The following is a 55,355-nucleotide window of genomic DNA, read 5'->3' on the forward strand; positions in this document are numbered from 1 at the left end:
TCACCTCCGCCCCGGCCGGTCACCGGGGCGGGTGGCTGCGCGGCTGCCGTGACGCGGGGTGTGATCGCGGTCACCGGGCCGCGCCTGCCGGACATCAGGGCGAGCGGACGGGCGGCCCCCGCGACGCAGGGCGTCATCGCGTTCACCGGGCCGCACCTCCTGCCCCAGCGGCCTCCAGGGCCCCCGCCCGGACAGCGGCCTTGTCCAGCGCCTCCGCGCGCAGCTCCGCCGCCCTCCGCAGTGCCGCCACCGCCGGATCCTCGGGATCCCCGGCCTCTCCGCGAGCCGCCGCCAGTACCTCCTCGACGGTCGTCAGACCGCCCAGTTCGGCGCGCACCGACCGGCCGAGGGACGTCACCGCGCCGGCCTCGCGGGAGCGGTCGCGGCAGTGGAAGGCCAGCTCGCAGGCGGACAGGCACTCGGGCGCGTAGGTCGCCGGGACCGACTCCACGGCCGCCGCCAGGTCGGGGACCGGCAGCTCGGGGGAGAAGCAGGTGCCCTCGGGGAGCGTGTCGGCGATGTCCTCGATGCGGGTGAGGCGCACCAGCTGGCGGGAGGTGACCGCCCGCTGCTTGCGGACGTCGACGGCGGACGCGGTGGGCAGGTTGGAGAAGTCCTTGGGGCAGACCAGGAGGACGCGGTGCCGTACCTCGGGGGGAGGGGAGAGTCGGGCGGCGACCTCCTCGAGCGCCAGTACGTACACCGCCGCCTGCCGCGCCGCCGCGCCCACCTTCGCCGGGTCCGCGGAGCCGTCCAGCATCGGGAAGGACTTGATCTCCACGACCGTCCAGCTGCCGTCCGGGTGCACCACCACCGCGTCCGGCTCCAGGAAGGCGGGGGAGCCCGCGACGTCGAGGGCGAGCATGGGGTGGTCGAGAAGGGTCCACGCGCCGCGTGCCTCGGTGGCCTCGCGCAGCGCCAGTGCCGTACGGGCCGTGCGCCCCTCCGGGCCGGTCGCGGTGAGCTCGGGCACGCGTGCGTGGGCGGGCGGTTCCGCGGCCCGGTCCAGTCTCTCGTGCACCAGCCGCAGCAGTTCCGCGCCGCCGTCCGCCTTGACCTTGGCCTCGAAGGCGTTGCCGCGGGTGAAGGCGAACTGGGACTGCCCGAAGACCGACGGCGAGCCCAGCGCGCCCGCCAGCGCCGCCTTGTTCACCCCGGCGCCGTCGAGGATCGCCCGCCGCCTGCAGCCGGGGTTGGCGGCGAGGGCGGCCAGGGCGCGGGCGTCCAGTGCCTTGGCCTGTACGTCGGGACCGCGCAGCTCAGCGAGCCGCTGCCGGAGCGCCGTCGTCCGCGTCCGCGGAGGAGGCACTCGGCTCGGCTCCGGATTCGATCCGGGAATCGCGCTGCCGTGGAAATCGCTCACCCGCGGAAGTCTGGCATCCGCCACTGACAATTGAGGCGGATGCGCCGGGAGAGTCCGCCGCGACCGGCACGAGCCCGCCCGTGAGCTGAGCCTTGACCCGGTCCGCGGTCCGCATGACATGCGGCGCGAGCAGCAGGCCCACACCCATCACGGCGGCGCCCGCGACCGCGTCCAGGAAGTAGTGGTTGGCGGTGCCCATCACCACGATCGTGGTCACCAGCGGATAGACGACCGCGGCCACCTTCGTGATACGCGTCCCGCCGTACCGCCACAGCATCACACCGCACCACAGCGCCCAGCCCACATGCAGGCTCGGCATGGCCGCGTACTGGTTCGTCATTCCGCCGAGACCCCGAGGCGCGCTGGCCTCGCCGCCCCACCAGCCGTACGAGCTGTAGTAGGCCATCGTGTCCACGAAGCCGTAGCTCTCGGAGAGCAGCCGGGGCGGACAGGTCGGCAGCAGGGTGAAGCCGATCAGGCCGATGAAGGTGGACGTCATCAGCCAGGTGCGGGCCGCGCGGTACCGGACGGCGCGGGACCTGAAGAGCCAGACCAGGATCGCGGGCGTGACCAGGTAGTGCAGCGACGCGTACCAGAAGTCGGCCGGCACGCCGAGCCAGGGCTCGCGGGTGAACACGCGGTTGAGGGGGTGCTCCGCGTTGAGGTACAGGAACTTCTCGATGCGCAGGATCGCCAGACCGTGGTCCACGGCGCTGGTGACGTCGCCCCGCGCGAGCAGCCGGCCCGCGGAGTAGCAGGCGTAGACCAGCAGGATCAGCGGCAGCTCGGTCCACCAGCGCAGGCGGGTCCGCGGCGTCGCCTCCACGCCAGGTGTCTCGGCGTGTGGCATCCGATCGCCTCCCCCTTCTCGTCCTCGCGGCGCCCGGTAGCCCGGTCGTACCACTTTACGGTCTGTGCACGCGCTCCTTGCGGGGGGCGTCCCGGCCCCAAAGACGCTGAGATCGGCCGACGGGTTGCCCCCGCACAGCGTGCGCGATGATGGAGGGGTTCCGCCTCCGTTTTCCCGCTTCTCCCTCCACCCCTCTCCCTTCACCCGGAAAGGCCCCCTTCATGGCACCGCGCATCCTGCTGGCCCGGCACGGACAGACGGCGTGGTCGCTGTCCGGCAAGCACACCGGCAGGACCGACGTGCCGCTCCTCGAAGAGGGCCGCGGGGGCGCGAAGCTGCTCGGCGAGCGCCTGAACCGGGCGCCGTACGAGGGGCTGTCCGGTGTGGAGGTGCGCACCAGCCCGCTGGCACGCGCGCGTGAGACGTGCGAACTCGCCGGGTTCGGGGACCGCGCGGCTGCCTGGGACACGCTCATGGAATGGGACTACGGCGCCTACGAGGGCATGACACCGGCCGAGATCCAGGACGTACGGCCCGGCTGGCTCATATGGCGCGACGGCGTCCCGGAGGGCGAGACCCTGGCCGAGGTGACCGCCCGCGCGGACGAGGTGGTGGCGTGGGCACGGGCCGAGGACCGGGACGTGCTGGTCTTCGCGCACGGGCACATCCTGCGCTCCATCGGCGCGCGCTGGCTGGGGCTGCCGATCGACTTCGCGGCCCGGATCCGGCTCAACCCGACGTCGCTGTCGGTGCTGGGCTGGGCGTACGGGGAGCCCGCGATCGAGTCCTGGAACGACCTGGGGCATCTCGCCGACGAGTGACGTCCTCACCTGAAACGGGCCGGCGAGCGCTACCAGGAACTGCTGTGAACGGGCGTGGACGGGCGCGGTCTCACGCCGGCCGCGGTGCCGACGCGTGCCGTTCCAGGAACGACGACACCCCCGACGCCCTGCGGTGCGGCAGCAGCACCCGGGCCGTGCCCGCCAGCATGGTCTGCACCCGCGACGACTGGACCAGGTCCAGCAGGTCCAGCACCCGCATGCCCGCGGCCGCCGCCTCGTCGGGCAGTCCGCCGCGCGCGAGGTCGTCGGCGAGTTCCGCCGTGTACAGCGCGATGTTGCGCGTGAAGTGCGGGTTCTGGAGCTGTGCCGCCCGGCCCGCGTGCCGTGCCGCGCGCGGCCAGTCGCCCAGCGTGGACCAGCACTGCGCCTCGAGCCCCTCCAGTTCGGCCTCGCCGTAGAAGCTCATCCACTCGGGGTCGGCGTCCGAGTGGCCGCGCTCGAAGAGGGCCTGCGCGCGGGCGAGGGCCTGTGCGCAGCCGGTGCGGTCGGCGAGCCCGGCCCAGCCACCGGCCTCGCGCAGCGCGAGCAGCGACATCAGCCGGGCCGAGCCCAGCGGGTGCGCGACGCGTTGCGCGGCCTGGGCGGCACGGACCGCCTCGCGCGGCCGGCCGGCGTCCCGCGCGAGGAACGACGTGTTGCAGAAGGCGTGCGCCTCCAGGCCCGGATCCCCGGCCATCCGGGCGGTCGCCAGCGCCTCCGCGTAGTGCGAGCGCGCGTCGTCGAAGCGCCCCGAGTCGTGCGCCAGCCAGCCCACCGAGATGGCCAGTTCGCCGGCGCCGGAGTGCAACCGCTCGCTGGTCGCCTGCCGGGTCGTACCGGCGTCGAGCAGCGCGTACGCGGCGCGCAGCGGGGCCGCCGCGCGCCGGTACAGGCCGTCGGCGCCGTGCCGGTCGTCGAGTAGCCGGATCCTGCGGACGGCGGCCTCCAGAGCGTTCGCCTCGCGCGCCCCGACGCGCCGGACGGGACGTTCCGCGGCCGCGGCGTCGTGGGTGAGCCCCAGGGGGCCCAGCGAGGCGGCGGCCACCGTGGCGCCCCCGCCGGTCATGAATGCGCGACGCAGCACGTCGCTCTCCTCGTAGTCGTCGTAGTCGTCGTGCGGGTGGTGCGGATGGTGCGGGTTCTCCAGGTCCTGTGTGTCCTCCTGCGTGTCATACGGCTCGTACGTCCCCCGTGTCTCACTTGTGGCGTGCACCTGGCTCGTGAGGAGGACAGGCGGCGTGTCCTCGGCGGTGCGCGGTCGGCGCCCGCGTACGGACGAGCGGGGTGCGAAGCCGAGGTCGGTGAGTGTGCGGCCGGGGAACATGTGCAGGAACACCCGTTCGTACGCGTAGTTGGGGCAGCGGATCTCGCCCGCCTCGACCCGGCCCACATAGCGCGCGTCACAGCACACCCGCTCACCGATCTCGCGGGCTGCCCGCCGTACCGCCGCGGCGAACTCGGCCGGCGAGCGCTGTCCGCGCAACTGCCGGAACGCGAGATTCGGCCGCGGTGGCCTGGGGGGCTGAGACGAGGTCAGCTCTGACGACGCCATGGCCGGGTCCTCTCGTGCGAACCTTCGAACCATGCCGGGTTCGGGGTGAGTTAACCGATTTGTGGCGGTGGTCACCCTTGCTTCCGGCGGGCTAGAACGTACCGGCTGTGCCGGACCCGCCACGCAGGGTTTGGCTACAAACCGGATATCTCATCCGGGATCTGCCATGAACTGCCATCCTTTGCGGCGTACTTCCGCCGTAGCTGTTGACGCCCCGACGCGTTGAACTCCGTGGACCGGGAGCCACCCGACTCCCGACCCGCTCGTACCGAGGAGGGGTTCCGTGAGAAGGGGTTCCGTGGTGGAGGCCGGAATGGAGATCAGACAGAGCGCCGATCCCCGTACGTCGTCAGGTACGCCGCTGTCGACGTACGCGCACGCGCCGACCCCGGAATGCAGCGAGCCACCGTGCACGGGCGCCGCCGTCGACCTGGTGACCGTGCCCACCCGGCAGGGCCTGGAGGCGGTCGACATCCTGCGGCGCGGAGCCGGGGACGCGGTGGGGCCCGTCCTGCACGACGACGGCTGCGACACCCTCGGCTTCGTGGTCCCGGCCGGGACGGCAGCGGCCTGGGACGTACCCGGCAGCACCTGCACGGAGACCGACGGCCGGGGCCTGACCCTGAACCCCGACCCCCCGGTGGAGGGCTCGGACTGGCTCCTCCCACCCGACGAGGCGGACCTGGCGACGGACCCGGCGATACTGCGGGCCGCGCTCGGGGAGGCAGCCCGGCTGATCGAGGCGGCGGACAACTGCCGGTGACGGGCAGGACCCCCTGTCGCTTGCGACAATGGCTCAATGGGAAAGTCCAGGAACCCCCGGCGTGGCGGCGCGGCCGTTGCCGCACCCGTCGTCGAGGCCGTCGACGGTGGGCTCGCCGAGCTCATGCCCGACCGGGACCGGGCGCGGGCCTGGACGCTGCTCATCGACGGGGCGCCGCAGTCGCACGTCGACCTCGACGACCCGGCGTACCTCTCCTTCGAGTACCAGCGCCGCCTCGGCCATGTCATCGACCTCACCGCACCGCCCGGCAAGCCCGTGCACGCCGTGCACCTCGGCGGCGGCGCCCTCACCCTCGCCCGCTACGTCGCCGCCACCCGCCCCCGCTCCACCCAGCAGGTCGTCGAGCGCGACGCGGCCCTCGTCCAACTGGTCCGCCGCGAACTCCCGTTGGACCGCAACGCCCGCATCAGGGTCCGGTCCGCCGACGCCCGCGAAGGGCTCGCCAAGGTGCCCGACGGCTGGGCCGACCTCGTCATCGCCGACGTGTTCAGCGGCGCCCGCACCCCCGCCCACCTCACCTCGACCGAGTTCCTCGACGACGTCCGCAGGGCCCTGAAACCCGGCGGCCAGTACGCCGCCAACCTCGCCGACGGACCGCCGCTCGCCCACCTGCGCGGCCAGATCGCCACCGCCGCCGCCCGTTTCGCCGAGCTCGCGCTGATCGCCGACCCGACGGTGCTGCGCGGCAAGCGGTTCGGCAACGCGGTCCTCGTCGCCTCCGACCATCCGCTCCCGGTCGCCGAGCTGACCCGCCGCGCCGCCTCGGACCCACACCCCGGCCGCGTCGAACACGGCAGGTCCCTCACCGACTTCACCGGCGGCGCGGCGCCGGTCACCGACGCGGCGGCCGTCGCCTCACCGGCACCACCGGCGGCGGTCTTCCGCTGACAGCCGACGTCCAGTAGCCACCGATCAGTAGGCCCCGACTAGTAGGCCCCGACTAGTAGTTGCCGATCTCCACGCGCGGCGCGCTGTCGTGCCAGGTGCAGAACACCGACACCCGGTCCGCCCCCGACGCGAACTCCACCCGGATCCACGTCTCCGTCTTCCACACCTGCATCGACCAGCCCGCACCCGGCGTCGCCGACACCAGCGACGCGGAGGTCTTCCCGAGGTCGAAGACGACTCGCCCGCCGTCCGTGTCGTAGCTCCTGACCTGGCCTGAGGTGGTCGGGGACGGGCTCTTCGCCGGAGTCTTCGACGGCGTCGGTGTCGGCGTAGGCGTAGGCGCGGGGCTCCGCGACGGCCGGGCGGCCCGTGCCGTCGACGACGCGAGCGGTTTCGACTCCGGCGTGGCCGAGGTGATGGGCAGGGCGCGGGGCGGGTCGTAGGCCGTGCCGGCCATGACCGTGTGGACGCCCCACCACGACAGCGTGACCGCCGCGCCGGTGGCGAGCGTCCAGGCCAGTACGTGTACGAGTGCTCTGCGCATCGCGGGCCATACTGCCTCACACGCCCCACAGGTGTCGCCCGGTCGCCGCCCGGCTTTCCACAGACGCGGAGTTGTCCACAGGCCCGGACCGGCCTCCCGCGCATGGCGTACGGTGCGGCGCATGGCAAGTGTGCTCGTGGTCGAGGACGACCAGTTCGTACGCTCGGCGCTCATCCGGCATCTGACCGACGCCGCACACACCGTGCGCAGCGTCGGTACGGCACTGGAGGCGCTGCGCGAGGTCGCCCATTTCCGCTTCGACGTGGTCATCCTGGACCTCGGACTGCCCGACCTGGACGGCTCCGAGGCCCTGAAGATGCTGCGCGGCATCACGGACGTACCTGTGATCATCGCCACCGCCCGGGACGACGAGACGGAGATCGTCCGGCTGCTGAACGCCGGCGCGGACGACTACCTGACCAAGCCGTTCTCGGTGGAGCACCTGTCGGCCCGTATGTCCGCGGTCCTGCGCCGCGCCCGCTCCGCCGGCGGCGCCGCGGCCCCGTCCTCCGTGCTCCGCGTCGGCGGCCTGACCGTCGACCCGCTCCGCCGCCAGGCTGAACTGGACGGCGCACGCCTGGACCTCACCCGCCGCGAGTTCGACCTGCTGGCCTTCCTGGCCGGCCGCCCCGGCGTCGTCGTCCCCCGCAAGGAACTCCTCGCCGAGGTCTGGCAGCAGTCCTACGGCGACGACCAGACCATCGACGTCCATCTGTCCTGGCTGCGCCGCAAACTGGGCGAGACGGCGGCCAACCCGCGCTATCTGCACACCCTGCGGGGCGTCGGCGTCAAGCTGGAACCGCCCGGGGCGGAGCCACCGCGATGAGGTGGGCCCTGGTCAAGGTGTCGCTGGCGGTCACCACGATGGTCGTGGTCGCCTTCGCGGTCCCGCTCGGCCTGGTCATCAAGGAGATGGCCCGTGACCGGGCCTTCTCCAACGCCGAACGCGAGGCCGCGGCGGTGGCCCCCGCCCTCTCCATCACCACGGACCGCGACCAGCTCGAGAGGGTCGTCGCCTCCGCGGGCTCGGAGGCGGAGATGGCCGTGCACATCCCGGCGGCGGACGGCGCGTCGGCGGTCGACATCGGCCGGCAGCGCGCGGCCGCCGACGACATAGCGACCGTACGGCGACTCGGCCGCGCCTCCACCACCGAGGTGTCCGGCGGCTCGACCCTGCTCCAGCCGGTCGCGCTGAGCTCCGGCAAGATCGCGGTCGTCGAGGTCTACGTCCCCGAGTCCGAGGTCAGCAACGGCGTCGCCACGGCCTGGGCGGTCCTCGCCGCCGTCGGTGCCGCCCTGGTCGTCGGCTCGGTCGCGGTCGCCGACCGCCTGGGCGTCCGTATGGTCCAGCCGGCCCAGCGCCTGGTCGAGGGCGCGCACGAACTGGGGGAGGGAAAACTGGGCGCGCGGGTCCCGGAGGAGGGCCCGACGGAACTGCGGCTGGCGGCGGTGGCGTTCAACTCGATGGCGGATCAGGTCGTACAACTCCTCGCCAACGAGAGGGAGTTGGCGGCGGACCTGTCCCACCGCCTGCGCACCCCGCTGACCGTGCTGCGCCTGAACGCGGCCTCGCTCGGCGACGGTCCGGCCGCCGACCAGACACGGGCGGCCGTGGCCCAGCTGGAGCGCGAGGTCGACACGATCATCCGCACGGCGAGAGAGGCCAAACCGCAGACGGCGGCGGCGGGCCCCGGCGCCGGATGCGACGCGGCGGAGGTCGTGCGCGAACGCATGTCCTTCTGGTCGGCGCTGGCGGAGGACGAGGCCCGGAAGTGGCGGGTGGCCGGCGCCGACCGCCCGGTCCGCATACCCGTGTCCCGCGCCGACCTGGCCGCGGCCGTGGACGCCCTGCTCGGCAACGTCTTCCGGCACACCCCCGAGGGCACGGCGTTCGCGGTCGACCTGCACAACGGCGAGGACGCGGTGATCGTGCTGGTCTCGGACGCGGGGCCGGGCATAACAGATCCCGAGGCGGCGATGGCGCGGGGGCGGGGCTCGGGCAGCGACGGCTCGACCGGGCTCGGGCTGGACATCGTGCGGCAGTTGGCGGAGTCGACGGGCGGGGACGTACGGATCGGTTCGTCGGTGCTGGGCGGGACCGAGGTGCGGATCTGGATCCAGCTGGACGGGCGGGAGCGCGCGCCGCTCCGGCGGGGACACCGGGGTTCCGTACGACGCCGTAGATCCGGGCGACTGGTCGCTGCCTTCAACCGGTCCCGATCCCTTCCTTAGGGGCGCCCTAAGATCCCCAACCCCTGTCGCACCGGCGGCCGGAGCCGACTAAAGGGCGGGGCGCGGCGCTCCCCTCACCGTGCCGCGCCCCGTCCCCGCCTACCCGTCGGCGGCTACACCGCCTCCACCTCGGGCAACGCCCCCGTCCGCGCCGCCTGCCCGTACCAGAGCGCGCTCGACTTCGGCGTGCGTTCCAGCGTCGCGTAGTCCACGTACACCGCCCCGAACCGCTTCCCGTACCCGTACGCCCACTCGAAGTTGTCCATCAGGGACCACAGGTAGTAGCCGCGTACGTCCGCGCCGTCCTCGATGGCCCGGCGTACCGCCTTCAGATGGCCGTTCAGGTACGCGATCCGCTCGGGGTCGTGGACGCGGCCGTCGGGGTCCGGCTTGTCGTCGTAGGCCGCGCCGTTCTCCGTGATGTACAGCGGCAGGCCCGGCGCCTCCGCCGCATACCGCATGATCAGGTCGTGCAGCCCGGTCGGGTCGATCGTCCAGCCCATCTCCGTGCGGTCGCCCGGCGTCTGGTGGAACGCCACGTCGTCCGCGCACGGCCAGGGGGAGTGGCTGCTGGCGCCGTGACCGTCCGCGCGCGGGCCGTTCACATCGGTCTCCGCCGAGACCAGAGCCGGCGTGTAGTAGTTGAGGCCCAGGGCGTCCAGCGGCTGGTTGATCGCCGCGAGGTCGCCGTCCAGGACGTACGACCAGTCCGTCAGCAGCTCCGTCGCCGCCAGCAGCGAGTCCGGGTACGCGCCGTGCAGCATCGGGCCGTGGAAGATCCCGTTGGCCAGGTCGTCGATCTTCTTCGCCGCCGCCAGGTCCGCCGCGTCCTGCGAAACCGGCCTGACCACGGACGAGTTGAGGCTCACCGCCACCGAATTGCGGGCCGGCATCACCGACCGGAGCGCCGAAGCGCCCAGCCCGTGGGCCAGGTTGAGGTGATGGGCCGCCTTCAGCGAGGCGGCCGGATCCGTACGGCCCGGTGCGTGCACCCCGGACGCGTACCCCAGAAACGCGCTGCACCACGGCTCGTTGAGGGTGATCCACTGCTCCACCCGGTCGCCGAGCGCCTCGCCGACGATCTGCGCGTACTCGGCGAACCGGTACGCCGTGTCCCGCTCCGGCCAGCCGCCCGCGTCCTCCAGCTCCTGCGGGAGGTCCCAGTGGTAGAGCGTGACCGCCGGCTTGATGCCGTGCGCGAGCAGCTCGTCCACCAGCCGGCGGTAGAAGTCCAGGCCGACCTGGACCGCGGGGCCCCGGCCGGTCGGCTGCACACGCGGCCAGGAGATCGAGAAGCGATACGCCGTCAGGCCCAGCTCGGCCATCAGCGCCACGTCGTCGCGGTAGCGGTGGTAGTGGTCGACAGCGATGTCACCGGTCTCGCCACCGGCCGTCTTGCCCGGCGTGTGGCTGAAGGTGTCCCAGATCGACGGGGTGCGGCCGTCCTCCCGCACCGCCCCCTCGATCTGGTACGCGGAGGTCGCCGCGCCCCAGAGGAAGGCGGGGGGAAAGGACACAGGGATCATGGGCTCAGGCATGGAAGCGCTCCCATAGGAGGTCGTGGAGACCGACGAGTAGGGGGAGAGGGGGAAGGAGGGGCCGAGGCGGCGGTGACCCGGCCCCTGACGGGCGTACGAGCAAAGGGATATGACGGGCATCAGCCCTTGATCGCGCCCTGCATGATCCCGCCCACGATCTGCTTGCCGAACAGCAGGAAGGCGATCAGCAGCGGCAGCGTGCCGAGCAGGGCGCCCGCCATGATCACAGACTGGTCGGGGACGTAGCCGGTGCCGAGGGCGTTCAGGGCGACCTGGACGGTCGGGTTCTCCTGGTTCAGGGCGATGATCGGCCACAGGAAGTCGTTCCAGGCGAACACGAAGGTCAGCAGGCCGAGCACGGCCATCGCGGGGCGCGCCGCCGGGAAGACCACGTGCCACACCACCCGCAGACTGCTCGCGCCGTCCACCCGCGCCGCCTCGATCAGCTCGCTCGGCAGCGCCTGCACCAGGTACTGCCGCATGAAGAACGTACCGAAGGCGGTCACCAGGGTCGGCAGGATGACCGTCTGCAGCTGGTTGGACCAGCCGAGGTCCGACATCCACAGATACAGCGGTACGACCGCCAGCTGCGGCGGGACCATCATCGTGCCGATCGTCAGCAGCAGCAGGACGCCCGAGAACCTGAACCGCAGCTTGGCGAAGGCGAAGCCGGCCAGCGTGGAGAACAGCACCGTGCTGACGGTGATCGTGCCCGCGACGAACGTCGTGTTGACCATCGCGGTACCGAGCCCGGCCTCCTCCCACGCGGTCTCCATGTTCTTGAACAGGTTGCCGCCGAACCACAGCGGCGGCGGGGTCTGCGCCAGCCGCGTGTCGGTGCGCGAGGCCGCGATCGCCGTCCACACCAGCGGCGCCAGCGAGACCAGCGCGAAGAGGGTCAGGACGACGTAGGTGAGCGGGCCGGCGTGCAGCTGCTTGCCCGCGCCCATCACCCGGCGCCGCTCGCGCCGCGCCTTCGCCTGAGGAACCGTCAGTTCACTTGCCGTCATTGGGACTTCCTCAGCCGTCGGGACACCAGGAGTTGGATCACGGCGACGATCAGCAGGATCAGGAACATCGACCAGGCGATCGCGGACGCCTTGCCGAGGTTGCCGATGACCCAGCCCTGGTCGTACATGTACAGGCCGAGCGTCTGGTACTGGTGGCCCGAGCCGCCCTTCGAGCCGCTGACCCCGCCGAACAGCAGGGGCTCACCGAAGAGCTGGGTCGCGCCGATCGTGGACACGACCACCGTGAACAGGATCGTCGGCCGCAGCTGCGGGACCGTCACATGGCGGAACTGCTGCCAGCGGTTTGCACCGTCGATCGACGCCGACTCGTACAGATCGGCGGGGATCGCCTGCATGGCGGCGAGGTAGATCAGCGCGTTGTATCCCGTCCACCGCCAGATCACGATCGTCGACACGGCGAACTTCGAACCCCAGTCCGACTCGCGCCAGTTGACCGGATCGATCCCGACGAAGTCGAGCATCCAGTTGATCATGCCGCCGTCCCAGGAGTACAGCAGCACGAACACCAGCGTCGCCGCCGCGACCGAGGTGGCGTACGGGGTGAGCATCACGACCCGCCACACGGTCGAGCCGCGCAGCTTGTAGTTGAGCAGGTGCGCGATGCCGATCGCCATCAGCAGCTGCGGCACCGTGGAGATCACGCCGATGGTGAGGGTGACCCACAGCGCGTTCCAGAAGAAGTCCGAGGACAGCAGGTTCTGGTAGTTCGCCAGCCCCGCCCAGGTCTGGTTGTCCAGGTCGGACAGCTGCACGTTGTGCAGCGAGTACCAGGCCGTATAAAGGAGCGGGACCAGCGAGAACGCTCCGAAGACGATGAAGAAGGGGGCGATGAACGCGTACGGCGACGCCTTCATGTCCCAGCGGTACAGCCGACTGCGCCAGGAGCCCTTGTCTCCGGGGTCCCTGGGTGGCGTACCGCGACCGTGAGCGCGGCCGGCCGCGCCCGGCTCATCACCGGGCGCGGCGTCGGCGCTCGACGCGGGCTGCGCGAGGGCCTTGTGGGGACTGCTCACTGGCCGAGCACGTCCTTGATCTCCTCGGTGGCGGCGTCCCAGCCCTGGGCGGGCGACTTGCCGCGCTGCTCGACCTGGAGGATGCCGATGTCGGTGATCGCGGTGCCGATCGGCTGGTCCTTGGTGCCGAAGTACTGGGTCGGGATGGTCTCCGCGGAGGCGGAGAAGATCTCCGTGATCGGCGCGTCCGAGAAGTACGCCTGGGTTTCGGCCGCCGGCTTCAGGTTCGCGTACGCCGACGGGGTCGACGGGAAGCTGGCCTGCTTGGCGAAGACCTTCGCCTGCTGCTCGGGCGCGGTCAGCCACTTCGCGAGCTTGACGGCCTCCTTCTGGTTCTTGCTCGCCGTCGGCACGCCGATGAACGAGCCGCCCCAGTTGGCCGCGGTCGGCGCCGCCGCCACGTCCCACTTGCCCTTGCCCGCCTCACCGGACTTCTCCTGGATGTAGCCGATCATCCAGGCCGGGCAGGCCACCGTCGCGAAGGTGCCGTTGGCGTAGCCCTGGTCCCACGGCTTGTCGAACTGCTTCAGCTTCGCCGACATGTCGCTGGTCGCGACCTCCATGGCGACGTCCCACGACGTCTTCACACCCGCGGACTTGTCCCAGATGACGTTGCCGTCCTTGTCGTAGTACCGCTCCGACTCGCCGCCGAGGGCCGCGTTGTAGACCGAGGAGGCGGAGTCCACGAACTTGGTGCCGCTGGGCGCCTTCTTCATGTACTGCTTGCCGAGGTCGACGTACTTGCCCCAGTCGCCCTTCCACTGCTCGGCGAGCTTGGCGCGGTCGGTCTCCAGGCCGGCCTTCTGGAAGAGGTCCTTGCGGTAGCAGATCGCCATCGGGCCGATGTCGGTGCCGAGCCCGATCACCTTGCCGTCCTTGGTGGTGGCCTGGGCGGTCTTCCAGTCCAGCCACTGCGACGTGTCGGCCTCCTTGCCGAGGTCGACGAACTTGTCGGCCTGGGTCTGGACGGCCTCAGTGACGTTGCCGACCTCGATCGCCTGGATGTCGTCGGTACCGGAACCGGCCTGCAGACGGGTCAGCGTCTTGGGCCAGTACACGTCGGTACGGGTGGTGACGTTCTCCTTGATGGTGATGCCGGGGTTGAGCTTCATGTACTCGTCGTAGAGACCGGCCTGCTTGTAGCCGAACACACCGAAGGTGCCGATGGTGAGGGTGGTCTTGCCGCCCCCGTCGCCGCCGCCCTCGTTGCCCGACCCGTCGTCCGAGTCCTCGGCGCAGCCGGCCAGCAGCCCCGTCGTCAGTGCGGCGACGGCCGCGAGGGCCATCAGCCTGTGGGATCCGCGGGTACTCGTGCGCATTGCGTCCTCCTGTTGCCTGACGTGCCGACCCCCCGGCCAACGGCATTGTTGGGCCCGTTTGTTCGACTCTGTCAGTCGCTGTGGCTCGGGCGGGGAACGTGCGGGATGTGTAGGTGTCAGGTACTGTGGGAGCGCTCCCACAGGTGATGTGTTGAAGGTTCGTCGGTCCGGGCGGGGGTGTCAAGGGAGCAGACGCGGAGTTATGTGTTCAGTTATCTGCCTGTTAGCTAACCCCGGAGTGTCGCCGGGGACGGTACGAACTCGGCCAAGACCGCCGGCTTCCGGCTGAAGCGAGCCCCTCGGGCGGCGGCCCCCGCGACCGGGCGACGCACCGACAGGACTGTTAAATTCCAGGCCAACGAAATGGTCAACGGGAGGCGGAGCCCATGGCAACCCACGGAACGCGGGGCCGCAGTGGTGGCCGGCCCACCCTGGAAGAGGTCGCCGCGCGCGCCGGCGTGGGCCGTGGCACCGTCTCCCGAGTGATCAACGGCTCCCCGAGGGTCAGCGACGCGACCCGCGCGGCGGTCGAGGCGGCGGTGGCGGAGCTGGGCTACGTCCCGAACACGGCCGCGCGGGCCCTCGCCGCCAACCGCACGGACGCGATCGCACTGGTCGTCCCCGAGCCGGAGACCCGCTTCTTCGCGGAACCGTACTTCTCGGACATGCTGAAGGGCGTCGGCGCGGAGCTCTCGGACACGGAGATGCAGCTGCTGCTGATCTTCGCGGGCAGCGACCGGGAGCGGCAGCGGCTGGCCCAGTACCTGGCGGCCCACCGCGTCGACGGCGTCCTGCTGGTCTCGGTCCACGCGGACGACCCGCTGCCGGACCTTCTCGCCCAACTGGAAATACCGGCCGTGATAAGCGGCCCGCGCTCGGCGGCGGAGACGCTGACCTCCGTCGACTCGGACAACTACGGCGGCGCCCGCCAGGCCGTCGAACACATGCTCTCCGGCGGCCGCACCCGCATCGCCCACATCACCGGCCGCCTCGACGTCTACGGCGCCCAGCGCCGCGTCGACGGCTACCGCGACGCCCTGCGGGACGCGGGCCACGCGGCGGACGAGCGGCTGATCGAGCCGGGCGACTTCACCGAGGACGGCGGCTGCCGGGCGATGACGAACCTGCTGGCCCGCTGCCCCGACCTGGACGCGGTCTTCGCCGGCTCCGACGTGATGGCGGCCGGCGCGCGGCAGGCCCTGCGCGAGGCAGGGCGCAGCATCCCCGGCGACGTGGCCCTGGTCGGCTACGACGACTCGGCCATCGCCCGCCACATGGACCCGCCCCTCACCAGCGTCCGCCAGCCCATCGAGGAGATGGGCCGCCGGATGATAGACCTCCTCCTCGCAGAAATCGCCGACCGCCGCCCACCGGCATCCCGGGGCCTGGAACGCCGCCAGGTGGTACTGGCGACGGAACTGGTCGCCAGGGCGTCCTCCTGACGTACGGGCCGTATCGCCCGCCGCGTCCAACTCCCCGACGGCACTCGCTGGTTCGTCAAGGGGCCGGTGACCGACGAGCCCGCTCACTCCCGCACCCCCACCAGATCGCCGTACGGGACGGCGGCCGTACGGTGAGGGTGATGCCGTGGCGCGAGGGCGAGACCCTCTGGACCGCGCGCCGCTGTCAGGGCTCCCGCCGCTTCGTCGCGCCGGAGAAGTGGCGGCGCGGCGCGTGTGGCAGCCCACCGCGTGAGCCGACATCCGCCCGGCCGTCTACGTCCTGGGCTGCACCGGACGCCTCCTCCTGGACGCGGGCGACGACGAACGGGCCTTGCGGGGGCGACGCCGTCAGAGATCCAGCCGCCACCGCAGCTCGCCGTCGTGTTCCTCCTCCGTGGGGAACAGTCCCGCGGCCGAGGCGACGGCGGCCGACGCGTGGTGATCCGGGTGGATGTGGGCGACGACCCTGCGCACCCGGGACCGCTCCCGCAGCCACCCCACCAGCCCCCGCGTCGCCTCCGAGGCGTACCCGCGTCCCTGCCAGGGTGTCCCCACCACCCAGGCGATCTCGGCGGCCTCGTGCCCGGTGATCGTGGCCTGGACGGTGCCGATGAGGTGGGCGTCGGCGCGTAGGCGCAGGACCCAGTTGCACCAGGTCACGGCAGGGTCGGGGGAGTCGGCGACGAGGTGTTCGTAGCGCGTGCGCAGGGCCTCGGGGGTGTCGGGGGAGCCGCCGATGAAGGTGTGCAGGGCCGGGTCGGCGAGGACGGCGGCCATCTCCTCGGCGTGGTCGACGCGCAGGGGGAGGAGGTCCAGGCGGTCGGTGCGGAGAGGCGTGTTCACGTCGTGGGCTCCGTCAGGGGCAGGCAAAACGAATCAGCCGGTGGCTTCGATCGCGAAGCCACCGGCTGATTTCTCAGGGTGAGTGACGGGACTCGAACCCGCGGCATCCTGGACCACAACCAGGTGCTCTACCAGCTGAGCTACACCCACCATGACCGGAAGTCCGAGGAGTTTCTCCCCGACCGGCCGAGAAAAAGTGTACAGGGTCCGAAGGGGTGCTCGCGCACGGCTTTTCAGGCGCCCCTTCCGAGGCCCCTGACCTGCTTACTCCGCAGGCAGGGCGTGCTTCGCGGCGATCGCCTTGGCGGTCTCCGAGTCGGGGCCGGGCTGGGGTACGAAGACGGCCTCGCGGTAGTAGCGGAGTTCCACGATGGACTCGCGGATGTCGGCGAGGGCGCGGTGGTTGCCGTTCTTCTCGGGGCTGTTGAAGTAGGCCCGGGGGTACCAGCGCCGTGCCAGCTCCTTGATCGAGGAGACGTCGACGATCCGGTAGTGGAGGTAGTCCTCCAGGGTCGGCATGTCACGGAGCAGGAAGCCGCGGTCCGTGCCGACCGAGTTGCCGCACAGCGGGGCCTTGCCCGGCTCCTTCACATGCTCACGGATGTACGCCAGGACCTGTTCCTCCGCGTCCGCCAGCGTCGTGCCGCCGGGGAGTTCCTCGAGCAGTCCGGACGCGGTGTGCATCTGACGCACCACTTCCGGCATCGTCTCCAGCGCCGAGTCCGGCGGCCGGATGACGATGTCCACGCCCTCGCCGAGGATGTTCAGCTCGGAGTCGGTGACGAGGGCGGCCACCTCGATGAGCGCGTCGTCCGACAGCGAGAGGCCGGTCATCTCGCAGTCGATCCACACCATGCGATCGTTCATGTGTCTCACCTTACGGCTCAGTACCGCGCGGCGGACCGGCCGTGCGGTGACCTTGGTCCGGCGGACAGCGCGAAGGGGCCCACGGGGTGCCTCCTCCCCATGGGCCCCTGATCACCGGCTCACGGCGCGCTGCGCTGCCCCGGCAGGCTCGCCCGGCTGGCCATGTACGCCTCACGGCCGTTGTCCGACGCCGCAGACACCGACGCGGACGTGCCGATCGCGCTCGCCGCCGTACGGCGGGTCTGCAGCGGCACCGGACCCTCCGGGTGCAGGGCGGGGGCCGGACCGGCCGGCGCCGGGGCCTCCGGCTCCGCCGACTTGTCGCCCTGCGGACGGCGGGCCCGGTACGCCGCGCGGTACGCGGCCGGCGACGAGCCCAGCTGGCGGCGGAAGTGCCCGCGCAGCGCCACCGGCGAACGGAAGCCGCAGCGGCCCGCGACCTCGTCCACCGAGTAGTCCGACGTCTCCAGCAGGCGCTGCGCCTGCAGCACGCGCTGCGTGATCAGCCACTGCAGCGGCGCACTGCCGGTGAGCGAGCGGAACCGGCGGTCGAACGTACGACGGCTCATGTACGCCCGTGCCGCCAGCGTCTCCACGTCGAACTGTTCGTGGAGGTGCTCCAGCGCCCAGGCGACGACCTCGGCGAGCGGGTCGGCGCCGATCTCCTCAGGTAAAGACCTGTCGAGGTAGCGCTCCTGACCGCCACTGCGGCGCGGCGGGACCACCAGGCGGCGGGCCAGCGCGCCGGCCGCCTCGTTGCCGTGGTCCGTCCGCACGATGTGCAGGCACAGGTCGATTCCGGCCGCTGTGCCCGCGGACGTCAGTACGTCTCCGTCGTCCACGAAGAGTTCTCGCGGATCCACGTGCACCGACGGATAGCGCTTGGCCAGCGTCGGTGCGTACATCCAGTGTGTTGTCGCGGGGCGGCTGTCCAGCAGGCCCGCCGCCGCGAGGACGAAGGCGCCGGTGCACAGCCCGACGATCCGGGCGCCTTCCTCGTGCGCCCGGCGCAGTGCGTCGAGCGCCTCCTCCGGCGGCGGAGAAGTGATCGAACGCCAGGCCGGCACGACGACCGTGCCCGCGCGTGAGATCGCTTCCAGGCCATGTGGCGCGGTGAGTTCCAGGCCCCCTGTGGTCCGCAGCGGGCCTTCTTCGCCACCGCACACCAACAGGCGGTAGCGCGGCACGCCGGCGTCCTGGCGGTCGATTCCGAACACCGACAGCGGTATGGAACTCTCGAAGATGGGGCCGCCGCTGAACAGCAGCACCGCGACGATCTCCTTGCGGCGTCGCCCGGATAGTTTCCGGGCCGCGGCATCCGGCGCGGCAGTGGAGTCGTGGCTCATACTGCTAAGCCCCCCTCGGTGGTCGCGGCTCCTCGGTTGTGTCGCTCCTGCACGTTTCCCCTCGGTCCTGCACGAGTCCCCCGCCGTAAGACAGTCAAGATCGAATCTACTGTGTCCCGTGGTGCCGGGGTGACCAGTTCAGCACCCGGCACATTGTCGACTTGGCAACTTGGCGTGAAGCATTCGATCACGAAGCGTTGCACTCGCGGGCCGTGCAGGGAAGTGCGCCTTGTCGTAGTGGCCAATCCACGTAGGGTGCGCAGGGCCCCTGAGGCCCTTTCCGTGCAGGTGGAACGGGGGTTGGGGGGTGCCCGGACAGGGGAATGCATGTCCGCCAGAAGTTGGCTGAAAAGATACGGGCGCCTGCGCGAAAACCGGTCAGCCGACCGGTGTATTTCCCCCAGTGTGACGTCCGCCTCTATGACTCTCGTCTATGAGTTCCGGTTCCGTTCCGGTAGTGAGGCCCGCGGTGCGGTTTCATGTGCGCGGCGTGTTCCTCGGCTTCCTCGGCGAGCAGTTGGGCCGCGCCGCGCTCGGACTGACGGAGCAGCAGTCGGCAGGCGCCGGTCACGGCGGCCAGGCCGAGGGCCGTGCCCGCCGTGCCGGCCAGGGAGGTGCCGCACCAGAGCAGGACCACGGGGACCAGGGCACAACTGAAGGCGGCCCAACGGACCACATCCGTCGATGAGTCGTGACAGCCGGGCTGGGTCGCGCGATGTACCTCGGAGGGGGTGCGAGGTCCGGACATGGCGTGCTCCCTGGGGCGTGGCTCGCAGGGTTCAACGCGTGTTCGAGCAGTCGGTCACTGTGTCGGCCACCGTGTCGGCCGCCGGTGTGCGACGGTCCCGTGGCGCATACGTAATTGAACCCTGCGCAAACCGCCTGTACAGAGCAGCAACCATTGCGTTACGGGCGCACCCTCGTGCATGCTCCGGGGAACCCGCGCGGCAACCGTGCCGGGGATCTGGGCTAAGGAGGCGTGCCGCCGTACCCTTGGGGGTATGGGGTTGGGAAGATGATTCCCGGACACAGCTCCGCCGCACACTGTTGTCCCTCCCATAAAGGATCAAAACGCCGAGACAGCCATGGCCGGTCACGAATTCTTCGAACCAGCAGACCGCAAGCGGCCGGTCGCCGACCCCACGGCGTCCGAGCCCCAGGCGGCCGAAGAGCCACGCCACTCCTGCGACCCCGCCTTCAAGCACGGCGTCGTGGTCGGCTTCGACGGCTCCACGTCCAGTGAGCGCGCCCTCGCGTACTCCATCGGCATGGCCCATCGCTCCGGGTCGGGCCTGATCATCGTCCACGTCGCCAACCGGCTGCCCACCACGGTGTGGGCGGGCTGTGAGCCGCCGGTCTTCGTCGACGTGCCGGACCATCGCACCGAGGTGCTCGGGCTCGAACTCGCCTGCGCCGACTATCTCTCCGAGGTGCCCTGGATCCTCGTCGAGCGTGGCGGCGACATCTGCCACGAACTCGAAGAGGTGGGGCGGGAGTACGAGGCGGACGCGATCGTCGTCGGCTCCACGCACGGCATCGTCGGGCGCATCTTCGGGTCCGTCGCGGGGCGGCTCGCCAAGCGGGCGAAGCGGCCCGTCGTTGTCATTCCGTAACTGGGCGTTGTTCCAGGTGAGATGAGCCGCGGGAACCGCCAACTTCCTTTGTGCAGCGCATAAGTCTACTCGCGCGTAGAGGTGTTTGTGCCCTTGTGAAGGGCATATATCGCTCACCGCACAACCGCACATGCATGAAGGGAGCCCGCCGTGGACAACGACGTCTCTGCGGGAAGCACCACCACGACCCTCGGCCATCTCGCGCTCGGACTCACCCTGCTGGCCTTCGGCCTCGGTCACACCGAAGTGATCGACGGCGTGACGGCGGCGGACGCCGTCTCGCTCGCCACCTACGTCGGCGGCATCGCGCTCTTCGTTGCCGGCCTCCTGGCCTTCCGCGACCGTGACGCGTTCACGGGCACGGCCTTCGCCGGTCTCGGGGCCTTCTGGTTCACCTGGGGTGTCGGCGCCGACACACAGGTCTCCGCCAACGCGGCGGGGCTGTTCCTGCTGCTCTTCGCGCTCGTGGCGCTCAGTCTGACGCTGGGGGCGTCGGCGGCGGCGCCGCTCGCGCGGGGGGCGTATGCGCTGCTCTTCGTGGCGATGCTGCTGCTCGCCATCGCTCAGTTCGGGGACTCCGAGGCGCTGACGAAGGTTGGCGGCTGGTTCGCGGTGGTGGGCGGTCTGGCCTCTTGGTACGTGGCTACTGCGGCCCTTGCGCACTGGCCGACGTCTGTTCCTCGTCGTGCTGCCGGCCGGGGGGTGACGGCCACCGGCTAGCTGCGCGGGCTGGGGGGTTGGGCGGCTCCCCGGCGATCAGGGCGGACCCCCCGTGACTGGTGGCATCACGTGGGGGTCCGTTCCGTTTGTTTGGCCTCTGCGGGTGTGCGGGGGTTGCTCGCGCCCACGCGGCGGAGCCGCATATTGATACAGCCCCCCGCGCCCCTGAAAGTCTTTACTCAACCGTCACTGACTTGGCCAGGTTCCTCGGCTTGTCGATGTCCCTGCCCAAGGCCAATGCCGTGTGGTACGCCAGGAGTTGGAGGGGGATGCCCATGAGGATCGGGTCGAGTTCGTCCTCGTTCTTCGGGACCACGATCGTCTGGTCGGCCTTTTCCTGGTGCTGGTGGGCCACCGCCAGGATCCTGCCGCTGCGGGCCTTGATCTCCTCCATCGCGGCGCGGTTCTTCTCCAGCAGGTCGTCGTCGGGGACGATCGCGACCGTCGGGAGGGCCGGCTCGATGAGGGCCAGGGGGCCGTGCTTGAGCTCGGAGGCCGGGTAGGCCTCGGCGTGGATGTACGAGACCTCCTTGAGCTTCAGGGAGGCCTCACGGGCCACCGGGTAGCCCCGGACGCGGCCGATGAAGAGCATCGAGCGGGCGTCGGCGTACTGCTCGGCCAGCTTCTTGATCTGCTCCTCCTGGTCCAGGATCTCGGTGATCTGGGCGGGGAGCCGGCGCAGGCCCTCGATGATCCGCTTGCCGTCGCGGACGGAGAGGTCGCGGGTGCGGCCCAGGTGGAGGGCGAGCAGGGCGAAGGCGACCGTGGTGTTGGTGAAGCACTTCGTCGAGACCACACAGACCTCCGGGCCCGCGTGCACGTAGATCCCGGCGTCCGCCTCGCGGGCGATCGCCGAGCCGACCACGTTCACGATGCCGAAGACCCGCGCGCCCTTGCGCTTCAGCTCCTGGACGGCCGCGAGGACGTCGTACGTCTCACCGGACTGGGAGACGGCCACGTAGAGAGTCTCGGGGTCGACGACCGCGTTGCGGTAGCGGAACTCCGACGCCGGCTCGGCGTCCGCGGGGATGCGGGCCAGCTCCTCGATCATCTGGGCGCCGATCAGGCCCGCGTGGTACGAGGTGCCGCAGCCGAGGATCTTCACGCGGCGGATCTGGCGGGCCTCGCGGGCGTCCAGGTTGAGGCCGCCGAGGTGCACGGTGGAGAAGCGGTCGTCGATGCGGCCGCGCAGGACGCGGTCCACGGCGTCGGCCTGCTCGTGGATCTCCTTGTGCATGTAGGTGTCGTGGCCGCCCATGTCGTAGGAGGCCGCCTCCCACTCCACAGTGGTGGGCTCCGCGGTGGTGCGGGTGCCCTCCGTCGTGTACGTGCGGAAGTCGTCCGCCTTGAGCGTGGCCATCTCGCCGTCGTCGAGGGTCACTATCTGGCGGGTGTGGGTGACCAGCGCGGCGATGTCCGAGGCGACGAACATCTCCTTCTCGCCGATGCCGAGGACGACCGGCGAGCCGTTGCGGGCGACGACGATGCGGTCGTTGAAGTCGGCGTGCATGACGGCGATGCCGTACGTGCCCTCGATGACGCGCAGCGTCTCGCGAACCTTGTCCTCCAGCTTCTCCGCCTGCGAACGGGCGATGAGGTGGACGAGGACCTCGGTGTCGGTCTCGGAGAGGAACTCGACGCCGTCCGCCTCGAGCTTGCGGCGCAGGTCGGAGGCGTTGTCGATGATGCCGTTGTGGACCACGGCGACCTTGCCCCCGGCGTCCAGGTGCGGGTGGGCGTTCACGTCGGAGGGGGCGCCGTGGGTGGCCCAGCGGGTGTGGGCGATGCCGGTCGTGCCCTTGAAGCGGGCCGGGACCTTGGCCTCCAGGTCGCGGACCCGGCCCTTGGCCTTGACCATCTTCAGGCCGCTCGTCTTCGGGGAGGTGACGACGATGCCGGCCGAGTCGTAGCCGCGGTACTCCAGGCGCTGCAGGCCCTCCAGGAGGAGGGGGGCGACGTCACGCTTCCCGATGTATCCGACGATTCCGCACATATATACGTATTCCTCAGCCGTAGACGATGCGGCGCAGCTGCCTGAGCGTAAGCTCCGGCGGTGCCACCGCCCGGTATTTCAGGTCCGCCTCGATCCGCTCGAAGATCGTCGCGTTCACCAGGCCCTGGGCCTGGAGCTCGCGGTGGCGGCGACGGACGTACTCCTCGGTCGTCTCGTCGAAGTAGGCGAGCACGTCCTGGATCACCCGCAGCGCCTCGCCCCGGTTGAGAGGCGTGGACCGCGTCAGATGATCTACGAGTTCGTCGTGCACCCGTAGATCCTGGAGTATGGGCGACGGTTTCGCAAGAAACCTGCCCGATTTCGGGCAGGGGGCTGATGGATCGCCGCCGTAGGTCACATCCGCTTGAGGATCGCCTGCTTGGCCAGGGTGAACTCCTCGTCCGTCAGTACGCCCGTCCTGTGCAGCTCGCCGAGTTCGCGCAGGCGGCGCAGGAGGGCGTCGTGGCTGTCCTCGCCGGTCGTGGGCGGCTCGGGTTCGGGCGGTCGTACGTCCGGGGCGGCCGCCTTCGCCGGGTGGGGCAGCCGGGCCTGGACCGCGGCCGCGATCAGGGCCATCAGAGGGTCCTTCTTGAAGCCCCACAGCTCCACCGAGTTGGGGTCGTACTTGGGCGGGGCCTTGGTGGGGGCGTTCCGGACGGTGAAGCGGAGGTGGCCGTTCTCCAGGCCCGCAGCCGGATGCCACTCCACGGCCAGCAGGTCGGTGACGGCAAGGGAGCGGGCGCCTGCGGCGGCCTTGGCGTCCTCCGTCTTCCAGTTCCACTCCAGCCGGATGTGCTCGCCGTCGAAGCTCGCGGTGCCGTCCCCGGCCGAGACCGACAGGGGGAGCGGCGGGCCCGGCAGCAGATACTCGTCGACCGGGTCGGACGGGACCTGGTCGAGGAGCAGCGCGTTGCGGACCTCGTCCACGAAGTACTCGGCGACGCCGTACCGGTCGGACTCGACGATCAACTGGTACGGGTCGTGGGGCTCGGTCAGGCGACCGCCGGTGGCGTGCAGCAGCGGGTCGGCACCGTCACGCAGGCGCAGCCGCACCCGCCCGGCCTTCTTGCCCTGCTCGAACGAGACGCCCGCCAACGCGCCCAGCGGGACGACGAGTTCACCCATGGTCTTGCGGAGCAGGCTGACGTTCTTGTCCCTTCCCGGAGTCAGCCGCAGGGCGTCGCCGTCGAAGACCCATGTGCCGTCCTTCTGGATGATTTCCGCCATGGGGGTGATTGTTCCACCGGTCCCCCGAGAGAGTGGTCCATACCTTTTGGGGCTCAAGGGAGGGATCGTTTGTGAGACAGCACCACAGAGCACTTCGCCTTCTCGGTTCCCTGCTGCTCGTCACGGCGGTGGGCGCGTTCGCCTCGGGCGCGGCGCCCACCGCCGGGGAAGGCCCGCCCCTTGGACCAGGTGATCCCGGCCCCCGCCTCGGTCACGCCCGGCGGACCCCCGTACCGCATCACCGACGCCACCCGCATCCGCGTCGGCGACTCCCGCGCGGCCCGCCGTGTCGCCGAGTACCTCGCGGACGTCCTGCGCCGTCGACGGGTTACCCGCTGCCGGTCACCGGGTACGGCCGGGGCGGCATCCAACTGCGCCTGGCCAAGGGCGAGTACGGCACCGAGGGGTACCGCCTCGACAGCGGCCGTACGGGCGTCACCATCACCGCCGCCCAGCCCGCCGGCCTCTTCCACGGCGTCCAGACCCTGCGCCAACTCCTCCCGGCGGCCGTCGAGAAGGACTCCGTCCAGCCCGGCCCCTGGCTGATCGCGGGCGGCACCATCAAGGACACCCCGCGCTACGGCTGGCGCGGCGCGATGCTCGACGTCTCCCGGCACTTCGTCACCGTCGAACAGATCAAGCGCTACGTCGACCAACTCGCCCTGTGCAAGGTCAACAAGCTGCATCTGCACCTCAGCGACGACCAGGGCTGGCGGATCGCCGTCGACTCCTGGCCGCGCCTGGCGACGCACGGCGGGCCGACACAGGTCGGCGGCGGGGCCGGGGGCTACTACACAAAGGACCAGTACAACGAGATCGTCCGGTACGCGGGCTCCCGCTACCTCGAGGTCGTCCCCGAGATCGGCATGCCCGGCCACACCAACGCCGCCCTCGCCTCGTACGCCGAGCTGAACTGCGACGGTGTGGCGCCGCCGCTCTGCACCGGCACGGACGTCGGCTTCAGCTCGCTGTGTGTGCCGAAGGAGATCACGTACGACTTCGTGGACGACGTGGTGCGGGAGATCGCCGCGCTCACACCCGGTCAGTACCTCCACATCGGCGGCGACGAGGCGCACTCCACCAGCCACGAGGACTACGTCAAGTTCAGGGACCGGGTACAGCCGGTCGTAGCCAAGTACGGCAAGACGGTGGTCGGCTGGCACCAGTTGACCGGGGCGACCCCGGCGAAGGGGGCGCTCGCGCAGTACCGGGGCCTGGACAGCACCAGTGCCGAGGAGCAGGAGCGGGTCGCGGCGGCGGCGCGGAACGGGACCGGGATCATCCTGCCCCCGGCCGACCTGCGGGGGCCGGTGAGCCACTTGGACATGTCACTCGTACGGGTAAGAGGTGGGCGTATCGTCGGGAAAGCGGCACAGGTGCGTCAGGCGGCGGCTGGTGTGGCGAAAGTCCGCCGGCGACAACCAAGTCGGCGGGCGCCTTTGGAGGGGTCACCGACCTGTCCCGGTTGCCGGCAGGGCAGTCGTCAGGCGGACGCAGGTGCTGTCCAACTCGCCGGAGCGATCCAGGGGAGAGTCTCCGGCCGAGCGTCGGAGAGAGCTGCAACTGGACATGAAGTACACGTGTCGCAGGGCCGGAGGCGGCCGAGCAAAGGAAGACGGGCACCCCCGGAGGACCGTACTCCCGGGGTGCCCGCCCGTCTCTGTGGGCCTTACAGCCCGGCGATGGGGTTCTTCAGGGTGCCGACGAGCTGGAGGGCGCCCGCCGGGTCCGAGAGGTCGACCATCTGCTCGTTGTCGCGCAGCTGGAGGCGGTTGAGGCAGGACAGGGCGAACTCCGGGGCGAACAGGTCGTACTGCCGGAACTTGTCGCCCAGCTCGGGCACCTGCTTCTGGTATTCGCGGACGGTCTCGGCGACCGTCCCCCAGAAGTCGTCCTCCTCCAGGATTCCCTCGGCGGCGAGGTTCGCGGCGAGGAAGCGGAAGAAGCAGTCGAAGACGTCCGTGAAGAGGGAGAGGAGCTTCTTGTCCTCCGGGACGTCCACGCGCAGCCGCTCGACCGTCGGCGGCAGCACCGCGTCCGGGTCCATGACGGCGATCTCCTCAGCGATGTCCTTGTAGATCGCGCGCTCCACGACGCCGTCCTTGAGGACGAGGATGACGTTCTCGCCGTGCGGCATGAACACCAGGTCGTAGGCGTAGAAACTGTGGAGGAGCGGGGTGAAGTAGGCCCGGAGGTAGCGCCGCAACCACTCGACCGGGGCCAGCCCCGACTGCTCGATCAGCGCGCCCGCGAAGGACGCGCCCTCGTGGTCGACGTGAACGAGGGAGGCCATGGTGGCCAGGGACTCGCCCTCCTGGAGGCAGGACACCGGGCTCTCGCGCCACAGCGCGGCCAGCATCTTGCGGTACGGCGAGTAGCGGTCGGTCGCCGTCTCGTACTCCAGGTGCCGGTAGCCGACGGCGGCGCGCTCGCGGATGATCGACAGGCCCGTGTCCCGCAACACCGGGTCGTTGTCGATGAGCTGGGCGAGCCAGTCGTTGATGGCGGGGGTGGCCTCCATGTAGGCGGCCGACAGTCCGCGCATGAAGCCCATGTTGATGACGGACAGGGCCGTCTTCACGTAGTGCTTCTCGGGGTGCGACTGGTTGAAGAAGGTCCGGATGGACTGCTGGGCCAGGTACTCGTCGTCGCCCTCGCCCAGGCAGACGAGGTGGCCGCGGGCGACCTCGGCCGCGAAGGTGACGGTGAGCTTGTTCCACCACTGCCAGGGGTGGACGGGTATGAGGAGGTAGTCGGCGGGGTCGTGGCCCTGAGCTCTAAGGGTCTCGTTGAACCGCTCGACGGTCCCCTCGCCCAGCTCGTCACGTACGAAGGACTCGTACTCGATGCCCATGCCGGCGGTGAAGGCCGCCCGGTCGCGGTGCGCGGCCAGCCACACCAGCCGGACCGGGCTCGCGGTCTCGGGGGCGTACGACAGGTACTCGTGGATGCCGAAGCCGAGCCGCCCGTTGTTGGCGACGAAGCAGGGGTGGCCCTCGGTCATACCGGTCTCGATGGCCTGGAAGCCGCTTTTCGTGAGCTCGGCGACCGGGATCTGCGGCTTGGTGAGCTTGTAGCAGGTGCCGGAGAGGGTGGAGGAGATCTCCTCCAGGTAGACGGGGAGGATCGCGCCGCTCAGGCCGAGGGTTTTCCTCAGCTCGATGAGGAAGTCCAGGGCGGCGAGCGGGAGTTCGGCCCCGTCGCGCTGACGGCTGATCGAGTCGGCGTCGACCTGCCAGTGGTCGAGGGCGCGGATCACCGCCGTGAAGGTGTACCGCGTCAGGCCGTCGTCGCTGCGGACGACGTATGCGCCGTCACCGGTGGCCTCCGGCGTGATGAGCCGCTCGTGGGTGAACTCGGCGAGGGCCTTGCGGATGAGAAGGCGGTTGGCCCGCGCCCAGCGGTGGGGGGACAGGTGCGCTACGGCATCGGACAGGGTCATACGTCTACTCCTCGGGCGGCCAGGCTGTGCCTGTTGAAGAAGCGTTCGCGTGTGCAGAAGCTCAGCAGCGCGCGCTTCTCCGGCTTGTCGATCTCGCGTACGGGCACGAAGCCGACGGCCTCGTTGAGCGCGTGCACGGCCTTGTTGGTCACGTCGGGCTCGACCACGACCCGCCGGGTGCGTGGGTCGGCGAACAGCTCGTCCATCACGGCAGTGATGACGGCCCGGGTGAAGCCGTGGAGCGGCCGGTCGGTGGGGGCGACCAGGAAGTGCATGCCGACGTCGCCGGGCTCGGGCTCGTACAGGCCGGCCAGTTCGACGTACCGGGGGTCGTACTTCTCCATCAGGAAGGCCGGTTCGCCGTCGTGCCGGCCGAAGTAGGCGTGGTGGTGCTCGTGGGCCGCGATCCGCATGTACTCGCGCTCGACGTCCTGGAGTTTCGCGTCCTGCATCATCCAGAAGGCCGCCTTGGGGTGGGTGACCCAGCCGTGCAGCAGCTCGGCGTCCTTCAGCGGGTCGAGGGGGCGGATGGTGAACGTACCGATTCCGGTACCGGCTGTCGTGCTCATACGGTGAACTCCTGGAACGCGACGGCCTTCTCGACCGGGTAGTACTCGGTGCCGAGCAGCTCGCGGATGATGTACGCGTTCCGGTACGGGCCCATGCCCAGGTCGGGGCTGGTGATGCTGTGCGTGTGCACGCCGGCGTTCTGCAGGAAGACGCCCCGGCCGGTGACGTCGATGGCGTAGTTGCGGGCGACGTCGAAGTTGCCCCGGGAGTCGTAGCGCAGGCGGTCGCGCACGGGCCTGAGGAACTCGGGCTCGGCGTACTGGTAGCCGGTGGCGAGGATCAGGCCCTGGGAGCTGAGCTCGAAGTCCTTCTCCTGTTCCTCCTGGCGGAGCGAGAGGGTGTACGTGCCGTTCTCGTAAGTGGCGTCGTTGAGGGAGGAGTTGGTGAGGAGGCGCGTGGGCACGGGACCGCCGAGGTTCTTCTGGTAGAGCAGGTCGAAGATCTCGTTGATCAGGTCGCCGTCGATGCCCTTGAACAGGCCCTTCTGCTCGGCCGTGAGGCGGTAGCGGGTGGCCTCGGGCAGCTCACGGAAGTAGTCGATGTACTCCGGGGAGGTCATCTCCAGCGTGAGCTTGGTGTACTCCAGCGGGAAGAAGCGCGGGGAGCGGGTGACCCAGTTCAGCCGGTAGCCGTGGACGTCGATCTCGCTGAGCAGGTCGTAGTAGATCTCGGCGGCGGACTGACCGGAGCCGACCAGCGTGATCGACTCCTTGCGCTGCAGCGCTTCCTTGTTCTGCAGATAGCGGGAGTTGTGGATGAAGTCGCCGTCCAGGTCCAGGCAGGCCTCGGGGACGTACGGCGAGGTGCCGGTGCCGAGGACGAGATGGCGGGCGCGGAGGATGTCGCCCTTGTCGGTCCGTACGACGTACACGTCATCCTCGTACCGGACGTCCGTGACCGTCGTACCGAAGCGGATGCTGCTCAGCTTGCTCGCGGCCCAGCGGCAGTAGTCGTCGTACTCGACGCGGAGCGGGTAGAAGTTCTCGCGTATGTAGAACGAGTACAGCCGGCCCTGTTCCTTGAGGTAGTTGAGGAAGGAGTACGGCGACGTAGGGTCGGCGAGGGTGACGAGGTCCGACATGAACGGTGTCTGGAGATGGGCGCCGTCCAGGAACATGCCCGCGTGCCACTCGAAGTCCGGCTTCGACTCCAGGAAGACGCCGTCGAGTTCGGTGACGGGCTCGGTGAGGCAGGCCAGGCCGAGGTTGAACGGGCCGAGCCCGATGCCCACGAAGTCGTGTGTGCGGCTGGATGACTTGTTCGCGGATTCAGGAAGCGCGGTCAAGGGACTCTCCCAGGTACTGCTCGGCGTGGCCGGCGATCAGGTCGAGGACGGCGGCGATGTCTTCCGTCGTCGTCTCGGGGTTGAGCAGGGTGAACTTCAGATAGTGGCGGCCCTGGACCTTGGTGCCCGCGACCACCGCGTCGCCGGAGGCGAACAGGGCCTTGCGGGCGTACAGGTTGGCGCGGTCGATCTCCGAGGGGTCGGTGACGGCCGCCGGTATGTAGCGGAAGACGAGGGTGGAGAGGCTCGGCTCGACGACCACGTCGAAGCGCGGGTCGGCGGCGAGCAGCTGCCAGCCCTCCACGGCCAGGTCGCAGACCTCGTCGAAGAGTTCGCCGATGCCGTCGGCGCCCATGACGCGCAGGGTCATCCACAGCTTGAGGGCGTCGAAGCGGCGGGTGGTCTGCAGGGACTTGTCGACCTGGTTGGGGATGCGCTCCTGCACCATGCGGCGCGGGTTGAGGTACTCCGCGTGATAGGTGGCGTGCCGGAGCGTGGCCGCGTCCCTGACCAGTACGGCGGACGAACTCACCGGCTGGAAGAAGGACTTGTGGTAGTCGACGGTGACCGAGTCGGCGCGCTCGATGCCGTCGATACGGTCCCGGTACCGGACCGAGGCGAGCAGTCCGCAGCCATACGCGGCGTCGACGTGCAGCCAGGTGCCGTACTGGGCGCACAGCTCGGCGATCTCGGGCAGTGGGTCGATGGAGCCGAAGTCGGTGGTGCCGGCGGTGGCGACGACGGCCATCGGGACCAGGCCGTCCTTCTTGCAGCGCTCCAGCTCATGGGCGAGCGCGACGGTCTGCATGCGCTTGTCGTGGCCGACGGGGACGGAGACCACGGAGTCGGCGCTGAGGCCGAGCAGTTTGGCCGACTTCCTGACGCTGAAGTGGCTGACCTCGGAGGCGAAGATACGCAGTTTGGCGAAGCTGTCGCTCTTGGCCTCCTCACGGGCGAGCAGCAGCGCCTGGAGGTTGGACTGGGTGCCGCCGGAGGTGAACACGCCGTCGGCGGCCGGACCGAGGCCGATGCGGGCGGTCGTCCAGTCGATGAGCTTGCGCTCGATGAGGGTGCCGCCGGCCGACTGGTCCCAGGTGTCCAGGGAGGAGTTGACGGCGGAGAGGATCGCCTCGCCGAGCACGGCCGGGATGACGACCGGGCAGTTGAGGTGGGCGAGGTAGCGGGGGTGGTGGAAGTAGATGGCGTCCCGGAGGTAGACGTCCTCCAGCTCGTCGAGGACCGCGGCGGTGTCGTGCAGCGGCTTGTCGAGGTCGATCGAGTCGAAGGTGGGGGCGAGGGCGTCGACCGTGACGCCGGTGAACGGACGTGCTGTGGTGGCGAGTTTGGCTGCCACCCGCTCGACTCCTTCGGTCACGGAGCGGCGGTACTGCTCCGCGGTCGTGTCATTGAGCAGGTGCGAGCGCATGGTGGGGGTCCTCCGGTGGGGACGGGGTGGGTCCGGTGCGGGGTTCAAGGGCGGGTTCCCAGACTCAATTTAGGTTAGCCTAACCTAAGTAATTTGGAAGGGGTGTGGCGTCTAGCGTGACTGCGGTCACTTCAAGCGCAATTTGCCTCGGAGGGCACGGGGCACGGGGCACGGGGCACAGCAATCAGGGTCTTCAAAGTTGAGCGGTGCGCGGACGCCGGGCGCCGACTGGTAAGCCGCGAGGATGTGACAGTTTCCGCGGGAGTGTCACATCCCCGGCTTACGAGGGCCCTGGGGCGGACGTCGGCCAACAGGGCGCACCGCTCGAGTTCGAAGACCCAGCAATCACCGCTGCATGCGCGGATGACGGGTTGTTCGGGTGCGCGTGCAGCGGTGAGTCCTGCGGGGTCGGGGCTGGGGCCGGGTCGGGATCGGCGGCCCTACTCCTGCTCGCGGAGCTGCTCTTCGGTCAGACCCTGCCGCCAGTAGCCGACGAAGGTGACGCGGCGGCGGTCGATCTCCCGTTCGCGGACGAAGTGCCGCCGCAGCTCCTTCACGCACCCCGACTCGCCCGCGATCCAGACGTACGGGTGCTCGGCGGGCGGCAGTTGGGATCTGCGGAGGGCATCGAGGGCCATGGGGGAGGAGCCTTCGGGGCCCTTGCCATGGACGAGCCAGTTGACCTCGGCGTCGGCCTCGGTCGCCAGATCCTGGATGTCCTCGGCGTGCCGCACCTCCAGCCAGGCCCGGACACGGGTGCCGGCCGGCAGCGACTCCAGGATGGCGGAGGCGGCGGGTACGGCGGTCTCGTCGCCCCAGATCACCACGAGGTCGGTGTCCGCGGGCGGCCGGAACCGGATGGCACGGTTGTCGGCGACGGCCGGCCCGATCAGCAGGACCCTGTCACCGGCGGCGGCGCGGGCGGCCCACCGGGAGGCGGGCCCGGCGGGAACAGCGGCCCCCGGCTCAACCCCGTGCAGCACGAAGTCGATGTCGATCTCATCGGGATCGCGACGCAGGGCCCGGAGCGTGTACGACCGCATGACGGCCCGCTCGTCCTCGGGGAGATCCCGCCATCCCTGCCACCATCCGTCCTCCCCGAGCTCGACGGGAACGACGGGTGCGGCCTGCCCTGGATGCGGCAGGAACAGCGACAGCGACTGATCGCACCCGTCGGAATGGAAGTCCCGCAGCTCGTCCCCGGCGTAGGTGACCCGGACCAGAGACGGGCCGAGCCGCCTCGTCCGTACGACCTGGAGAGCGAAGAAACGGAACGGGGCGGCTACGGCGGTTGCCACGGGGTCCTCCTGGGCGTCAGGAAGCGAGCGAACGAGGGGCGGTTCGGTGGAGCGGCGGGTCGGCGGTTGTTGGTTGCCGGTTGCCGTTGCTGGTTGCTGGTTGCTGGTTGCTGGTCGGCGGGTCAGGCGACCTTCTTGGCGTCCTCGATGGCCTTGGCGAGGTTCTCGACCATGGCGACGCACTTGTCGTAGGACAGGATCGGCTCGGGGGAGCGGGAGATGATCTGCCCGGCCTTGACGGCGGGCAGCTTCTTCCAGGTGGCCTCGGTGATGTCGGCCGGCTGGATGGTCGAGGAACGGTCGTCCATCATGATGATGTCGGCCGGGTACTTGTCGACGTTCTCCCAGCTCAGGCTCTCGTACCAACCGCCGCCCTGGGCCTTGGCCTTCTCCGGGGGCTCGACGAACTTCACGCCGAGGGCCTTGAAGTACTCCAGGTCGATGGAGAGATTGGTGCCGGAGACGTAGAAGATGTCCTGGCTCGCGGAACCGGCCATCACCGTGATCTCGGGGCGTGCCTTGGCGGCCTTGCGCAGCCGCTCGGAGGCGTCCTCGAAGCGCTTCTTGGCGTCGGTGACCTTGGTGGCCTTCATGTCCGCGCCCAGCGACTCGGCGAGCTCGGCCATGCGCTGCAGCGGCTCGGTGAGTTGGCGGTCGTAGACGGAGATGCCGACGCTAGGGGCGAGCTTGGCGATCTTGTCCTTGGAGGCCTCGGGGACGTACCAGAGGGTGCCGGCGTCGTCGAACAACGTGGTGATGAGGACCTGCGGGGCGAGGGCCGCGTACTTCTCGACGTTGAACTGGTCCCAGGCGTTGCCGAGGATGGTCACCTTGCTGATGTCCATGTCGCCGGCCTGGACGTCGGCCTTGCCGTCGGCGGTCTTGGTCGGGCCGAAGACGCCCTTGACCTCGATGCCGTAGTCGTAGAGGGCGGCGGCGACACCGGTGAAGGCGACGATGCCGGTCGGCACCTCGTCGAGCTTCACGGTGGTCCCGCGGTCGTCCTTGAAGGTCCAGGGCCCGGACTTGGCCGCCGTCGTCGCGCCGTCCGAGCCGCTGCTCTTGGCGTCGTCGTCCCCGCAGGCTGCGAGCACGGCCCCGAGGCCGAGGGCGCCGCCGGCGGCGAGGATCCCGCGGCGGGTGAGATGGGTGGCTCTGGCGTTGGGCATGGCTACGCTGCTTTCGAACGGGGCGGATGACCCGCCGGACAATTCGAAGATAGGTTAGCCTAACCTCAGTTGTTGTCCAGGGGTGGGGGCCTTGTGATCGAAAGCTGTGAGGGGTCTGTTGGGGCGGGGTGTGGGGTTCGCGGGGACCAACTTCCTTGCATTCGGGGCTTTTTGGGCTGTGAGCTGGGGATCGGGGGCCGGAGTTCAATCAGGATCCGGGCCGGAACGCCACCCCCTCTGGAGTTGAATCGGACCATGGATATGTCCTCCAGAGAGATCCGCATCCCCCTGGACGAGGTCGTCGCTGTCCTCCAGGACCTGAACGAGTTCGTGGTCTCCCTCGACCGACTCGGATCCCGCCAGGCATCCGGAACCGCCGACGAGTACACCGTCGGCAGGTTCGTCGCCGACTGGGATGTCGCGAGGCGGCTGGCTCACGCCCGACGGGTCATCAGCGTCGTGCTGGATGAGCAGTTGAGTGAGGAGGACAACGCCGAGATCGACGCCCTGTGTGAACAGGGGCACTTCTATGGCGCGGATGACGCCATCAGCCCCTCCGCTGACCGGTCCAGCTGAGACGGCAAGCGCATCGTCCCGGACCCGCCCGGCGCCCGGCCAGCAAGATCACGATCTACTGGCCGAACGCGGGTGGATCGGCGTCGCGGAAACCGTCACGCCTCCGCGAACAGCTCCTCTGCGGTGGCCGCCGTGAGTGCCCGGTCGAACCACGTGCCGAGGGTGTCCAGGTCGGTGCACGTGGTGATGCGCTCGCGAACGTCCGTGGAGACTTCGATGCCGCGCACGTGGAGGATGCGGAGGATGTCCTCGGCCTTGCCTTCGGTCTTGCCTTCGGTCTTGCCTTCGGTCTTGCCTTCGGCCTGGCCTTGGAGACGGGCTTCCTCGATGAGCGTGCCGCTGCCGGGGAAGCGGCTGGTGCGCGTGGCCATCAGGTTCCTCCAGAGTTCGCGGGTCTGGGCGTCGCCCAGACCGATCTCGGTGTACTCAGCCCAGTCCGCCGCGGTCTCGCCGCCGGTGTCGGCAAGCGCCTTCGCCAGTGCGTCCAGTATCGCAGGGAGGGCCGGGTCCTTGGCGTGGGTGAGTGCGGAGAAGACGGAGAGGGCCAGGTCCTGTGCCGCCTCGTCCGGGTCAATGATCGCGGGGAGGTTGTCGGGGCCGAGGACGAGCGGGAAGGCAGGATCGTTCCGGTGGGGGTGGCGGCGAGGTAGACGCAGGAGGAGGCCTCTTCGCTGTGGGTGGACTTCTGCCAGGTGAGTTCGGTGTCTCGGTCACGGCTCGGCTTTCAGGTGTCTTGGGTGATGTGGTGGATGAGGTCGCGGGAGGCTTTGGGGTCCAGGGTGGCTTCCTCCATGCGGCCCAGGATCAGTCGGTACTTCGTCAACTGTGCTACGGCATCGATGAGTTCGCTTCCGTAGGCGGCGTCGAGCTGTGCTGTGTCGAGCTCGGGGACCGGTCCGTACGCGTAGTCGAGCCCATGGCCGAGGGTCGGGAAGGCGGTGCCGTCGAAGGGGATGACCCAGATGATGATGTGCGGCCGTTCGCTCATCTTGGCCAGGTGCTCCAGCTGGGGCCGGGCGACGTCGGGGCCGCCGAAGCGCATGCGTAGGGCGGCCTTGTGGGTGATCGCCGTGTACCTCGGTGGCCGATCGCGGTGAAGGATGGCCTGGCGCTTGATGCGGCGGGAGATGCGGTACTCGATCTCGTGTGGGTGGAGCGCCGGGACCACCTGGCGCTCAGCCGTTGTCCAGAGGTGGGGGCCTTGTGATCGAAAGCTGTGAGGGGTCTGTGGGGTGGGCTGTTGGGGTTGCAGGGCCCAACTTCCCTGCAATCCACCTTTGTTGGACTTCGCAGGTGAGTTGAGCCTCGGTCGGAAGAATCCCTACGGCTTGATGCGCCGAGTCACTGCCTGGACGAGGTCGGTCTTGGCGACCTGCAGGGCGAAGCCCTCGCCGCCGTCCGCAGCGGGCTTGGCGTACCAGGGCAGGGCGCGGCGGCGCCACTTGGCCGGGGTGAGGTTGTCGGGGAGCTGGGGGAGAGGCAAGGCCCAGCCGCCGATCCGCAGTTCGCCGCGCCATACGCCGACGGACAACTCAGTGACGGGCACGCGTATGACGAAGTCACCGCTACCAGCCCCGGACGGCATGTGCTCGAAGTGATCGCCGTCGACAAGGCCGCGCACGAAAGCAACACCCCCTACCACTTCCTCGTCAGCGAGGGCACGCCGGTCCGCGCCCAGTGGAACCTCGCCGACATCGCCGGCAACACGGAGGCGCACGACGAGAGCGGTGACTTCTCGGCCACGGTCGGCCCCGCCGTCACCTTCGGTGTGGACGGCCCTGGCGGCAAGGTCGACAAGGCGGCCCACTTCGACGGCACCGCCGACGCTTGGCTGGACACCGGCGAGATGGTGCTCGACACGTCCAACAGCTTCAGCGTGAGCGCCTGGGTGCGGCCCACCGCGCTGGACCGGAACATGATGGTGATCAGCCAGGACGGGACCGGCGAGCCCGGCTTCACCCTGGGCTACGACGCCTCTGCGCAGACCTGGAAGTTCGCCGTCCCGGTCAACGACATCGACTCGCTCGGCGAGTGGAAGGCCGTGTCCACCGGGGTGTCCGTGGTCAAGGACCAGTGGGTGCTGCTGACGGGCGTGTACGACGCTCAGAAGACCGGCGGCCCGCAGCTGCAGCTGTACGTCAACAAGGACCTGAAGGGCAGCGCCGGGCGCCGCTCCACCTGGAAGTCGTACGGCCCGCTGCAGATCGGCCGCGCGACGGCCAAGAGCGGCTACCGCGACCACTTCACCGGTGACCTCGCCGAGGTCCGCGTCTTCGACCGCGTCCTGCCGGCGGCCCAGGTCGCCGAGCTGATGACCATCAAGCCGGTGCGCAAGGGCTACTGGCAGCTCGACTCCGCCGACACCGGTGGCTCCGCCGACACCGGCGGCGGCCAGGTCCTGACCCTCGCGGGCAACGCTTCCATCTACCGCCCGGCCGACCCGCTGTTCGACACCGCCGCCCTGGTCGGCGACGGCCACCTGGTCTTGGACGGCGACGGGGACTACGCGTCCACCGCGACCGCCCCGGTCCTCGGTACGGCTATCACTGGCGGACAGTCGCGGACGTGCCGGTCGATGAACGACGGGTGGTGGTCCGTGTGCGAGTGCGGCGTCTGGTGTGTCCCACGCGCGGCTGCCGCCACACCTTCCGCGAACAGGTGCCCGCGTCCTGGACCGGTACCAGCGGCGCACGACCCGCCCGACCAGGCAAGTCAAAGCCGTGGTCAAGGAGTTAGCGGGCCGGGTCGGGGCACGTCTGCTGGCGATATTGGCGGTCAGCCTGTCGCGTCACACGGCCCTGCGCGCCCTGCTGCGGATCCCGTTGCCTACCGGGCGGATGCCGCGTGTGATCGGCGTCGACGACTTCGCACTGCGCCGACGGCACCGCTACGCCACCGTGATCATCGATGCCGAGACTCATGAACGGATCGACGTGCTGCCCGGCCGCACGGCCGACACCCTGGAGGCGTGGTTGCGCGAGCATCCGGGGATCGAGATCGTGTGCCGTGACGGCTCAGCGAGGGCTGGCCCGGTTTGACCCCTCAAACCGGGCTGCCCGCGTTGTTGCTGGGCAGGTGGCCTGCAGGGATATGAACGGCCATTCCATGGAAGCTTCGAACTGCTCTGCGGAGTTACCGCGCAGTGCGCCCCAAAAGGCCGCAAGGCTGTGCGAGCGATGAGGAGTTCGCCGCATGGGCCGAGCGAGCGATCGGCGGATGCTTTCGACTACACCGCTCCCGCGACCCTGCTCTGGAGGGACACCGCGGTTGCGCGCGAGCATCTGGCCCGGAATCGTCATCGGACGGCGCCCTACGACCTGTTCGCCGTGGTCCTTTGAGGGTCGGCCGAGGGCGGCATGCAGGTCACCCAGGCCTAATCCGCGGTCCGCCCGCCACGGCACCTGCATCGAGGGCAAATCCCGGCCACTCCGCATTCAGGTGCCCGGACAGCGATTCGGGGATCGGAGAGCGGATATCAGTGCGCCGAGTTGGTGGCGGCCAGTGGTGAGGATGGTTTCCGGTTCGTCGCTTTCTCGGAGGAGGATCGTTCCGGTGGGGGTTGTGGCGACGTAGACGCAGGCGGAGGCCTCCTGGCTGTACGTGGACTTCTGCCAGTGCAGTTCGGGCATGGAGGGCTCCTTTAGAGGTCGTGGGTGAGTTGGGTGACGAAGTCGCGGGACTTGGCCGGGGGGAGCGCCGCGTGCTGCATGCGTTCCAGGACCAGGCGGTAGCGCTCCAACTGTGCGGGTGACTCGATGAGTTCGGCGCCGTGGTCTGTGTCGAGCTGGACTGTGTCGAGTTGATGCACTGGGCCGTGGAAGTAGTCGATGCCCTGGCCCGAGGTGGGGAACGGGCCGTTGTCGAAGGGGATCACGCTGACCGTGACGTGGGTCAACTCGCTGATCTCGTTGATGTGGTGGAGCTGGGCGCGGGTGGTGGTGCGGTCGCCGAAGCGCATGCGGAGAGCGGCCTCGTGGATGATCGCCGTGTAGGGCGGGGGTTGTTCGCGGTGCAGGGTCTCCTGGCGCTTGATGCGGTGCGAGACGCGGTGCTCGATCTCGTGGGGCTTCAGTGGTGGCACCGAATGGCAGAACAGTGCGCGGGCGTGGTCGGTGGTCTGCAGCAGGCCGGGGATGTTGATGATGTGGGCCACGCGCAGGGCCGTGGCGTGGTGTTCCACCTCGGTGAGGTCGAGCACCCGGGGGGACAGGATCTCGCGGTACTCCTCCCACCAGCCGCGTCGGCGTTCGCCGGTCATCGCCGCGAGTGCGTCGATCAGCTTCTCGTCGGTGCAGTCGTAGTGGCGGGCGATGGTACGTACGCGGTCGGCGCTTACGCCGTAGCGGCCGGCCTCGATGTTGCTCACGCGTGACTGTGTGGCGCCGATGAGGGCGGCGGCCTGGGTGGCGGACAGGTCCGCACGTTCGCGCAGCCTGCGCAACTCGACACCGAGGCGACGGCGCCGGGCGGTGGGGAGGGGGCTTGGCTGCGGCATTGGATGCGTTCCCGTTCGTACGTATGGCGCGTGGGTCACCCACACGGAGGTAATGAGGGCTACATTCCATGTCTTTCATGGAATGTAGTCCATTGATCGCTCTACGGTGAGACCCGGACCACCCAGTCGACCCCGCTGACAAGCCGTCGAGCGAGTCGAGCAAACCAAGTTTCCCCACCGCAGGAGGCGTTCATGGTCACCGTATCCCCGTCGTTGCCGTCGGAGTGCGAAACGGAACCGACTTGGGCGTACGCCCTCCAATTGCCCCATGATTCCCGGGCTGCCCGTATCGCCCGCGTCACTCTGCGCGCCGTTCTCGCCGGGCACGGCATGTCCCAACACGTCGATGCCGCAGAGCTGTTGGCATCCGAGCTCGTCACCAACGCCTATCGCCACGCCACTGGGCCCGCTGCCCTGCGCCTGTGCGGGATCGGCGCCGGCCGGCTGCGGGTGAGCGTCTGGGATGCGAACCCGCACATCCCGCCTCCGTTCGACAGGTGCCCGGGGTCCCCGGCTCTCGTGCCCGTCGAGGCGGATGGTGGGCGTGGGCTGTTCCTCGTCTGTCATTACGCGGAGGCTTGGGGTGGGTATCCGCTCGGGGACGATCTGTTCGGGCGGGGCGGGAAGCTGCTGTGGTGTGAGCTGGGGGCACGGAGCACAGAGCGGGTGGCGGCGTGAGGGTGGCTGAGCAGCGGGCGGCCCGAGTGGCCCCGCGCTATCGTGGAAATCGCGACACGCTCTGTAACCAGTGGAGGACCGTGGTGACCACCATGACCGAGCGTCCGACGGCCATAAACGCCTCTCCGGTCGGAGCCTTCGAGGACATGCTCCGGATCGTCGAGGAGCTGGACACGCCTGACGGCTACAAGGCCGAACTCATCCGGGGGAAGATCATCGTGTCGCCGTGGTCGAAGCTGCGCTACAAGAAGGTGATGAAGTCGCTGCGGCTGCAGCTGGAGCCCCATGCTCCGGAGGGGCATGACGTCGATGTGGCGCCGTTCCTCTTCACCTTCCCCGGCTCCGAGCGCGGGTTCGGCCCTGACCTGCACGTCGCTGACGAAAGCGCCTTCGACGCCGATGGGCGTCATGCCGACGGTGCCGCTCTGTCCCTTGTCGCGGAGCTGACGTCCACCTCCACCAAGGATGCCGACTGGCTCGACAAGCTGGACACGTACGGCCGGATTGTGCCCGTGTATCTGGTGCTCGACATGCAGGACCGGGAGGTCACCGCCTTCTGGGATCCCTCTCCGAAGGGCTACCGCTCCCGGCACTCCGCTCCTTTCGGTGAGCCGCTGCACGTGCCCGCCCCCTTCGGCTTCGACCTCGACACGTCCGGCTTCGTCGTCCGCGCGGAGGCGGAGGACACGCGGGAGGCCTGAGCGCCGGACGGGCCTCATCCTGGGGCTCAGATGCCGCCACACGCCGCCGTATTGGCTTTGAACCGCCTTGTCGCACCCCCTCGTTGCGATCATGCTCCTTCGTATTGGCACGTGTGCATCAGTGATGGGCGTTGTGCGGAGGCGAAGTGACGGTCGCGGCGGGTGTGGCGGGTGTCGAGGCGGTCGTGCGGAGTGATGCCGCGCTGCTGGAGGGGGATCTGGCCGCGTTTCTCGGCTCGGTGATCGCCGCGCCGGCGGACGCCTCCGTGTTCGGGGCGGCGGTGCGGCGTTCCCTGTGCGGGCCCGTTGCCGATGCCGTCGGGTCGAAGGTCGGGCAGGCCGCGTTGCCGGCGGGTGGGGCCGGAGGTGTGCCGGTTCGGCCTTCCATGGTGTATTGGGCCTACCGCAACTACCGGGGGTTTCCCGAGGACGGTGCCGATCAGGGCGCCGATCTCGCCGTCATCCGGCGTGCCGCTGTTGCAGTAAGGATTCTGCTGAAGGCTGCCGTTGCGCTCGACGACATCCAGGACGGGAGTGTCAGCCGTTACGGCGAGGCCGCTCTGCATGTCGACCACGGGGTGCCCATCGCCCTGAACACCGGGTCCTGGCTGATCAACGCCGCCCTGCGGCACGCCGGCGACCCCGCCGTCGTCGACAGCCTCCTACGTTCCGTCGGCGACGGCTTCACCGGGCAGGCCGTCGACATGTCCACCCGGTCTCCGCTCACCCGCGCCGAGTTGATGGCCGCACCCCGCGACGCCCGTGTGGGCTTCTGGGAGTCGACCGCCGCGCTCAAGACCGGGACGCTGTTCTGGATGCCGCTCGACGCTGCGGTGGCCGGGCTGCGTGTCGTCGAGGACGATCGGCGGGCCCTCGACGATGCCATGCGTCAACTCGGGCTGGCCAGCCAGTTGTTCAATGACCTGACCGACTTCGTGCCCGAACTCGGCGGCGCCAACACCCAGGAGGATTACGACGGGTTGAGCAACCGCGTCTTCCTCGAGCTTCTCGACTCCGCGCCGTTCGGCCGGCAGACACCGGACGGCGAGGAGATGAGGTCCTTCGTCCTCGGCCATCCGCAGCTGAACGACACCCTCCTCGCCCTCGCCGAACAAGCCGTCGAACTCAAGCGCGCCGCCAAGGACGCCGTCCACCAGGTGTGCCGGTCCGAGCGGAGTGCTGCGTACTTCGACCTGACGATCGAACGCAAGGGCCACCTCATCGACCGCCTCCACCGCACGCTCGCACAGCGGACCAGCACGTGACGGCCACGGCGGTCGACCGCCTGCGCACCAGCACCCGCGCCTGGCACGACGCCCTGGAGACCACGGCGTTCGCCACGGCGATGCTCGCCGGGACGCTCCCGCTCGACCGGTATGTGGCGCAGCTCGCGGCCTACCGTACGGTGCTGGAGGCGCTGGAGGGCGAACTGTCCCGCGCCACCCACCCCGCCCCTGCCTCGGTGTGGTCGCCGACCCTGGCCAAACTCTCCCTGGTCGACAGCGACCTGCGGTACTTCGCCGGTCGCGGGAGCGCACCGAAGCCATGGGGGACGGACGAGGCCGAGGCCTTCGCCCAGGAGATCCGACACACGGCAGCGGCGAACCCGCAGGCGCTGCTCGGGTTCCTGTACGTCCTGGAGGGCTCGACGCTGGGTGCCCTGATCCTGCGCCGACACGTCACCACGGCCTACGGTCTGCGCGACACGGACGGCGTGGCCTACTACTGCAGCGGTGACCGCGACCGCTGGGCTCGCTTCACCGCGTGCATGAACGCGGCCCTCGCCGATCCCGAGGCACAGAGCCGCGCCATCGCCGCCGCGGGACGGGCGTACCACCACACGGAGGCGATCGCCCGGGCACTTTCCGAGGGTCTCGCACCGGGTGCGTGAGTGAGGGGTGAGCGGAGCCGGACTCCGCTCACCCCTCACTGGGGTTGTGTCGGTTACGCCTCTGCGAAGCGCTCCGCTGCGTTGATCAGTTGGGTATTACGGCACGGGCGTACCGGGAACCGGGGTGAATCCGTCGCCACAGGCCGCCGCCAGGTTCGACGCGCTGAACGGAGTGCCGGTGACGGCGCATTCGGCCTCGTAGGCCACCCCGCCCTTCGCCAGCAGGGTCAGGTGGAGCACAGAGGGTCCTTCGCTGTACCCCACAGCGCTGTCGATCACGCAGGACGGGGTGCCGGGAACCACGTCGAGATCCACCCAGACGCCGGGGGTCCGGCCGTCATTGAGGAAGGCGTCGCCACGGCGGTCGTTCGTCACGCGGAACTCCGTCGGGGAGTCCACCTCGGCACTGATCTTGCGAGACGGGTTGCACTTGTGGTTGCCCTCGCCGTCACTGCTCAATGCCACCGAGGCCGGGGCGATGAGGGCCCCGGCGAGAACGACTCCGGTCGCCGCGGCGAGACTTCTGCCGACCCAGGTGAAGCGGGTGGACGATCCGTTGAGGCGGCACCGGCCCGCGCGCTTGGTTTGCATGCGCATTGATTCCTCTCGTTTGCGAGCACAAGGCCGCGGAGTGTGGAAGGGCGTCTGCTCACCCGTGCAGAGAGCGGGCAGGACCTGGACTCCCTCGACGCGTTCGACGGCCGTGGTCGAGTCGAAGGTTCCACCGGGCCGAGGCGGTCACGTCATGCCAGGCCGGAATGCCACCCGGGAAGAGCATCGCCGCACCTCGAACAGTCCCCTGCGCTGCCGAGGAAGGGGCAGACCGGCGCGCTCGGGTCATGCGCCAGCGGCGTGCGGGGCCGACCCGTGCGTTGGCCCGTCCGGGTTACGCCGGTGTCAGCCCACCAGCCCCATCTCGCGTGCGATCAGCATCCGCTGCACCTCACTCGTCCCCTCCCCGATCTCCAGGATCTTGGAGTCCCGCCACATCCGGGCCACCGGGTACTCGTTCATGAAGCCGTAGCCGCCGTGGATCTGGGTGGCGTCGCGGGCATTGTCCACCGCGATCGTCGACGAGTACAGCTTCGCCAGGGCCGCCTCCTTCTTGAAGGGGTCGCCGGACACGAGCCGTGATGCCGCGTCGCGCCAGGCCAGGCGGGCCGTGTGCGCCTTCATCTCCATGTCCGCGATCTTGAACTGGATCGCCTGGTTCGCGCCGATCGGCTTGCCGAAGGCGTGCCGCTCCTTCGCGTACTGCACCGACTCGTCCACACAGCCCTGCGCCAGGCCCGTCGCAAGCGCCGCGATCGCGATACGGCCCTCGTCCAGGATGCGCAGGAACTGGGCGTAGCCCCGGCCCTCCTCACCGAGCAGGTTCGCCGCCGGGACCCGTACGTCCGAGAAGGACAACTCCCTTGTGTCCGAGGCGTTCCAGCCCACCTTCGAGTACGGTGCCGCCACCGTGAAGCCCGGTGTGCCCGACGGGACGATGATCGACGAGATGAGCGGCTTGCCGTCGGGCTTGCGGCCCGTCACCGCCGTCACCGTGACCAGGGCCGTGATGTCCGTGCCGGAGTTGGTGATGAAGCACTTCGTGCCGTTGATCACCCACTCGTTCGTGTCGGCGTCGAGGCGGGCCGTCGTACGCGTCGCGCCCGCGTCCGAGCCGCCGTCCGGCTCCGTCAAGCCGAACGCGCCCAGGATCTCGCCCGTGCACAGACGCGGCAGCCACTCCTGCTTCTGGGCCTCCGTGCCGTACAGGTACAGCGGCATCGCGCCCAGGGAGACTCCGGCCTCCAGGGTGATGGCGACCGACGAGTCCACCCGCGCCAACTCCTCCAGCGCCACGCCCAGCGCCAGGTAGTCGCCGCCCATGCCGCCGTACTCCTCCGGGAACGGCAGGCCGAACAGGCCCATGCGGCCCATCTCCCGGATGATCTCGTACGGGAACTCGTGGTGTTCGTAGTACTCGCCGATCTTGGGTGCCACGACGTCGTGCGCGAACTCCTCCACCGTGCGGCGGAGTTCCTCAAGTTCGGGGGAGAGGCGGTGGTCCATCGTCGTTCACTGCTCCTTGTCGTCCTCGTGGGACAGGGCTCGGACTGTGCGGGACGGGCTCGGTCGGCCCAGTCGTCCGGCCATCCAGGCGCTTGTGGCGACCAGACGGCCGAGGTCGACTCCGGTGTCGATGCCGAGGCCGCGCAGCATCCACACGAGGTCCTCGGTGGCCAGGTTTCCGGTGGCGGACCTGGCGAACGGGCAGCCGCCCAGGCCGCCCGCCGAGGCGTCGACCGTGGTGACGCCGTGCTGGAGGGCGGCGTATGTGTTGGCGAGTGCCTGGCCGTAGGTGTCGTGGAAGTGCACGCCCAGCGAGTCAGTGGGGACGCTCTGTTCGTTCAGCGCGGTCAGCAGGTTCCGTACGTGACCCGGCGTCGCCACCCCGATCGTGTCCCCGAGACTCAGCTCGTCGCAGCCCATGTCCAGCAGGACCTTGCAGACCCGTACCACCTGCGGGACCGGGACCGCGCCCTCCCACGGGTCGCCGAAGCACATCGACAGGTAGCCGCGGACGTGTACGCCCTCCGTCTTCGCCCGCTCCACCACCGGGTCGAACATCGTCAGCGCCTCGTCCACCGTGCGGTTGAGGTTGGCCTTCGCGAAGGACTCGGTGGCGCTGGCGAAGACCGCGACGCGGGTGGCTCCCAGGGACAGTGCCCGGTCCAGGCCACGGGCGTTGGGGACCAGCACCGGGAGGGACACCGGGAGATCGGCCACTCGCGGGAACAAGTCCTCCGCATCGGCCAGTTGGGGCACCCACTTCGGGTGGACGAAGCTCGTCGCCTCGATCGTCGTCAGGCCCGCGTCGGCCAGGCGGTGGATGAACTCCGCCTTCACCTCCGTCGGGACCGTCGATTTCTCGTTCTGCAGGCCGTCGCGGGCGCCCACCTCGTGGATACGGACGCGTGGGGGCAGGTGCGGGGCCGGTACGACCATGGGGAGCGTCATTCCGTCACCTCCTCGTGGGGTGCGATCACGGCGAGCACCTGGTCCATGGCGACCGTCGTGCCCGGCGTGACGTCCAGTTCGGCGACCGTGCCCGCGTGCGGTGCGGAGATGACGTGCTCCATCTTCATCGCCTCCACGACCAGCAGGCTCTGGCCGGCGGTCACCTCGTCGCCGACCGCCACCTTCACGACCGTCACCGTGCCGGGCATGGGCGCGGTGAGGGATTCGGCGCCGGCGTGGGCCGCGCCGGTCAGGGCCGCGGCGACCGGGTCGTGGTCGCGTACGTGCCAGGCGTCGCCGTCGCGGCCCAGCCAGGTGCCGTCCGGCAGGGCGGCGAAGGTGTGGGCGACGCCGTCCAGCAGGAAGGTGAACCGCTGCTCGGCACCGGGCCGCGGGGGCACGCCCCCGGATCCCCGAAGAGGCTTGTCCATGCCGGGCAACAGCAGTTCGGTCCGCCCGTCCGGCGTGCGGCGCACGCGCACGGTCACCGGTTCGTGGCCCGGCACGCGCAGGTGGTGCGGCGTCCAGGCCGGCTCGCCGCCCAGCCGCCAGCCGTCCGCCGCCGCGAACGGGTCGGCCCAGCCGTCGCCCTCGGCCGGGGCGAGCGCCGCCTGGCGCAGCAGCGCCGCGGCCGCGTAGAGCTCCGCCGGCACCGCGTCCGCCACGAGCCCGTCCACCTCCCGCTCGACGAGCCCCGTGTCCAGCTCGCCCGCCACCACCGCCGGATGCGCCAGCAGCCGCCGCAGGAACCCGGCGTTCGTCGGTACGCCCAGCGTGACCGTCTCCGCCAGGGCCGACCGGAGTTTCCGCAGCGCGGTCGCGCGGTCCGGGCCGTACGCGATCACCTTGGACAGCATCGGGTCGTACAGGCTCCCGACCTCGGTGCCCTCGCTGAGCCCGGAGTCCGTTCGTACGCCGTCGCCCTGGGGCTCGTACAGCGAGAGCACCGTGCCGCCCGACGGGAGGAATCCGCGCGTCGGGTCCTCGGCGCAGACGCGGGCCTCGATCGCGTGGCCCGTGAGCTGTACATCGGGTTGCCCGAAGGACAGCCGCTCGCCCGCCGCCACCCGGACCTGCCACTCCACCAGGTCCAGGCCTGTGATCAGTTCCGTCACCGGGTGTTCCACCTGGAGGCGGGCGTTCATCTCCATGAAGTAGTACGACGACACGGGGGGTTCGGGGGGTGTCCCCCCGATGGGCACGGTGTCGCCCGGCACGATGAACTCCACCGTGCCCGCCCCCCGGTACCCGCACGAACGTGCCGCCTGGACCGCCGCCTCGCCCATGGACGCGCGCGTGTCCGCGTCCAGCAGGACGGACGGCGCCTCCTCGATGATCTTCTGGTGGCGGCGTTGGAGCGAGCACTCGCGCTCGCCCAGATGCAGCACATTCCCATGACCGTCCGCCAGGACCTGGATCTCGATGTGCCGTGGGCGGTCGATCCACCGCTCGACGAGGAGGGTGTCGTCGCCGAAGGAGGCGCGGGCCTCGCGGCGGGCGGCGGCGATCTCGTCGGCCAGGTGCGCCAGGTCCCTGACCAGCCGCATGCCCTTGCCGCCACCGCCTGCCGAGGGCTTGAGGAGTACCGGTACGCCGATCTCCCGTGCCGCGTCCGCCAGTTCGGCGTCCGACAGGCCGCTGCCGCTCGACCCGGGCACCACCGGGACGCCCGCCGCGCGCACCGTCTCCTTCGCGCGGATCTTGTCGCCCATCAGGGAGATCGCGTCCGCCGGCGGGCCGATGAAGGCCTGCCCCGCCTCGGCGCACGCGCGCGCGAAGTCGGCGTTCTCCGCGAGGAAGCCGTAGCCGGGGTGGACGGCCTGGGCGCCGGTCCGCGCCGCCGCCTCCAGGATGCGGTCGGCGGACAGATAGCTCTCCGCCGCCGGCGCCGGACCGAGCCGTACCGCCGTGTCGGCCACGCGCACGTGCCGTGCGTCGGCGTCCGCGTCGGAGAAGACGGCCACCGAGCGGATGCCCAGCGAGCGGAGCGTACGGATGACCCGTACGGCGATCTCGCCCCGGTTGGCCACAAGCACTGTGTCGAACATCGTCTGAAAGTCCCCTCACATCCGGAAGACGCCGAACTGGGGGTCACCCAGCGGAGCGTTCGCGCACGCCGTCAGGGCCAGGCCCAGCACCTGCCGGGTCTCCAGCGGGTCGATGACCCCGTCGTCCCAGAGGCGGGCGGTCGCGTAGTAGGCGTTGCCCTGGCGCTCGTACTGTGCGCGGATCGGGTCCTTGAAGGCCTCTTCCTCCGCCGTCGGCCAGTCCTCGCCGCGCGCCTCCAGCTGGTCCCGCTTGACCGTCGCCAGGACGGACGCGGCCTGTTCGCCGCCCATGACCGAGATCTTGGCGTTGGGCCACATCCACAGGAAGCGGGGGGAGTACGCCCGGCCGCACATCGAGTAGTTCCCGGCGCCGTACGAGCCGCCGACCACCACCGTCAGCTTCGGCACGCGGGTGCAGGCGACCGCCGTGACCATCTTGGCGCCGTGCTTGGCGATGCCGCCCGCCTCGTAGTCCCTGCCGACCATGAAGCCGGAGATGTTCTGCAGGAAGAGCAGCGGGATGCCGCGCTGGTCGCACAGTTCGATGAAGTGGGCGCCCTTCTGGGCGGACTCGGAGAACAGGATGCCGTTGTTGGCGACGATGCCGACCGGGTGGCCGTGGATCCGGGCGAAGCCGGTGACGAGGGTCTGGCCGAACTCCGCCTTGAACTCCGCGAAACGGGAGCCGTCGACCACGCGCGCGATGATCTCGCGTACGTCGTAGGGGGTGCGCGAGTCGACGGGGACCGCGCCGTAGAGGCCGTACGGGTCCACCTTGGGTTCGATGGACCGCAGGGTCTCCCAGGGCAGCGGTCCGCGCGCGGGGAGCGTCGCCACGATGTTCCGGACGATCCGCAGCGCGTGCGCGTCGTCCTCCGCCAGGTGGTCGGTCACGCCCGACACACGCGCGTGGACCTCGCCGCCGCCGAGCTCCTCGGCCGTCACCACCTCGCCGGTGGCGGCCTTCACCAGCGGAGGGCCGCCCAGGAAGATCGTGCCCTGGTTGCGGACGATGACCGCCTCGTCGCTCATCGCCGGGACGTACGCCCCGCCGGCCGTGCACGACCCGAGCACGGCGGCGATCTGCGGGATGCCCGCCCCCGACATCCGGGCCTGGTTGTAGAAGATCCGGCCGAAGTGCTCGCGGTCGGGGAAGACCTCGTCCTGCAGGGGGAGGAAGGCGCCGCCGGAGTCCACCAGGTAGAGGCAGGGGAGGCGGTTCTCGAGGGCCACCTCCTGGGCGCGGAGGTGCTTCTTCACCGTCATCGGGTAGTACGTGCCGCCCTTGACCGTGGCGTCGTTGGCGACGATCACGCACTCGCGGCCGCTGACCCGGCCGATCCCGGCGATGACGCCCGCTGCCGGGGCCTGGCCGTCGTACATGCCGTCGGCGGCGAGGGGAGCGAGCTCCAGGAAGGGGGAGCCGGGGTCGAGGAGGGTGTCGACGCGGTCGCGGGGCAGCAGCTTGCCGCGCGCGGTGTGTCTGGCCCGCGCCTTCTCGCCGCCGCCCAGCCGGGCCGTGGCGAGCTTGCCGCGCAGTTCCTCCGCGAGCTCGCGGTGCGCCTCCTCGTTGGCCCGCCAGGCCTCCGACGCGGGGTCTGCCGCGCTCGTCAGCTCCGGTGCCTCGTGCATGTTGCGGTCCCCTCACCAGTGGTCACCAGTCAATGAACCGTGTTCACGAACCGTGTTAATGAGCGTTAACCATTTCCTTCAGGTTAACGACCGCTAACCTCCTTGTCTAGAATTACCTCCATGACCACCAGAACCGACGCCCCCACCCGCCGCGAACAGATCCTCAAGGAAGCCGCGCGGCTCTTCGCCGAGCGCGGCTTCCACGGCGTCGGTGTCGACGAGATAGGCGCCGCGGTCGGGATCAGCGGCCCCGGTCTCTACCGGCACTTCGCGGGCAAGGACGCGATGCTCGCCGAGCTGCTGGTCGGGATCAGCGGCCAGCTGCTGACGGGTGCCAAGCGGCGGCTGGCGGAGTCCGACGGGGGTGCTCCCGAGGCGCTCCTCGACTCGCTCATCGAGGGGCACATCGACTTCGCGCTCGACGACCGCCCCCTCATCACCCTGCACGACCGCGAGCTGGACCGCCTCCGGGACAGCGACCGGAAGCTGGTGCGGCAGTTGCAGCGGCAGTACGTCGAGCTGTGGGTGTCGGTGCTCCGCGAGGTCTACCCGGGGCTGGCGGAACCCGCGGCCCGCTCGGCGGTGCACTCGGTCTTCGGTCTCCTGAACTCGACCCCGCATCTGGGACGGCCGGGTTCCCTTCCGGGGCGGGGGGTGACGGCGGAGCTGCTGCACCGCATGGCCCGGGGAGCGTTCGCGGCGGCTGGGGCGGAGTGACGAGCATTACGGCTGGGGACCTCTGGACGCCGTTCGTACTCGCCGGTACGGTTGCTACCTGAGCAAGCGCTTAGCCATCGGCCTCGACATCAATTGAGGAACCCGGACGGCGAGCAACCAGGTACGCGAGAGCGGCGCCGGTTTAGGCGCAGAGAGGGCGGCGGCGGTGCGCCGTACTGTGTTCAACGAGGACCACGAGGCGTTCCGGGAGACCCTCCGGGCCTTCATCGAGGCCGAGGTCGTGCCCGTCTACGACGAGTGGTTCGCGGCCGGCCAGGCGCCGCGCGACTTCTACTACAAGCTCGCCGAGCTCGGCGTCTTCGGCATCCGTGTCGACGAGGAGTACGGCGGCGCCGGCATCGACTCGTACAAGTTCGAGGCCGTGATGTACGAGGAGACGGCCCGCGCGGGCGTCCAGTTCGGCGGCTCCGGTGTGCACGTGCTGCTCGGCCTGCCGTACATCAAGATGCTGGCCACCGACGAGCAGAAGAAGCGGTTCCTGCCGAAGTTCGTCTCCGCCGAGGAGATGTGGGCCCTCGCGATGACCGAGCCGGGCACCGGCTCCGACCTCGCGGGCATGAAGACCACCGCCAAGCTCAGCGAGGACGGCACGCACTACGTCCTCAACGGCTCCAAGACCTTCATCACCGGTGGTGTGCACGCGGACCGGGTCATCGTCTGCGCCCGTACCTCCGCGCCGACCGCCGAGGACCGCCGCTTCGGCATCTCCCTCTTCGCCGTGGACACCAAGTCCGAGGGCTACTCCATCGGCCGCAAGCTCGACAAGCTCGGACTGAAGACCTCCGACACCGCCGAGCTGGCCTTCGTCGACGTCAAGGTGCCCGTCGAGGACCTCCTCGGCGAGGAGAACAAGGGCTTCTACTACCTCGGCCACAACCTCGCCTCCGAGCGCTGGGGCATCGCCTTCGGCGCCTACGCGCAGGCCAAGGCCGCGGTGCGGTTCGCCAAGGAGTACGTGCAGGAGCGCACCGTCTTCGGCAAGCCGGTCGCCCACTTCCAGAACACCAAGTTCGAGCTGGCCGCCTGCCAGGCCGAGGTGGACGCGGCCGAGGCCGTCGCCGACCGCGCGCTGGAAGCCCTCGACGCCGGTGAGCTGACCCCCGCCGAGGCCGCCGGCGCCAAGCTGTTCTGCACCGAGGTCGCGCACCGCGTCATCGACCGCTGCCTCCAGCTGCACGGCGGCTACGGCTTCATGAACGAGTACCCGATCGCCCGCCTGTACGCCGACAACCGCGTCAACCGCATCTACGGCGGCACCAGCGAGATCATGAAGACGATCATCGCGAAGGACATGGGCCTGTAGGGTTCCGGAAATTACTGGCCAGTACAACTGACGCTCATGAGTCAGGCAGCACTTCAGTCCCTCCTCGATCTGCTCGACCTCGAGCAGATCGAGGAGGACATCTTCCGCGGCCAGTCCCGGTCCGCCGTCGTCCCGCGGGTCTTCGGCGGACAGGTCGCGGCCCAGGCGCTGGTCGCCGCCGGGCGGACGGTCCCCGAGGACCGCCTCGCCCACTCCCTCCACGCGTACTTCCTGCGCACCGGCGACCCCGGCGCGCCCATCGTCTACACCGTCGACCGCATCCGCGACGGACGCTCCTTCACCACCCGCCGGGTGGTCGCCGTCCAGCACGGCAAGCCGATCTTCCATCTGTCGGCGTCCTTCCAGACGTACGAGGACGGACTCGACCACCAGACCCCGATGCCCGCCGCGCCCGACCCGGCCACGCTGCCCACCTCCGAGGAGCGGCTGCGCGGCTACGACCACCTCGACCCCGACGTCGTCGAGCGGTTCCTGGAGGCGCGCGAGGCGGTCGACGTGCGCTACGTCGAGGAGCCGCCGTACGGCAGGTTCGGCGAGCCGCGCGAGCCGCACTCGCAGGTCTGGTTCCGCACCGACGGCAAGCTGGCCGACGACCCCCTCCTGCACGTCGTCCTCGCCACGTACGTCTCCGACATGACGCTCCTCGACTCCGTCCTGCTCGCCCACGGCCGCGGCGGCTGGGCCGTGAACGACGTCGTCGGCGCGTCACTGGACCACGCGATGTGGTTCCACCGCCCCTTCCGCGCCGACGAGTGGCTCCTCTACGACCAGGAGTCCCCGTCGGCCCACGGCGGCCGCGGCCTCGGCCAGGCCCGCATCTACACCCAGGACGGCCGGCTGGCGATCTCGGTGATCCAGGAGGGCGTGGTCCGCGTCCCCAGGCAGCAGTAGCGGGGCGTTACGCCAGCCCCGCCTCCGCCAGCAGAAACGCCGTCATCGGGTCGTAGTAGCGCGGGCTGACGACGTGGTCGTCGAGGGGGACCGTCACCTGTACGGTGCCCTCCGACTCGGCGACGAACAGGGCCGGGTCGTTGGAGTCCGCGTAGCCGACCGAGTCGATGCCGTGCTGCCCGGCGTAGCCCGCCCAGCCGTGGTCGGCGACGACCAGGTCGGGCAGGGGGCTGCCCTCGCGTTCCAGGCCGGTGAGGATGGCCTTCATCGGCTCGCCCGAGTGGGTGTGCCACAGGGTGGCGCCGTGCTCCAGGACCGCCACGTCCGCGAACTGCATGACGTAGCCCTCCTCCGTCTGCAACCCGTCGGGGATCACCACGATCTCGCAGCCCGCGGCGCGCAGCGCGGTGGCCGTGGCGCGGTGCACGTCGAGGAGGCCGCCGGGGTGACCGGTCGCGAGCAGCACCCGCTGCTGCCCGTCCGCCGCCTTGCGCAGCCGGCCCGCCATCCGCTCCAGGCCCGCGACCGTCAGCTCGGGGTCGATGGTGTCCTGGCCGTAGCGGTACTCGGGGTCGTCGTTCACCCCCACCCGCTCCGCCATCACCGCGAGCACGTCCTGCTCGTCGGTCCAGCGGTCGCCGAGCTCCAGGCCGAGCCAGTAGTGACGGTTGCCGTTCGCCAGCTGGCGGTAGTGCGAGAGGTTGTTCTCGCGGGGCGTCGCGACGTCCCCCGCGATACGGGTCCTCACAAGGTGGTCGACGAGCTCGGCGCGGCTGGGTGTCCCGGGTATCGGCATGTCTCCCATTGTGAGGCAGGCCCCTGTGCGCACACCCGAGGTCTCGCGGGCTGGGACGCGCGTCACTGTCCGCCGTGCCGCAGCGCGAACCACAGTTCCATGCATACGTCGGGATCGTCCAAGTCCGTGCCCAGCAGCGCCGCGCAGCGGGCGATCCGCTGCCGGACGGTGTTGCGGTGCACGGCCGGCGCGACGGCCGCACGGTCCCAACTCCCGTGCAGGGAGATCCAGATGCGCAGCGTCTCGGTGAGGGCGGGGGGCGCGGCGATCCGCGCGAGGAGCGTGCGGGCGTGTGCCTCGGCCTCGTCGTGGGGGAGGAGTTGGGCGAGCGGGGTCCGGTTTCCGTGCCGGACCAGCGGGGCGCGGGTGGCACGGGCGCGGGTCAGGGCGCGGGCCACCTGGGTGTCGGCGGCCGGCCACTGGGCCGGAGCCGCGGCCCCGCCCTCGGCGCTCAGCCGGTTGGGGACCGGCGTGATGGACGTTTCCTCCAGCCTGGCACCCCGAGGTGTACGAAAAGTACAGTTCGCAGTTGCTTTCCGGTCGCCTACTGTCGACCCGGACCGGCCGCTCCGGATCTGGGCGGATGTGTGACGGCCTGCCCTCTTCCTTCGCGGCCTACGTCGCCGTCTCCTTGATGGCGAGGCCCACCGACGCGGCCGTCCTCACTGCCTGGCGTGAGCGCCTTGCCGGGCGGGCTCCCGAACTCGTGTCCGAACCCGTGTCTGCTCGCCATTAGAGTCATAGGCAGAAACGCGCATACGCGATGAAGCGTAGGAAAGAAGGCATTTCCATATGACCAGCAACGAGACGCCCCGCGGCCCCGTCGACTCATCCCGTATCCCGCGGTACGCCGGCCCCGCGACCTTCGCCCGGCTGCCGAGACTCGACGAGGTGGGCCGCGCCGACGTCGCGGTGGTCGGCGTGCCGTTCGACTCGGGCGTCTCGTACCGGCCGGGCGCCCGCTTCGGCGGCAACGCGATCCGCGAGGCGTCCCGGCTGCTGCGCCCCTACAACCCCGCGCAGGACGCGTCCCCCTTCGCCCTCGCCCAGGTGGCGGACGGCGGCGACATCGCCGTGAACCCGTTCAACATCAACGAGGCCGTGGAGACCGTCGAGGCCGCCGCCGACGACCTGCTGGGCACGGGCGCCCGCCTGATGACCCTGGGCGGCGACCACACCATCGCGCTGCCGCTGCTGCGGTCCGTCGCGAAGAAGCACGGGCCGGTCGCGCTGCTCCACTTCGACGCGCACCTCGACACCTGGGACACGTACTTCGGCGCGGAGTACACGCACGGGACGCCGTTCCGGCGGGCGGTGGAGGAGGGCATCCTCGACACGTCGGCGCTGTCGCACGTCGGGACGCGGGGTCCGCTCTACGGCAGGCAGGACCTGACGGACGACGAGAAGATGGGCTTCGGCATCGTGACGTCGTCGGACGTCTACCGCCGGGGCGCGGACGAGGTGGCCGACCAGCTGCGCCAGCGCATCGGTGACCGCCCGCTGTACATCTCCATCGACATCGACTGCCTCGACCCCGCGCACGCGCCCGGTACCGGGACCCCGGAGGCGGGCGGCATGACGTCCCGCGAACTACTGGAGATCCTGCGCGGCCTGGCGTCCTGCAACCTGGTCTCGGCGGACGTCGTCGAGGTGGCCCCCGCGTACGATCACGCGGAGATCACGTCGGTGGCGGCATCCCACACGGCGTACGAACTGACCACCATCATGTCCCGCCAGATTGCAGAGGCCCGCGCGCAGTGACCCACGACCACGACCTGGTGCTCCGCCCCACCGCCGCCCAGACGGAGGCCGCACTCGATCCTCCCCCCGGCCGCACCGGCGGAGACCTGGTCGTGGAGACGCTGGCCGGCCTCGGCGCGACGACGGTCTTCGGGCTGCCCGGCCAGCACGCGCTGGGCATGTTCGACGCGCTGCGCCGCTCCGACCTCACGTATGTCGGCCTGCGGGTGGAGAACAACGCCGGGTTCGCGGCGGACGCGTACGGCCGGATCACGGGCGAGGCGGCACCGCTGCTCCTCTCGACGGGCCCGGGGGCGCTGACGTCACTGGCGGCGCTGCAGGAAGCGGTGGCGGCCTCGGCGCCGGTCCTGGCGATCAGCAGCCAGATCCCCACCGCAGGCCTGGGCGGCGGTCGCCACGGCTACCTCCACGAACTCCCCGACCAGGCGGCGTCGTTCCGGGGCGTGGTGAAGTCGGTCCACACGGTCCGGGCGCAGTCCCAGATCCCGTCGGCGATCGAGGCGGCGTGGAAGTCGGCGCTGACGGCTCCGCACGGGCCGGTGTGGGTGGAGATCCCGCAGGACGTGCTGCTGGCGGCGACATCGATACCCGTGGTCACAGGGGGCGACGCCTTTCCCGACGAACTGCCTCCGCGCCCCGAACTGACGGCGGTGGCCGCCGACTTGCTGTCCCGTGCCGCCCGCCCGGCGGTCATCGCGGGCGGGGGAGTGGTACGCGCGGACGCGAGCGGCAAGTTGAAGCAGCTGGCGGAGCGGCTCCAGGCGCCGGTCGTCACGACCCCCGGCGGCAAGGGCGCCTTCCCCTGGAAGCACCCCCTGTCCCTGCAGTCCTGGCTGGAGGACCGCCACACTACGGACTTCCTGGAGGACGCGGACGTACTCCTGGTAGTGGGTTCGGGCCTGGGTGAACTGTCCTCCAACTACCACACGTTCAAGCCGCGAGGCCGGGTCATCCAGATCGAGGCGGACCTCGGCAAGCTGGAGTCCAATCACCCTGCCCTGGGCATCCACGCGGACGCGCGCCTCGCGCTGCAGGCGTTGCTGGAGACGGTGGAGGAGCGGTCGGACGAAACGGCGAAGGCGCGGGTACGCGCGCTGCTGTCCCGCGTGTCCGAGCGCATCGCCGCCCAGGAACTCACCCTGGAACAGGGGGTGTTGGCATCCCTACGCAAGGCGCTCCCCGCCGACTCCCCGTCCTTCTGGGACATGACGATCCTGTCGTACTGGGCCTGGTCGGCCTTCGACGCCAAGGGCCCCAACCACATGCACTCCGCCCAGGGCGCGGGCGGTCTCGGCTACGCCTTCCCGGCGGCGCTCGGCGCGGCGGTGGCCGATCCGACGCGGCCGGTGCTGGCGGTGTCGGGCGACGGCGGCGCCCTGTACTCGATCGCCGAGCTGGCGACGGCCCGCCAGTACGACCTGAACGTCACCTGGCTGATCGTCGACGACGGCGGCTACGGCATCCTGCGCGAGTACATGACGGACGCGTTCGGGGCGACGACGGGGACCGAGCTGACGCGGCCGGACTATGTGGCGCTCGCGGAGTCCTTCGGGGTGCCGGGCGTGCGGACGACGCCGGAGACGCTGGCGGCGGACCTGGCGAAGGCGCTGGGAGTGGCCGGGCCTTCGGTGGTCGTACTGCC

The 55,355-nt window shown here is 70.1% G+C and carries 49 protein-coding genes, 1 tRNA gene and 5 pseudogenes (1 of these 55 cut by a window edge); 21 read left to right on the forward strand and 34 right to left on the reverse strand.

From position 1 onward, the window contains the following. Window positions 1-142: 142 nt before the first annotated feature. Together AQJ91_RS15230 and AQJ91_RS15235 are read right to left on the reverse strand one after the other, a co-directional pair. Window positions 143-1,309, reverse strand: a complete 1,167-nt coding sequence (locus AQJ91_RS15230) for a hypothetical protein (RefSeq protein ID WP_067021246.1) — start codon at window positions 1,307-1,309, stop codon at window positions 143-145. Next, complete coding sequence (locus AQJ91_RS15235; protein ID WP_067021249.1) at window positions 1,260-2,213, reverse strand: phosphatase PAP2 family protein; 954 nt, start codon at window positions 2,211-2,213, stop codon at window positions 1,260-1,262. Before AQJ91_RS15235 ends, AQJ91_RS15230 begins: the two co-directional genes overlap by 50 nt. 221 nt (window positions 2,214-2,434) lie before the next feature. Here AQJ91_RS15235 and AQJ91_RS15240 point away from each other — a divergent pair, with 221 nt between their 5' ends. Further along, complete coding sequence (locus AQJ91_RS15240) at window positions 2,435-3,034, forward strand: histidine phosphatase family protein (protein WP_067021251.1); 600 nt, start codon at window positions 2,435-2,437, stop codon at window positions 3,032-3,034. Between the two features lie 70 nt (window positions 3,035-3,104). Here the strand turns inward: AQJ91_RS15240 and AQJ91_RS15245 are convergent, their stop codons facing one another. Continuing rightward, window positions 3,105-4,586, reverse strand: coding sequence for an NsdA family TPR-like regulatory protein (locus tag AQJ91_RS15245; RefSeq protein WP_067021253.1), 1,482 nt, complete (start codon window positions 4,584-4,586; stop codon window positions 3,105-3,107). A gap of 313 nt (window positions 4,587-4,899) precedes the next feature. On the opposite strand from AQJ91_RS15245, the gene AQJ91_RS15250 reads away from it, so the two are divergent. Then, the gene (locus AQJ91_RS15250; protein WP_234382392.1) at window positions 4,900-5,349 is read left to right on the forward strand and encodes a hypothetical protein; all 450 of its coding nucleotides are present in this window, start codon (window positions 4,900-4,902) and stop codon (window positions 5,347-5,349) included. Between the two features lie 36 nt (window positions 5,350-5,385). Then, the gene (locus AQJ91_RS15255; RefSeq protein WP_067021255.1) at window positions 5,386-6,258 is read left to right on the forward strand and encodes a spermidine synthase; all 873 of its coding nucleotides are present in this window, start codon (window positions 5,386-5,388) and stop codon (window positions 6,256-6,258) included. Window positions 6,259-6,310: 52 nt separating this feature from the next. Here AQJ91_RS15255 and AQJ91_RS15260 read toward each other — a convergent pair whose 3' ends face one another. After that, window positions 6,311-6,802, reverse strand: a complete 492-nt coding sequence (locus AQJ91_RS15260; protein ID WP_067021256.1) for a hypothetical protein — start codon at window positions 6,800-6,802, stop codon at window positions 6,311-6,313. A gap of 121 nt (window positions 6,803-6,923) precedes the next feature. Between AQJ91_RS15260 and AQJ91_RS15265 the strand changes: the two genes are divergently transcribed. Further along, a complete protein-coding gene (locus AQJ91_RS15265; protein ID WP_067021258.1) occupies window positions 6,924-7,628 on the forward strand; it encodes a response regulator transcription factor in 705 nt (234 codons plus the stop codon). Continuing rightward, window positions 7,625-9,034, forward strand: a complete 1,410-nt coding sequence (locus tag AQJ91_RS15270) for a sensor histidine kinase (RefSeq protein ID WP_067021261.1) — start codon at window positions 7,625-7,627, stop codon at window positions 9,032-9,034. The genes AQJ91_RS15265 and AQJ91_RS15270 overlap by 4 nt, the downstream gene beginning before the upstream one ends. Before the next feature lie 113 nt (window positions 9,035-9,147). Here AQJ91_RS15270 and AQJ91_RS15275 read toward each other — a convergent pair whose 3' ends face one another. From AQJ91_RS15275 to AQJ91_RS15290, 4 genes are all read right to left on the reverse strand, one after another. After that, window positions 9,148-10,572: a GH1 family beta-glucosidase gene (locus AQJ91_RS15275; protein ID WP_067021263.1), complete on the reverse strand. Its 1,425-nt coding sequence runs from the start codon at window positions 10,570-10,572 to the stop codon at window positions 9,148-9,150. 119 nt (window positions 10,573-10,691) lie between these two features. Then, window positions 10,692-11,582, reverse strand: coding sequence for a carbohydrate ABC transporter permease (locus AQJ91_RS15280; protein WP_067021265.1), 891 nt, complete (start codon window positions 11,580-11,582; stop codon window positions 10,692-10,694). Continuing rightward, the gene (locus tag AQJ91_RS15285; RefSeq protein ID WP_067021267.1) at window positions 11,579-12,616 is read right to left on the reverse strand and encodes a carbohydrate ABC transporter permease; all 1,038 of its coding nucleotides are present in this window, start codon (window positions 12,614-12,616) and stop codon (window positions 11,579-11,581) included. Before AQJ91_RS15285 ends, AQJ91_RS15280 begins: the two co-directional genes overlap by 4 nt. Beyond that, window positions 12,613-13,935, reverse strand: coding sequence for an ABC transporter substrate-binding protein (locus tag AQJ91_RS15290; protein ID WP_067021269.1), 1,323 nt, complete (start codon window positions 13,933-13,935; stop codon window positions 12,613-12,615). Before AQJ91_RS15290 ends, AQJ91_RS15285 begins: the two co-directional genes overlap by 4 nt. A 386-nt stretch (window positions 13,936-14,321) precedes the next feature. Between AQJ91_RS15290 and AQJ91_RS15295 the strand changes: the two genes are divergently transcribed. Further along, on the forward strand, window positions 14,322-15,377 hold the full coding sequence (locus AQJ91_RS15295) for a LacI family DNA-binding transcriptional regulator (RefSeq protein ID WP_067021271.1): 1,056 nt from the start codon (window positions 14,322-14,324) through the stop codon (window positions 15,375-15,377). Window positions 15,378-15,725: 348 nt separating this feature from the next. Here AQJ91_RS15295 and AQJ91_RS15300 read toward each other — a convergent pair whose 3' ends face one another. From AQJ91_RS15300 to AQJ91_RS15320, 5 genes and pseudogenes are all read right to left on the reverse strand, one after another. Further along, a complete protein-coding gene (locus AQJ91_RS15300; RefSeq protein WP_067021273.1) occupies window positions 15,726-16,220 on the reverse strand; it encodes a GNAT family N-acetyltransferase in 495 nt (164 codons plus the stop codon). A gap of 77 nt (window positions 16,221-16,297) precedes the next feature. Continuing rightward, window positions 16,298-16,370, reverse strand: a tRNA-His gene (locus AQJ91_RS15305). A 114-nt stretch (window positions 16,371-16,484) separates the two neighbouring features. Then, window positions 16,485-17,087: an oligoribonuclease gene (gene orn / locus AQJ91_RS15310; protein ID WP_067021275.1), complete on the reverse strand. Its 603-nt coding sequence runs from the start codon at window positions 17,085-17,087 to the stop codon at window positions 16,485-16,487. A gap of 119 nt (window positions 17,088-17,206) precedes the next feature. Continuing rightward, window positions 17,207-18,433 carry a helix-turn-helix domain-containing protein gene (locus AQJ91_RS15315; RefSeq protein WP_067021277.1) on the reverse strand — a complete coding sequence of 409 codons (1,227 nt, stop codon included), beginning with the start codon at window positions 18,431-18,433 and terminating at the stop codon, window positions 17,207-17,209. A 378-nt stretch (window positions 18,434-18,811) separates the two neighbouring features. Further along, window positions 18,812-19,181: pseudogene (locus AQJ91_RS15320) on the reverse strand (hypothetical protein). A 337-nt stretch (window positions 19,182-19,518) separates the two neighbouring features. Between AQJ91_RS15320 and AQJ91_RS15325 the strand changes: the two are divergent. Next, window positions 19,519-20,046 carry a universal stress protein gene (locus AQJ91_RS15325; protein WP_067021279.1) on the forward strand — a complete coding sequence of 176 codons (528 nt, stop codon included), beginning with the start codon at window positions 19,519-19,521 and terminating at the stop codon, window positions 20,044-20,046. A gap of 150 nt (window positions 20,047-20,196) precedes the next feature. After that, the gene (locus tag AQJ91_RS15330; protein ID WP_067021281.1) at window positions 20,197-20,766 is read left to right on the forward strand and encodes an acetate uptake transporter; all 570 of its coding nucleotides are present in this window, start codon (window positions 20,197-20,199) and stop codon (window positions 20,764-20,766) included. A 175-nt stretch (window positions 20,767-20,941) separates the two neighbouring features. On the opposite strand, the gene glmS is transcribed toward AQJ91_RS15330, so the two are convergent. From glmS to AQJ91_RS15345, 3 genes are all read right to left on the reverse strand, one after another. Further along, window positions 20,942-22,759: a glutamine--fructose-6-phosphate transaminase (isomerizing) gene (glmS, locus tag AQJ91_RS15335; protein ID WP_067021283.1), complete on the reverse strand. Its 1,818-nt coding sequence runs from the start codon at window positions 22,757-22,759 to the stop codon at window positions 20,942-20,944. A gap of 13 nt (window positions 22,760-22,772) precedes the next feature. Beyond that, window positions 22,773-23,030, reverse strand: a complete 258-nt coding sequence (locus AQJ91_RS15340) for a hypothetical protein (RefSeq protein WP_010986670.1) — start codon at window positions 23,028-23,030, stop codon at window positions 22,773-22,775. An 83-nt stretch (window positions 23,031-23,113) separates the two neighbouring features. Further along, window positions 23,114-23,986, reverse strand: a complete 873-nt coding sequence (locus AQJ91_RS15345) for a DUF4429 domain-containing protein (RefSeq protein WP_067021285.1) — start codon at window positions 23,984-23,986, stop codon at window positions 23,114-23,116. A 71-nt stretch (window positions 23,987-24,057) separates the two neighbouring features. Here AQJ91_RS15345 and AQJ91_RS49415 point away from each other — a divergent pair. Beyond that, a pseudogene (locus AQJ91_RS49415) lies at window positions 24,058-25,284 on the forward strand (beta-N-acetylhexosaminidase); the annotation flags it as partial. Window positions 25,285-25,655: 371 nt separating this feature from the next. On the opposite strand, the gene AQJ91_RS15365 reads toward AQJ91_RS49415, so the two are convergent. From AQJ91_RS15365 to AQJ91_RS15390, 6 genes are all read right to left on the reverse strand, one after another. Then, window positions 25,656-27,428 (reverse strand): IucA/IucC family protein, encoded by a 1,773-nt coding sequence (locus AQJ91_RS15365; RefSeq protein ID WP_067021293.1) that lies wholly within the window; start codon window positions 27,426-27,428, stop codon window positions 25,656-25,658. After that, on the reverse strand, window positions 27,425-27,997 hold the full coding sequence (locus AQJ91_RS15370) for a GNAT family N-acetyltransferase (protein ID WP_067021295.1): 573 nt from the start codon (window positions 27,995-27,997) through the stop codon (window positions 27,425-27,427). Before AQJ91_RS15370 ends, AQJ91_RS15365 begins: the two co-directional genes overlap by 4 nt. Next, window positions 27,994-29,283, reverse strand: a complete 1,290-nt coding sequence (locus AQJ91_RS15375) for a lysine N(6)-hydroxylase/L-ornithine N(5)-oxygenase family protein (RefSeq protein WP_067021296.1) — start codon at window positions 29,281-29,283, stop codon at window positions 27,994-27,996. Before AQJ91_RS15375 ends, AQJ91_RS15370 begins: the two co-directional genes overlap by 4 nt. Continuing rightward, on the reverse strand, window positions 29,267-30,709 hold the full coding sequence (gene desA, locus AQJ91_RS15380; RefSeq protein WP_067021298.1) for a lysine decarboxylase DesA: 1,443 nt from the start codon (window positions 30,707-30,709) through the stop codon (window positions 29,267-29,269). Before desA ends, AQJ91_RS15375 begins: the two co-directional genes overlap by 17 nt. A gap of 440 nt (window positions 30,710-31,149) precedes the next feature. Next, window positions 31,150-32,007, reverse strand: a complete 858-nt coding sequence (locus AQJ91_RS15385) for a siderophore-interacting protein (RefSeq protein WP_067021300.1) — start codon at window positions 32,005-32,007, stop codon at window positions 31,150-31,152. Between the two features lie 122 nt (window positions 32,008-32,129). Beyond that, window positions 32,130-33,176 carry an ABC transporter substrate-binding protein gene (locus tag AQJ91_RS15390; protein ID WP_067021302.1) on the reverse strand — a complete coding sequence of 349 codons (1,047 nt, stop codon included), beginning with the start codon at window positions 33,174-33,176 and terminating at the stop codon, window positions 32,130-32,132. 255 nt (window positions 33,177-33,431) lie between these two features. Here AQJ91_RS15390 and AQJ91_RS15395 point away from each other — a divergent pair, with 255 nt between their 5' ends. Next, complete coding sequence (locus AQJ91_RS15395; protein ID WP_067021304.1) at window positions 33,432-33,752, forward strand: hypothetical protein; 321 nt, start codon at window positions 33,432-33,434, stop codon at window positions 33,750-33,752. A gap of 95 nt (window positions 33,753-33,847) precedes the next feature. On the opposite strand, the gene AQJ91_RS15400 is transcribed toward AQJ91_RS15395, so the two are convergent. The 3 genes from AQJ91_RS15400 to AQJ91_RS15410 form a co-directional block, all read right to left on the reverse strand. Then, entirely contained in the window at window positions 33,848-34,123 is a 276-nt protein-coding gene (locus AQJ91_RS15400) for a hypothetical protein (RefSeq protein ID WP_067021306.1), read from the reverse strand. A gap of 353 nt (window positions 34,124-34,476) precedes the next feature. After that, window positions 34,477-34,920: a DUF5753 domain-containing protein gene (locus AQJ91_RS15405; RefSeq protein ID WP_199847937.1), complete on the reverse strand. Its 444-nt coding sequence runs from the start codon at window positions 34,918-34,920 to the stop codon at window positions 34,477-34,479. A 153-nt stretch (window positions 34,921-35,073) separates the two neighbouring features. Next, entirely contained in the window at window positions 35,074-35,298 is a 225-nt protein-coding gene (locus AQJ91_RS15410; protein WP_159054563.1) for a hypothetical protein, read from the reverse strand. Window positions 35,299-35,520: 222 nt separating this feature from the next. On the opposite strand from AQJ91_RS15410, the pseudogene AQJ91_RS49425 reads away from it, so the two are divergent. Both AQJ91_RS49425 and AQJ91_RS49430 read left to right on the forward strand, forming a co-directional pair. Then, a pseudogene (locus AQJ91_RS49425) lies at window positions 35,521-36,045 on the forward strand (LamG domain-containing protein); the annotation flags it as partial. Between the two features lie 245 nt (window positions 36,046-36,290). After that, window positions 36,291-36,772 (forward strand): annotated as a pseudogene (locus AQJ91_RS49430) (transposase); the annotation flags it as partial. 414 nt (window positions 36,773-37,186) lie between these two features. On the opposite strand, the gene AQJ91_RS15420 reads toward AQJ91_RS49430, so the two are convergent. Continuing rightward, window positions 37,187-37,381: a DUF397 domain-containing protein gene (locus AQJ91_RS15420; RefSeq protein ID WP_067021311.1), complete on the reverse strand. Its 195-nt coding sequence runs from the start codon at window positions 37,379-37,381 to the stop codon at window positions 37,187-37,189. An 11-nt stretch (window positions 37,382-37,392) separates the two neighbouring features. Next, the gene (locus AQJ91_RS15425; protein WP_067021313.1) at window positions 37,393-38,247 is read right to left on the reverse strand and encodes a helix-turn-helix domain-containing protein; all 855 of its coding nucleotides are present in this window, start codon (window positions 38,245-38,247) and stop codon (window positions 37,393-37,395) included. 192 nt (window positions 38,248-38,439) lie between these two features. On the opposite strand from AQJ91_RS15425, the gene AQJ91_RS15430 reads away from it, so the two are divergent. The 4 genes from AQJ91_RS15430 (at window position 38,440) to AQJ91_RS15445 (ending at window position 41,517) form a co-directional block, all read left to right on the forward strand. Beyond that, window positions 38,440-38,925, forward strand: a complete 486-nt coding sequence (locus tag AQJ91_RS15430) for an ATP-binding protein (RefSeq protein WP_067021315.1) — start codon at window positions 38,440-38,442, stop codon at window positions 38,923-38,925. Between the two features lie 92 nt (window positions 38,926-39,017). Next, on the forward strand, window positions 39,018-39,626 hold the full coding sequence (locus tag AQJ91_RS15435; RefSeq protein WP_324618005.1) for a Uma2 family endonuclease: 609 nt from the start codon (window positions 39,018-39,020) through the stop codon (window positions 39,624-39,626). A gap of 146 nt (window positions 39,627-39,772) precedes the next feature. Continuing rightward, window positions 39,773-40,891, forward strand: a complete 1,119-nt coding sequence (locus tag AQJ91_RS15440) for a polyprenyl synthetase family protein (RefSeq protein WP_107122449.1) — start codon at window positions 39,773-39,775, stop codon at window positions 40,889-40,891. Next, complete coding sequence (locus AQJ91_RS15445) at window positions 40,888-41,517, forward strand: biliverdin-producing heme oxygenase (protein WP_067021320.1); 630 nt, start codon at window positions 40,888-40,890, stop codon at window positions 41,515-41,517. The genes AQJ91_RS15440 and AQJ91_RS15445 overlap by 4 nt, the downstream gene beginning before the upstream one ends. A 96-nt stretch (window positions 41,518-41,613) precedes the next feature. Here AQJ91_RS15445 and AQJ91_RS15450 read toward each other — a convergent pair whose 3' ends face one another. The 5 genes from AQJ91_RS15450 to AQJ91_RS15470 all read right to left on the reverse strand — a co-directional run bounded on the left by AQJ91_RS15450 (window position 41,614) and on the right by AQJ91_RS15470 (window position 48,203). Further along, entirely contained in the window at window positions 41,614-42,108 is a 495-nt protein-coding gene (locus AQJ91_RS15450) for a hypothetical protein (protein WP_159054564.1), read from the reverse strand. Window positions 42,109-42,414: 306 nt separating this feature from the next. Then, the gene (locus AQJ91_RS15455; protein WP_067021322.1) at window positions 42,415-43,575 is read right to left on the reverse strand and encodes an acyl-CoA dehydrogenase family protein; all 1,161 of its coding nucleotides are present in this window, start codon (window positions 43,573-43,575) and stop codon (window positions 42,415-42,417) included. Window positions 43,576-43,581: 6 nt separating this feature from the next. After that, on the reverse strand, window positions 43,582-44,523 hold the full coding sequence (locus AQJ91_RS15460; RefSeq protein WP_067021324.1) for a hydroxymethylglutaryl-CoA lyase: 942 nt from the start codon (window positions 44,521-44,523) through the stop codon (window positions 43,582-43,584). Further along, on the reverse strand, window positions 44,520-46,571 hold the full coding sequence (locus AQJ91_RS15465) for an acetyl/propionyl/methylcrotonyl-CoA carboxylase subunit alpha (RefSeq protein ID WP_067021326.1): 2,052 nt from the start codon (window positions 46,569-46,571) through the stop codon (window positions 44,520-44,522). Before AQJ91_RS15465 ends, AQJ91_RS15460 begins: the two co-directional genes overlap by 4 nt. A 15-nt stretch (window positions 46,572-46,586) precedes the next feature. Continuing rightward, entirely contained in the window at window positions 46,587-48,203 is a 1,617-nt protein-coding gene (locus AQJ91_RS15470) for a carboxyl transferase domain-containing protein (protein WP_067021328.1), read from the reverse strand. Window positions 48,204-48,323: 120 nt separating this feature from the next. On the opposite strand from AQJ91_RS15470, the gene AQJ91_RS15475 reads away from it, so the two are divergent. From AQJ91_RS15475 to tesB, 3 genes are all read left to right on the forward strand, one after another. Then, window positions 48,324-48,920 (forward strand): SACE_7040 family transcriptional regulator, encoded by a 597-nt coding sequence (locus tag AQJ91_RS15475; RefSeq protein WP_067021330.1) that lies wholly within the window; start codon window positions 48,324-48,326, stop codon window positions 48,918-48,920. Window positions 48,921-49,086: 166 nt separating this feature from the next. Beyond that, window positions 49,087-50,244 (forward strand): acyl-CoA dehydrogenase family protein, encoded by a 1,158-nt coding sequence (locus tag AQJ91_RS15480; protein WP_067021332.1) that lies wholly within the window; start codon window positions 49,087-49,089, stop codon window positions 50,242-50,244. Between the two features lie 36 nt (window positions 50,245-50,280). After that, window positions 50,281-51,156, forward strand: a complete 876-nt coding sequence (gene tesB, locus AQJ91_RS15485) for an acyl-CoA thioesterase II (protein ID WP_067021334.1) — start codon at window positions 50,281-50,283, stop codon at window positions 51,154-51,156. A gap of 7 nt (window positions 51,157-51,163) precedes the next feature. On the opposite strand, the gene AQJ91_RS15490 is transcribed toward tesB, so the two are convergent. Beyond that, window positions 51,164-51,952, reverse strand: coding sequence for a phosphatase (locus AQJ91_RS15490; RefSeq protein WP_067021336.1), 789 nt, complete (start codon window positions 51,950-51,952; stop codon window positions 51,164-51,166). Window positions 51,953-52,014: 62 nt separating this feature from the next. Continuing rightward, window positions 52,015-52,389: pseudogene (locus AQJ91_RS15495) on the reverse strand (helix-turn-helix domain-containing protein); the annotation flags it as partial. 355 nt (window positions 52,390-52,744) lie between these two features. On the opposite strand from AQJ91_RS15495, the gene speB reads away from it, so the two are divergent. Then, complete coding sequence (speB, locus tag AQJ91_RS15500; RefSeq protein ID WP_067021340.1) at window positions 52,745-53,713, forward strand: agmatinase; 969 nt, start codon at window positions 52,745-52,747, stop codon at window positions 53,711-53,713. After that, a protein-coding gene (locus AQJ91_RS15505) for a thiamine pyrophosphate-binding protein (RefSeq protein WP_067021342.1) crosses the window boundary here: on the forward strand, window positions 53,710-55,355 show its 5' portion. It continues 43 nt past the right edge of the window; the window shows 1,646 of its 1,689 coding nt (coding positions 1-1,646); the start codon lies at window positions 53,710-53,712; its stop codon lies off the right edge, out of view. Before speB ends, AQJ91_RS15505 begins: the two co-directional genes overlap by 4 nt.

The organism is Streptomyces dysideae, assembly GCF_001514305.1.
Taxonomy (GTDB): Bacteria; Actinomycetota; Actinomycetes; order Streptomycetales; family Streptomycetaceae; genus Streptomyces; species Streptomyces dysideae.

Excerpts from the sequence above, each read along its gene's own strand:
- AQJ91_RS15450 (WP_159054564.1), bottom strand. The coding sequence starts at position 42,108 with ATGCAAACCAAGCGCGCGGGCCGGTGCCGCCTCAACGGATCGTCCACC.
- AQJ91_RS15295 (WP_067021271.1), top strand. The coding sequence starts at position 14,322 with ATGGCAACCCACGGAACGCGGGGCCGCAGTGGTGGCCGGCCCACCCTG.
- AQJ91_RS15395 (WP_067021304.1), top strand. The coding sequence starts at position 33,432 with ATGGATATGTCCTCCAGAGAGATCCGCATCCCCCTGGACGAGGTCGTC.
- AQJ91_RS15280 (WP_067021265.1), bottom strand. The coding sequence starts at position 11,582 with ATGACGGCAAGTGAACTGACGGTTCCTCAGGCGAAGGCGCGGCGCGAG.
- AQJ91_RS15370 (WP_067021295.1), bottom strand. The coding sequence starts at position 27,997 with ATGAGCACGACAGCCGGTACCGGAATCGGTACGTTCACCATCCGCCCC.
- AQJ91_RS15255 (WP_067021255.1), top strand. The coding sequence starts at position 5,386 with ATGGGAAAGTCCAGGAACCCCCGGCGTGGCGGCGCGGCCGTTGCCGCA.
- AQJ91_RS15455 (WP_067021322.1), bottom strand. The coding sequence starts at position 43,575 with ATGGACCACCGCCTCTCCCCCGAACTTGAGGAACTCCGCCGCACGGTG.
- AQJ91_RS15470 (WP_067021328.1), bottom strand. The coding sequence starts at position 48,203 with ATGCACGAGGCACCGGAGCTGACGAGCGCGGCAGACCCCGCGTCGGAG.
- AQJ91_RS15290 (WP_067021269.1), bottom strand. The coding sequence starts at position 13,935 with ATGCGCACGAGTACCCGCGGATCCCACAGGCTGATGGCCCTCGCGGCC.
- AQJ91_RS15245 (WP_067021253.1), bottom strand. The coding sequence starts at position 4,586 with ATGGCGTCGTCAGAGCTGACCTCGTCTCAGCCCCCCAGGCCACCGCGG.
- AQJ91_RS15400 (WP_067021306.1), bottom strand. The coding sequence starts at position 34,123 with ATGGCCACGCGCACCAGCCGCTTCCCCGGCAGCGGCACGCTCATCGAG.
- speB (WP_067021340.1), top strand. The coding sequence starts at position 52,745 with ATGACCAGCAACGAGACGCCCCGCGGCCCCGTCGACTCATCCCGTATC.
- AQJ91_RS15365 (WP_067021293.1), bottom strand. The coding sequence starts at position 27,428 with ATGACCCTGTCCGATGCCGTAGCGCACCTGTCCCCCCACCGCTGGGCG.
- AQJ91_RS15345 (WP_067021285.1), bottom strand. The coding sequence starts at position 23,986 with ATGGCGGAAATCATCCAGAAGGACGGCACATGGGTCTTCGACGGCGAC.
- AQJ91_RS15490 (WP_067021336.1), bottom strand. The coding sequence starts at position 51,952 with ATGCCGATACCCGGGACACCCAGCCGCGCCGAGCTCGTCGACCACCTT.
- AQJ91_RS15425 (WP_067021313.1), bottom strand. The coding sequence starts at position 38,247 with ATGCCGCAGCCAAGCCCCCTCCCCACCGCCCGGCGCCGTCGCCTCGGT.
- AQJ91_RS15260 (WP_067021256.1), bottom strand. The coding sequence starts at position 6,802 with ATGCGCAGAGCACTCGTACACGTACTGGCCTGGACGCTCGCCACCGGC.
- AQJ91_RS15435 (WP_324618005.1), top strand. The coding sequence starts at position 39,018 with ATGACCGAGCGTCCGACGGCCATAAACGCCTCTCCGGTCGGAGCCTTC.
- AQJ91_RS15250 (WP_234382392.1), top strand. The coding sequence starts at position 4,900 with ATGGAGATCAGACAGAGCGCCGATCCCCGTACGTCGTCAGGTACGCCG.
- AQJ91_RS15325 (WP_067021279.1), top strand. The coding sequence starts at position 19,519 with ATGGCCGGTCACGAATTCTTCGAACCAGCAGACCGCAAGCGGCCGGTC.
- orn (WP_067021275.1), bottom strand. The coding sequence starts at position 17,087 with ATGAACGATCGCATGGTGTGGATCGACTGCGAGATGACCGGCCTCTCG.
- AQJ91_RS15460 (WP_067021324.1), bottom strand. The coding sequence starts at position 44,523 with ATGACGCTCCCCATGGTCGTACCGGCCCCGCACCTGCCCCCACGCGTC.
- AQJ91_RS15390 (WP_067021302.1), bottom strand. The coding sequence starts at position 33,176 with ATGCCCAACGCCAGAGCCACCCATCTCACCCGCCGCGGGATCCTCGCC.
- AQJ91_RS15465 (WP_067021326.1), bottom strand. The coding sequence starts at position 46,571 with ATGTTCGACACAGTGCTTGTGGCCAACCGGGGCGAGATCGCCGTACGG.
- AQJ91_RS15270 (WP_067021261.1), top strand. The coding sequence starts at position 7,625 with ATGAGGTGGGCCCTGGTCAAGGTGTCGCTGGCGGTCACCACGATGGTC.
- AQJ91_RS15240 (WP_067021251.1), top strand. The coding sequence starts at position 2,435 with ATGGCACCGCGCATCCTGCTGGCCCGGCACGGACAGACGGCGTGGTCG.
- glmS (WP_067021283.1), bottom strand. The coding sequence starts at position 22,759 with ATGTGCGGAATCGTCGGATACATCGGGAAGCGTGACGTCGCCCCCCTC.
- AQJ91_RS15420 (WP_067021311.1), bottom strand. The coding sequence starts at position 37,381 with ATGCCCGAACTGCACTGGCAGAAGTCCACGTACAGCCAGGAGGCCTCC.
- AQJ91_RS15235 (WP_067021249.1), bottom strand. The coding sequence starts at position 2,213 with ATGCCACACGCCGAGACACCTGGCGTGGAGGCGACGCCGCGGACCCGC.
- AQJ91_RS15430 (WP_067021315.1), top strand. The coding sequence starts at position 38,440 with ATGGTCACCGTATCCCCGTCGTTGCCGTCGGAGTGCGAAACGGAACCG.
- AQJ91_RS15475 (WP_067021330.1), top strand. The coding sequence starts at position 48,324 with ATGACCACCAGAACCGACGCCCCCACCCGCCGCGAACAGATCCTCAAG.
- AQJ91_RS15315 (WP_067021277.1), bottom strand. The coding sequence starts at position 18,433 with ATGAGCCACGACTCCACTGCCGCGCCGGATGCCGCGGCCCGGAAACTA.
- tesB (WP_067021334.1), top strand. The coding sequence starts at position 50,281 with ATGAGTCAGGCAGCACTTCAGTCCCTCCTCGATCTGCTCGACCTCGAG.
- AQJ91_RS15275 (WP_067021263.1), bottom strand. The coding sequence starts at position 10,572 with ATGCCTGAGCCCATGATCCCTGTGTCCTTTCCCCCCGCCTTCCTCTGG.
- desA (WP_067021298.1), bottom strand. The coding sequence starts at position 30,709 with ATGCGCTCGCACCTGCTCAATGACACGACCGCGGAGCAGTACCGCCGC.
- AQJ91_RS15265 (WP_067021258.1), top strand. The coding sequence starts at position 6,924 with ATGGCAAGTGTGCTCGTGGTCGAGGACGACCAGTTCGTACGCTCGGCG.